This is a genomic window from Actinomadura rudentiformis (genome assembly GCF_008923185.1).
GTDB lineage: Bacteria > Actinomycetota > Actinomycetes > Streptosporangiales > Streptosporangiaceae > Spirillospora > Spirillospora rudentiformis.
Genome location: NZ_WBMT01000009.1, coordinates 274,224 through 331,571, shown reverse-complemented (window position 1 = coordinate 331,571; position 57,348 = coordinate 274,224). Strand labels below are relative to the sequence as shown.

Genomic DNA, 57,348 nt, shown 5'->3' with positions numbered 1-57,348 from the left:
TGAGGTCGTTCTTGTCGTAGAGCGCGAGGAGCACGCTCTTTCCTCTCGTGGCGTCCTCGACATAGCCCGGGCTGGCGATGCAGTTGCCCATGTAGTCGGACCACTCGGCCAGTGTCCGGGCGGTACGCGCTATGCGGACGCGCGCTCCGGTGCCCGGGACGGGCGTGCCGTCCACGGCGTCGAGAGGCGGCGGAACGGTGAACTCGCCACTGAGGGCCTCGGCGATCGTGGTGCCTGAGCGGAGATCGTCGACCAGGGCGGACCAGGTCTTCGCGCCGCGGGTGACACCGCCAAGGGCCACCAGCTGGGCGGCGCCAGAGATCGCGAGGGTGACCGAATCGAGGCGCGGGGTCAGGGGCTCCGGTTCCGGTGCCGGCGGATCGTGATCGAACCACGGGTGATAGGGAGAGATCGTGGCGGCGTCGTGTCCGTGCAGGCGGGCGAGCTCGTCAATCAGGTCGGCGTACCAGAGGAAGTCGCCGATGACCTCCTTGGCCGCCGGGTCCTCGGCGAGGCGGGCGGCGAGCGGGTCGCCTCGCCCTGGCACGTGGGCTGCCCAGGGCTGCAACCCGCCCCAATTGGCCGGCGGCCGTGCGTACCCGGCCTTCTCGCGCCAGGTGCCCAGGTCGAACGTGATCCACTTGGCCAGCACGTCCTCGGGCACTGGGAGCTCCCTGTCCAGCACGTCCGTGATCGCTTCGATGGTCACTTCCGCGTAAGCCCGGGCACGGGCCAGGCGTTGCTTCGCATACTGCGCGACCCGATCATCCGAAAGCCTAGCGAACTTCTTCAGCTCGCCCCGGATGTCGCGTACGTAGCGGAGTGGGCGGGGAGGCAGGCCGGTGGACTTGCGCTTCTCCGGGTGCTCGTCGGCGCAGCTCAGGACGGCGTCGAGGATCGTCACGGAGCGGGCAAGCCCCTCCGCCATGCCATGGTCCCCGACTGCCGAGGCCGTCCGTAGCAGCGCAGTCGCCGCGAAGGCGTCGTTCAGCAGCCGTTTGAGCACCTGGTACCAGTAGTGGTGGGTCGGCGTCCAGCGCGCGATGTCCGCCATCGACGGGTTCGTGTCGTGCAGCGAGTACTTGACCTGCCGGAGGATCTGCTCGTCCTCGTACGCCTGCCGCCGCTTCCGGAGATCGTCCAGCCGGTCCTGGCGCGCCTGCGTCGCGAGCCGCCGCTCGCGCCGGACACGTGCGTCGTGACGGGCCATCAGGTGTGCCGAGACCGCGGCCCACAGGTCGAGCAGCAGCTGCAGGCGGCGTGGCCCGGGCATCGGCTCCAGCACGGGGCGGAGGTTGGCGGCGAGCGCCGAAGGCAGGCCGCCGGGGATGAGCCCGCCGCACTCCGGCTCGGTCAGGGCGAGGATCTGCTCCAGTTGCTCCGGGCCGAGCATGTCGCTCGCGGCCGACGCGAGGTGGAGCGCCGCCCAGCGGCCCTCCGCGATCGCCCGTGTCGCGGCCGCGCCGACCGGCCTGGTCGCGTCGGGCCCGAACAGGGCGACCAGGACGCCCGCTCGCGGGCCCAGCCGCCCGGCCCCTTCGACTCCCAGGACCCTGAGCGCGGCCAGCACGGCGTCACGCTGATCACCGCGGGCCCCGTCAAGGCACGCCGACCGGAACCCGCCGCCCAGATCGACCCCGGCGCCCGCCGCGACGGTGCCACCGGCCCGCACGAGCTCGGCCAGCCCGGCGGCCGCGTGCCGCACCGCCTCCACGGGGGCGTCGGCGGGGCCCAGTGCGATGGCCGCGCCCGGCGGCGCCTCGGCGTCCGCCGGAATCCTCGCGGGACCGGATGGCCGGGGCACCCAGGCGCCAAGGCCCGCCCCCGCCACCACACCGCCCGCAAGTCGAAGTTTCATTCCGACAGCATGACCGACTTCGCCAATCGAACAGAAACGAATTTCTGCACAGTCCCTCCACGATTCGGCGGCGAGCGCTCCACATATGACCTCTTGAGTAGGACCGGCAACGGCTCATCGGGAATCGACTCATCGGGAGGACGCCATGCCGGTTTCCACAGAACTCACGAACACGCGGAAAGTGCTCGGCTGGCGGCAGCGGTTCGAGGACGAGGCGGCAGCTCGCAAACGGACGCCGGACCCCGACTGGGCCCGCGGTGCCCGGCTGAACGCGGCGCTCGTCCGCAGCCTCCAGCGCATGCAGGTCGGCGAGGCCGGGGACGGCGCCAACCTGATCCGCAAGGCGGACCGGGCAGGGGACGCCGACTACTCGGCGGCGATCAGGCTCTTCATCGCCGAGGAGAAGAACCATGCGCGTCTGCTGGGACTGCTCCTGCACGCGGCGGGAGCACCGACCATCTCCCGTCACTGGAGCGACGTGATCTTCGTGAAGCTGCGGCGGGCCATGGGCCTGCGGGTCGAACTGCTCGTGCTGATGGTCGCCGAGCTCGTCGCGCTGCGCTATTACCGAGCCCTCCGGGACGGTACGGGCGACCCTTTGACGGCCGAGGTCGCGCGCCGCCTCCACACGGACGAAGAACGGCACATCCCGTTCCATTGCGACCGATTGCGAAAGACCAACCGGACAATCATCGCTCTTTGGCGGGTGTTGCTGTTCGGCGCCGCGATCGTCGTCGCCGTCGACCACGGGCGCGCACTCGGAACGCTGGGCGTGACGCGGCGCCGCTTCGTCACCGACGTCGTCAAGCAGTCGCGGAAGGCGTCCGCCCTGATGCAAAGCCGCCGGTGAATGCGGAGTGGAAATCCTCCTCACCGAGGATGCCCCGCACGACTGCCGTGATCCGGTCGACGTCACCACGTTCGGCCGGAGGAAGGGAGGCACCGGCCGCGGCGCGGGCGGCGGCGGCCTCGCCGAGGAGGCGCGCGGCCTCAGCCGCCCTCCCATCGAGTGCGGCGGCTCCGGCCAGGCCTTCGAGGGCGAGCGCGACCGCGCGGGGATTGCCGGTCGAACGGGCGGCGGCGAGCCCTTCGGAGTGGAGTTCCGCCGCTCTCCGCGCGTCGCCGCGTTGCTCGGCGACGAAGCCGAGTTCGGCGAGCACGAATGCCAGGCCCGGAGCGCCGTCCACCTCCCGGATCCAGCCGACCCACGTGCGCAGATACCGTTCAGCTGCGTCCAGATCACCGCGGCGCCGGGCCACCAGGGCCAGGCCGATCTCGGCGAACTGCTCCATCCGCTTGTGCGACTGCTCAGCGGCGATCTGCCTGGCGCGTTCGTGCAGCTCCGCGGCCTCGGCGTGGTCGCCGCTCAGGAGCGCGATCCGGCCGAGCCGGGAGAGCTTGTACGAGACCTCGGCGTACGATCCGAGCTCCTCGGCCATGGCCAGCCCGTCGCGATGCAGCTGCGCGGCCCTTTCGTAGTCGCCGACGGCCTCCGCCAGCACGCCGAGCACCTCGGTCGCCTGGAGGAGTCCCCAGCGGTCGCCGGCATCCCGGAACAACCCCATGGCCTGCTCGCCGTCACGCGACACCGCGGCGAGCTCGCCGCGGGCCATGGCCTGGCCCGCCCGCGTGACCAGAACGGCGGCCTGCCCCCAACGGTCGCCGTCAGCTGTGAAGCCCGCCAGGGCGCGCGTGAGCAACTCGTCGATCGCGGGGACGTCACCGAAGCCTGTCCGGACGAAGCCCAGCAGCCATTCCACTTCAGCGCGCCTTTCGCACAGGCCATCGAGGGCCTGTTCGGTCAGGTCGGTGCGGTCGGCGCCCTCGCCCTCCAGCATCGTGAAACCGGCCAGCCACGCGGACGCCCTCCCGCGGGCGGAAGCAGGGCCGCCCTCACTGTTGGCCGCTCTGGACAGCACCGAGGTCAGCACCCGGCGCGCCTCGTCCAGGCGCCCACTCAGGAACCAGTACCAGGTCAGCGCGTTCACCAGCCGCAACGCCGTTTCCGGCTCGCTCTCCCGGATGACCGCACGCAGGTTGGCGGTCTCGGCGTTCAGCCGGTCCAGCCATCGCCGCTGGTCACGTCCCCGCAGGTGCGGCTCCGCTCGTTCGGCCAGTTCGGTGTAGTAGCGGTCGCGCCGCCGCAGCACCGCCGTCCGCTCGCCCACTTCCTCCAGGCGTTCGGCGCAGTACGCGGCGACGGACTCCAGCAGGCGGTACCGTCCGTCCGCCCGGACCACCAGTGACCGGTCGACGAGCCGCGCGAGCAGGTCGAGGACCTCCCCCGGCTCGATCCCGTCGCCGGCGCAGACCTGCTCGGCCGCCTCCAGCGTGCAGCCGTCCACATGCACGGCCAGGCGGCGCAGGACGGCCCGTTCGGGCTCGCTCAGCGGCTCCCAGCTCCAGTCGATCATGGCCCGGAGCGTGCGCTGGCGGGCCGGGGCGTCGCGCCGTCCCGCCGACAGCAGCCGGAACCGGTCGTGCAGGCGGTCGGCCAGCTCTGCCACGTCCATCGCGCGGACCCTGGTGGCGGCGAGCTCCAGGGCCAGCGGGAGGCCGTCGAGGCGGCGGCAGATGGCGGCGACGGCCTCGGCGTCGCCGGGTCCCAGCCCGAACCCGGGAGCGGCGGCCGCCGCCCGCGTCACGAAGAGCTCGACCGCCGACGGCGTCTCCAGCGGCGGAACGGACCACACCTGCTCGCCGGAGATGCCCAGCGGCTCCTGGCTCGTGGCCAGCAGGCGCACCTCCGGCGCGGCGGGCAACATCTGAGCGGCCAGCGCGGCGACCGGCTCGATCACGTGCTCGCAGTTGTCGAGGATCAGCAACATCCGCCGCCCGGCGAGAGCGTCGAGGAGCCGGGCGGCGGGTGCGGAGCGTACGGCGGCCTCGTCCCGCAACCCGAGGCTCGCGGCCACGGCGGACGCCGCGCCCTCCACGGACGGGTCACCGAGGGCCGTCAGTTCGATCAGACGGACACCGTCCGCGTACTCCTCCTCCAGCCCGCGCGCACTCTCCACAGCCAGGCGGGTCTTGCCCACACCACCCGGACCTGTGAGCGTGACGAGACGCCCCTTGCGGAGCAGCGCCCGCACGTCGCGCACGGCCTCGGCCCTGCCCACCAGCTCGCTGACCGGCGCGGGCAGGTTCGTCCGGGCACGCGCCTCGTGGTGGAGGATCGACCGCTGGAGGGCGACGAGCTCCGGGCCGGGATCGAGGCCGAGCTCGTCACGCAGCCGCTCCCGCAAGTCCTGGAAGCTCGCGAGCGCCTCACTCTGGCGGCCCGCACGGTAGAGGGCGCGCATGTACGCGGCGCGCAGCCGTTCACGCAATGGATGCGCGGCGACCAGGGCACCGAACTCGGCCGTTCCGAAAGCCGTTCCGAAGCCAGTCCCGGAACCGGTCATGGGATCACTCATGGAGCCGTTCTCGAACGTGGTCTCGGACCACTCTTCGATCGCGGTCAGCCGCAACTCCTCAAGCCGGTCGATCTCGGTGCGCGCGAACTCGGCGTCACCGAAGTCGGCGTACGCGTCGCCGCGCCAGAGCGCGAGCGCTTCTCCCCAGGCCCGCGGATCCCCTGTCTTGCGCGCCCGCTCGACCAGTTCCTCGAACCGTTCCGCGTCCAGGGCCCCGGCCTCGATCCGCAACGCATAACCCGGCAGCCGCGAGACGACCAGGGCCCGGGCTCCGTCCTCGGCTCCGGCCAGGACCTTGCGCAGCTGCGACACCCGTGCCTGCAACGTCGCCGCCGGGTTGGCCGGAAGCTGGTCTCCCCACAGATCGTCGATCAGCCGGTCGGCCGGCACCGCACGTCCCTGGTGCACCAGCAGATCGGCCAGCAAGGCGCGGACCTTGAGGTCCGGGACCCGCACCCGCTCGCCGCCGTCCGTCCACACCTCCAGCGGACCGAGCACCCCGAAGCGCATGTCACTCACCGTATGGCAGCCGAAGGGCACCCGAATCCCACCCGAAGCGCGCTCGCCCAAGGTGGGTCCGGCGGCGAACGAACGAACGCCACTGATCAAAGGAGATTCGCAATGACGAACACCGTGACGGTCATGGGCCTGGGACTGATGGGAACTGCGCTGGCCGAGGCGTTCCTCAAGAACGGCCACGCCACCACCGTCTGGAACCGGTCGGCGCACAAGGCCGATGCCCTCGTGGCCAAGGGGGCGACCCGGGCGGACACGGCCGGCGACGCGATCGCCGCCGGCCCGCTGGTCGTCCTCTGCCTTTCGGTGAACGAGAACGTGCGGGAGGTCCTGACGGCCGCCGGTGACACGCTGGCCGGCCGCGTCATCGTCAACCTCACCAACGGAACGCCCCGCCAGGCGCGCGAGCTGGCGGAACTGGTGACGGCACGCGGCGGCGAGTACGTGGACGGCGGCATCATGGCCGTCCCGCCGATGATCTCCCAGCCGGAGGCACTGATCCTCTACAGCGGATCGCGGCGCGCGTTCGACACGTACGAGCACCAGCTCGGCAGCCTGGGCACGGCGCAGTACGTCGGCACGGACCCGGGCCTGGCGGCGCTCTATGACCTGGGCCTGCTGAGCGCGATGTACGGCATGTTCGCGGGCTACTACCAGGCGATAGCGCTCCTGCGTACGGAGGGCGTCAAGGCGTCGGAGTCCACGCCCATGGTGCACTCCTGGGTGACCGCGATGATGGCGGGCCTCCCAAGGCAGGCGGAGCACATCGACTCCGGCGACTACCTGACGGACGTCTCCAGCCTCACCAACAACGCAGCGGGCTTCCCCAACCTCATCGAGGCCAGCAGGGAGCAGGGCGTCAGCCCGGAGCTCCTCATCCCGTTCCAGGCGTTGCTCGACCGTGCGGTGGCCGAGGGGCACGGCGCGGACGGCCTCGCCCGCCTGGTCGAACTCCTCAGCACCGGCGCCCGCTGACGCCGATCAGGCCCTTCGCGGCGACCTTCGGGGGAAGGAGTGATTCAACCGCGGCGGCGGGTGGGCCGGTCGGGGTCGTCGGGCTTACGCGGCGCATCCGCCTTACGAGGGCCACCCGGCTTATGGGGCGGCTCCGCCTCGCGGCGGCGGCGGTCGGCGGTCGACTCCGATGATCGGACGGGCCGGCGGGAGGGTTCGTCGGGCCGGGCGACCGCTGCCGCCGTCGCCGCGTCGCGCCGGGCGTCGCCGGCCGGGGTCTCGTCGAGCAGGCCCGCGGTCTCCAGGTATTCGCGGCCGCGCGGGGTGATGTCCCAGCAGTTGCGCCGCCACTCCTTGCGCTTCCACACGACGCCCGCCGACAGGAGGCGGCGGCCCACCCGGCTCACCTCGGTCTCGTCGGCGCCCAGGCGGGAGGCGAGGTCCTGGTTGGACAGGCCCGGGTCGGTCGCCACGGCGACGAGGAACTTGGCGGCGTGACCGCCCGGCTGGAGCCCGAGCTGCAGGCCCGACGGCAGCCGCCGGAGCGCCCAGTGCACACAGTCGATGAGCCCGAGGATGCGGCCGCGCTGCTCGCGGCGTTCGCCGTCGAACGCGGGCACGTCGAGATAGTGGCTGCGGTGGAGCCACTGCAGCCCGTCCTTGACCTCGATGAGCGCGGCCTCGTCGGCGCTCAGGGAGGCGTCGGTGATGAGCATGCCGAGGGCGCTGAAATGCCCGTCGGTAACGGACTTGGCGTGCTCCATCGAGTCGAGGATGCGCCGCGCCTCGGCGCGGCGGCTCCGGCCTTGAGCATGCTGGGCTCGCTGCCCGCGCTGTCGGGTCACGCTCAGTTCGTCGTCCACGGCTCACCTCTGGCGGGTCGACTGAAGCCGGACATTTCCCAGAGTGCGGCCATGCCAAGTGAATGTCAAGTGATGGCACACTGATCCTTTGTGGCATTTCCCGACATCGCTGTGACCAGGGTCGGCAACTTCTGGCGGCGGTTCTGCATCACATGACACTGAGGACCCTCGTCGGTGAGAGTTACCATCGAGCGACCAACGGTGACCTCCGCTCCGCTCCCCTCCCATCCCGACCCCCCGGACGCACCACCATGACGGACCCGCTGACGGCACCCGCCGTCGCGCCCTACCCGGCAGACCCCGCCGACCTCTTCGTCGTCCTCTACGACGAGCTGCCCGACTCGCTCTTCCGCGGCTGGCGGATCATGGAGTGGTACGGCGACCCCGCCGTGCAGAACCTCGCCACCAAGATCTCCGACGCGGTGCTGGAGTACGGCGAGCTGGCCGCCGAGGACGTCGGACGGATCATCGCCCGCGACGGCCACCGCGGCCGCTTCACGATCCTGCTCGGCCTGGACATCGCGCTCGCCCACGTCAACCCGTACGGCCCGTACTACCAGAACAACGCGATGAGCTGGCTCGCCTACCGGTCCGAATACGAGCGCGACCATCTCCTCAACAACCCGGAGGAGACGGCGGGCGCGCTGCTGCCGCGCTGCGCCTACCCGGGCCGGCCCATCGGGCTGCGCCGCAAAGACGAGTTCTTCGGCGTCCACCGCGTGCAGCCCGAGCAGTGGGAGACGGTCGAGCACCGCGTGCTCCCGCCCGCCAAGGACGCCTACGTCAACCGCGACCGGCCGGTGCCCGTCGCCTGCGCCCCGGTCCTGGAGTCGTACGAGGACATCCAGGTCGACTTCGAGGAACGCCACGGGATGACCGTCTACCGGTTGCGCCCGCGCGGGTCCGACGTTCTCCGCAGCCGGATCAAGCAGATCCTCGACCGGCTGGACGAGTCGGGCGCGCGGCTGGCCGTGCTGCCCGAGGCGACGCTGGACGACGGCCTGCTGGAGCACTGGCGGGATCTGATCTGGCAGACCGCCGACCGCGCCAGCCCGCTGCGCTACCTGCTGCTGGGCACCGGCCCGCTCGGCGGGGACGACCCGCCGCCCAACCGCGCGGTGTTCCTCGACCGCTGGACCGGCGAGGACATCCTCGTCCAGGACAAGCTGGCCTGCTTCATCCTGGACTCCCGGCAGATCAAGCTGTGGCGGCTGCCGAACGCCCCGGCGGACCGCCCGGCGGAGGAGTACATGGCCCCGGGCGCGAAGGTGAGCCTGGTGGACGCCGACCTCGGCCGTCTCGCGGTGCTCATCTGCGAGGACCTGACCCGCTCGATGGACTGGGAACGCGAGCTGCGCGCCTGCGGCGTGTCGCACCTGCTCGTGCCGATCTTCTCCAAGCCCATCATGGAGCACCGCTGGGAGCACAAGGCCGCCGAGCGCGAGGTGACCATGCTGGGCAGCTGGGTCGTCGTCTCCAACAGCCTCGCGGTCGGGCAGGCGATCCCGGCGGAGGCGATGAAGGGTGACCGCTTCACCTGTCTGGTCGCGGGGCCCGACGACCTGCGCCGCGCCACGTACGAGACCAGCGTCCAGCTCGGCGCGGCCAAGGCCGCCGACGAGCTCGGCCTGGTCGAGGTGAAGAGGGAGGACGGCCGTATCGTGCACGAGCTGCCGAGGGTGCTGCCGGGTGCCGTCCAGGACATGTGGCACGAACACTGGCCCGCCCCGGGTGACCGCTGACCCTGCCGCCTCTGACCGGATACCGGCCGGCCGATCACCGGGTCACTCGACGGTGAACTCCATCGGGCTGACCGCCGACCCCGCCGGCGTGACCACCACGGGACGGCCGCTGGCGGCGTCCGGCGGGACGGTGACCCGCACCATCTCGTCGGACACGTCGGTGGCCGGGGCCTCCGCCGTCCCGAACCGCACGGACGTGGCCGACCGGAGCCCGACGCCGTGCAGGGTGACCATGCCGCCGACCGGCCCGGCGGCCGGCTCGATCGACCGGACCTGCGGCGGCAGCGCCTGGTCCCGCCCGGCCTGCGCGGGTGCGAACAGCGTCGCGAAGACCGCGCGCAGCTTCTCGGCGGTCTCCTGGGAGAACAGCCCGACCAGCGCCGCGATCGCGGTGATGCCGTACGGGTTGATCTCGGCGGAGCCGCCCGCGGGCGAGGTCAGGCCGCCGCGCAGCACCAGGTAGACGATGAGGCCGAGCGCCGCACCGATGAACGGCAGGAACAGGTACATCATCAGCCAGCTGCGCTTGAGCGTCCGGTTGCCGACGTACCAGTAGAGCGAGCGCAGGGCGTGCACGGTCCCGCCGATCGCGCCGGCCGCCAGCACGATGACGAACAGGCTGGTCTCCCGCGAGACGCGCGGCGACCAGCCGAAGAGCCGCACGACCTTGTGCTCGGGTGGCTCCTGGCCGATCCGGGTGGCGCCCGGCGGCCAGGCCTGGATGAGGACGACCACCAGCCCGGCGGCGACCAGCAACATGAGCGCCGCGATGACGACGATGTCCCGGGTACGCGCGAACTCCGTCCCGACCGGTGACTCCTGACCCAAAGCCCACCCACCTCCGCCCGGGTATCGCCCGGAACGGCGAGCGCGTTTCCCGGAGGCCAGAACACCACAAACCCCACCAGTGCCCACGATTTCGTCAATCAATGACAAATTGGTGACATCTTCACCAATCGTTCCTCGTCCCGCGTCACACCCGCCCTAATGTCCCGCGCATGCGTCGAACAGCAGCAGCACTCACGACCGCGCTGGCGGCCGGCCTCGTCACCACCGCCGGTCTCCACGCGGCCCAGGCGGCGGAGCCCGGCACGTGCTCCACCCCCGCCACCCACCAGATCGCCCAGGTCCAGGGCTCCGGTGACGCCACCCCGGTCAACGGACAGACCGTCCGGGTGGAGGGCGTCGTCACGGGCGACTTCCAGGCGGCCGACCAGCTCAAGGGCTTCTTCATCCAGGACGCGACTCCGGATCGGGACCCCAGGACCTCCGACGGCCTGTTCGTCTACTCGACGCAGGACGTCAAGGTCGGCGACCGCGTGCTCGCCACCGGCAAGGTCATCGAGTTCAACGGCCTCACCGAGTTGTCCCCGGTGACCGCCGTGGACGTGTGCGGCACCGGCAGAGTGAAGCCGGCCGGTGCGCGCCTCCCGCTGTCCGGCGGCGCGAGCCTGGAGTCGTACGAGGGCGTGCTGGTGCGGTTCCAGCAGAAGCTCACTGCGACCGAGACCTACCGGCTCGGCCAGTACGGCGAGGTGTCGCTGGCCGCCAAGGGCCGCCTGTTCCAGCCAACGGACGGCCACGGCTCGACGCAGGCGGGCAACAATGCCCGCCGTCTGCTGCTCGACGACGGCTCGACCGTGCAGAACCCCAAGAACGTCCCGTTCACCAGCCCTCGCGTGCTGCGCATCGGCGACTCGACCAGCAACCTCACCGGCGTCCTGAGCTACGGCTTCAACGCCTACCGACTGCAGCCCACCCAAGCTGTGCGCTTCGCCCGGACGAACCCGCGTCCCGCCAAGCCTGAGAACGTCGGCGGCGACGTGAAGGTGGCGAGCTTCAACACGCTCAACTGGTTCACGACGCTCGACAAGCGCGGCGCCGACACCGCCGCCGAGCAGGAGCGCCAGATCACCAAGCTGGTCGCCGCGCTCAAGGGCCTGAACGCCGACGCGGTCGGCCTCATGGAGGTCGAGAACAACGGCGACACGGCCGTCAAGGCACTCGTGGACCGGCTCAACGCGGCCGTCGGCGCGAACACCTACTCGTGGATCAAGCACCCGAACCCGGGCACCGACGAGATCCATGTCGCGCTCATCTACAAGCCCGCGAAGCTCAAGCCCGCCGGCACGCCGCGTTCCTCCACCGCACCGGTCTTCGAACGCCCGCCGCTCGTGCAGACCTTCCGGCGCGCCTCCGGCAGCGGCGCCCCGTTCACCATGATCATCAATCACTTCAAGTCGAAGGGCTGCGGCGGCGCCACCGGCCCCGACCAGGACCAGGGCGACGGGCAGAGCTGCTACAACGCCCGCCGCGTCACCCAGGCCAAGGCGATCGCCGACCTGGCGAAGGGCGAGACCAACCCGCTCGTCCTCGGCGACCTCAACGCCTACGCCGCCGAGGACCCGATCAAGGCGCTCACCGCGAGCGGCATGGTCAGCCTGACCGAACGCCACGTCAAGGCGGCCCAGCGCTACAGCTACGTCTTCGACGGCCAGTCCGGCGAACTCGACCACGCCCTGGCCGGCAAGGGCCTGGCCCGGCGCGTGTCCGACGCCACGATCTGGCACATCAACAGCGACGAGCCGACGATCCTCGACTACAACACCGAGTACAACCCGCCCGCGCTCTACAAGCCGGACGCGTTCCGCTCCTCCGACCACGACCCCGTCCTGATCGGCCTCCGCCTGCGCTGACCAGGACAAACACAAGCCAACGAGCAACACCCGACCGACCAACCAACTGACCTAGATCAAACCGACCTACGTCTCTCCGTTTCCCCGAGGTTTCCCCTCAAGAGGCGGAGATCCCAGAAGCCCCGTACGGCCTCAACCGTGCGGGGCTCTCTCATGCACCAGGTGACCGAGAACGTCAGGGAGAGACGATCTCAGGACGTCCCAGACGACGCCCCGCCCGTACGCCTCCTCACGATCTACCACCCGAACCAGAGAGGGAGAGCAGGTACCCCGACTCCGGCACCGCGCACCCACTTGACCCCGTGGATTTAAGGCCAGTGCCCCACCTCCCCATAGAGTCGCCCCTAGGAAATCCCCCAAAGCCCCCCGTTCATCGGGGGGTGGGGTAATACCCGGCCCCCTACCCCATAGGCCCCGCCTGGGGCAGGGTTCTCCCGCTCTGTACGGGTCTGGGACTTGAGCCACGGCAGCACACCACCCCAGTTATTCATAGACGGGAATATTCTCGTGCGGTGTTGACCAGGATGAATATGCCGCTTAACTTCAGGTGGGAGCCGAGCGAGAGGGTAGCGAAATGAGCCTGGGTCGGATCATTGCCGGTGGCGACTGCGGGGAGAATGACTGCCCGACTATTGCCGTTCGGGATGACGGCATGCTGAACGTTCAGGGCTACGACATGCCCGAGGTTGAGACGCCAGAAGGGGAAAGGGTCGTGGCGATCCCTACTGCCTTGATCCTGGAGGCCGCCCGTGCTCTTGGGAAATGATATCTGGCAAGACTTCTTCGACGACTTCAAGCGCTCTGTCTGGAGACTGGAGTTGCATCCGGTCTATACGATGCCTCAGGAGGAAGAGAAGCTAGAACGCTTTCGCTCAGGCGAGCGTCTACCAGATGGCTATTGGTCACCCTGGATGAGTCGAGTCAAGGCGTATATCGAGAGCGGCCGGACAATCGGCCGGGTGCATGTCGTGAGGCAGCCTCTCAGCGAATATCTGAGATTCGAGTTCGAATGGTACTACCGGCATCACGTGAAAGCTGGCGAAGACATTCGCATACTCGATTTGACGGGCAAGCCGAATCCTGGCTTGCCGGATCACGACTTCTGGCTCTTCGACGAGGCTCGGGTTGTGAAGATGCTGTATCGTCCGGACGGTACGCAGATACGTCGTGAGCTTCTGGAGTCACCCGACATCGAGTCGTATAAGCGATATCGGGACATCGCGCTTGATGGCGCAGTCCCATTCATGGAGTACTGGCAAGGGTAGTGCTTGAACCTGAGGAGCTGGGGAGACGCAAGAGCGACCTAGCTGCAACTCTCAAGGCGCTTCGTAAAGAGGCCGGGCTCACTGGGCAGAGCCTGGCCTTGAAGTGCGCCATGAGCCAGAGCAAGGTCTCAAAGATAGAAACCGGGAAACTCCTCCCCACGGTCGTAGACGTTGAACGCATTCTTCACGCGGTAGAGGCGCCCGCCGAACTGATGGCAGAAGTGATGGCCTTAACGCGATTGGCCAACACTGAATATCAGGATGTTCGCTCACTCCTGCGAAAGGGCTTGGAGAAGAAGCAGCATGAACTAGCCGGACTGGAGGCTGGTTCAAGTGACCTTAGGTTCTTCCTGCCGACGATGATTACCTCCTTGCTCAGCACGCCCGAATACATCAGAGCTAGTCTGGCTCACTCCCCAGGAGACATCTCGAAGGCCGTAGCAAGGAAGCTGGACCGACAGGCCATCTTGTACGACGAGACGAAGCGGTTCACCTTCGTACTCACAGAGGCGGCTATTCGATGGCCGCTATGCCCACCCTCGCAGATGGCGATGCAGGTTGATCGACTGAGTTCGCTGTCTCATCTGCCTAACGTGCGCATAGGGGTGCTCCCATTGGAGGGTCATCTGCCACGAGGCCCATTGAACACCTTCACCGTGTATGACAGTCGGCTGGTCACTGCCGAGACCTTCGGTGGCGCAATCATCATGCGTGATCCGAAGGATGTTGCCTATCACCGTCAACTGTTCTCCCTCTTCGAAGGGTTCGCGTCTTTCGACGACGACGCGAGGTCTCTTCTAGTCAACTGGGCTCGATCGTTCCGGGCCTGAGTTTATGCAGGAACGGGAATAGTGTTTGAGGTGACACAGCCGTCTCTCTAGCGTTGCTGTATGCGCATCGACGGAATGAGCGTGACAGCTCACTTTGAAGCCCTGGAACGAATCATGAACGACCGAGGCTTCAAGGCAGAGGTCGTGCATGCCACGACTGATTACTCGTATGTCCGGGTTGTCAATGAACACGTAGCTCAACTGGCCGAGGACGTCAGTTGCTCAATGTGGGACGGTGAACTGTCCTACATGTGGTCCTGGAACGCCCCCATTTGCCCTGTGAGGCATCTGGAGAGGGCGGCCGATCGGATTTCTTTCGTTCTGACTCCCGAGAAGGCTACGGGCTAATGAGCCCGTTCCCTGGCATTGCTGATCACTGGCATGTCATGACGACGCGGAGCGGTCGTATGCAGACGACGCCGGAACGGCTGGATAGAGAGTCAGCACGTTCTGTGCTTCGCGATCTCCTTCTGAACGATGGCCAGCAAACCGGGGACAGCGCTGGGTATCAGTGGGCAATCAGCGTCATTGACGCTGGCTGGTGCTCTGTGAAGTTGTCTGGCATTCAATACGTGGCATTCGCCTGTGCTTGTCCCCAACTCCCAAGAGAGAAGGTCAACGGTGACAACCCTGGAATTCCGCAAGCCCTCACGGTGTGAGGAGCTGAACCAAGACGGATGTGTAGAAGTGGCGAACGGACCGGGATTCGTCGCTGTCCGTGACTCGACTGACCAGGATGGCCCCGTGATCCTGGTGGGCCGGAATGGATGGCAACAGTTCGTCGCAACCCTTCGTAGCGGAGACGGCCGGTAGGGACGGCTCCAATGCCTCAGCTAGATCAAGCTGTTGAAGAGGCCAAAGAGACCTTTGCGGTTCTCACCAAGCTAATGGCCGAGCATGGCATTAGCTTCCTGGACATAGAGACCTTTGTTCAGCGCCCGGTAGGACTTGCTGGTGTGTCGGTCGCTATGGCCTATGAGCAGTGGGCACGGAAGATGAACACTGTTGCCTGCCTCCTGGCTCACCAGCAGGGCATAGACGACTCGTCGCGCTTGAGCACGCTCGACAGGCAACGGCTCACAGTCGCAGCATTCTCACTTGTGCAAGAGGTGAGTTGACCAGACGGCCCATGGCATCCCTCTGTGGCCCTGAGTAGGCCACGGAGGAATCAGAAGCCCCTATGGCTGGTTCAGCCTGCCTCTTTGTTAGCCGATCTACCAGAGGCCGCATAAGCGGCCCTCTGACGCTCGATGCGCATCTTCTTGAGGTACTGATCCTCATGGAGGTTCAACTCGTCGGCCAGTTGGTCCAGATGCTCCGAGCTAACGTCAACACTGCGGTAACGGTCTCCGCCCTTAGGCCCCGTTCCCTTCTCAATCTCAGCGAGACCGAAGGCTGCGAGCTTCTTCGCTGCCGCCCGAATCTGGTGGGACTTGAGACCCGTCAGTTTCACCACGTCACTCATGCCGACGAACGACGTCGGTAGTTTGGCCCAGACCTCGGCAGGCCTACCGGCCAAGCCCTTAGGGGACGTGAACAGAGGATGTGTAACATTACTAGTACATACTCTTTCTGTCCCCCCTAGAGATGAGTATGTACTAGATTTGTCACTCATTTCTAGGTTGAAGGTGTAAGTGTCAGTCTCTCCTACTGGCTCACCCTTAGTGAGCCAGTCTTGTTCTACGAGTCTCTGAAGTGCTCTACGTACTGTGTCGATAGCCCTACCGGACTTAGTGTGGAGGTCTCTCAGACTCGCCATGGGCGAGTAGGAGCAGTGTTCCTCTCCATGTTTGATCAGAGCTAGCAGCACATCTCTGTCCGTGCTTCGGGTGAAGGCGGCTTGTTCAGCCGCCTCCCGGAAGGCGCTGATCTTTTCCTTGAAGGTCTCTAGATCGAAGCTGGGAGTGACACCGTTCTCGGTCACCCAACGGACTGCGTTGTCGTAGGTCTTACCAGCAGACTTGAAGGCGGCCTGTCGGCCATGCCTGTCTTCGACCTCTTGGGTTTTCGCGCCGCCCTTGTTACGTCGGTCGGTCACCTCGCTGATGAACCACTCCTTGGAGAGGCCGACCCTGACGGCTGCCTGTGCGATGGCAGCCTCTACCTGGTGGCGTCCTTCGTATTTACCTTCCGTGTCTCCGTTTCTGAGGAGACTCGCCCATTTGCCGGGAAGCCACTTGGGCGGGTTTACCTTCCCGACCCCATCGGCGGGTCCTAGCCGATCTAGGGCCTCCTCAACGGAGGTCGGTTCGATGAGAGACACAGGAAGACCGTTCCTGTGTGGTGAGAGTGGGGGTCTCGTAGCCTGCGTGTGGCGGATGTTCTCGAAAGGGAACTCATAGTTCTGACTGAGGAGATCTTTGAACTCTTCTTTGGTCATCCCAGATGGAAGGCAGACCCATAGATGCCTGCGCCCGTCTCCTCCTGAGGCCACCAGAACGGCTTGAGCGTGGAGATAGACTTCTGCCCAAACCTTCACCTTCAGGCCCTTAGCGACAAGCTCAGCACTGTCCAGGTCCAAAGCGACCAGCCCTGGCTTAGGCTCGACAGCGAAGGCCCTTCCGCTTGTTACTGCTTCTTCGATTGCCACCCAACGGTCAGGAACATTGTTCTCCTTGATCAGGAGAGCATTCCCACCGTGCTTGACGACTGCCCGAGCAAGGGCAAGGACGTCTTCTTCTCTCGGCATGTGTACCTCCGCTGAACAGAGGAAGCCGGACCTGGTTGCGGGTGGCCAAGCTGAGGCTTCAGGGGCTCGTGGGGACTGTGCTCGCGCTGAGGCTACCTGGAACGTCCAAGTGCCCTAGACCGCCCTGCACAGCAGGCCTGAGCGCCCCCTGCGCTCATCTGGGGACCTCAGGGTCGAGGCTTGGAGGGACCGCCCTCTGACGCTACGATGAGCCTCCCCTCGCTGGGGATCACGATCCTTGACAAGTCAACAGGGAAACGGAGAGACGTCCTCTCGAAAGGACGTCTCGTGCCGAAGAAGAACTACAACACCTTCGGTCCGTACAAGCGCAATGGGAAGTGGTTCTTCAAGTACGAAGAACCAGGCTCTGAGGCTGCCACCCAGAATGGCAAGCCGCGCCTTCTCTCAGGTGGGACGTTCAGCACCAAGAAGATCTGCGAGTCGCAGATCAAGGCGAAGGATCGAGAGATCAACGATCCGGACTACTTCACCAAGCAGCAGAAGGAACGCAAGCGCGCTAAGGCTGAGGACTACGGCAACCGCTGGATCGAGCTTCAGTCATCCGGCAAGCCGAACACCGTCAAGAACGCCAAGAACATCATCCGGAACTATTTCATCCCTCACTTCGAGGGACGCTGGATGGACGAGATCACACCGTCCGACGTTCAGGAGTTCGTCAACTGGATGACGAGTTTCCGGTCACCGGGGACAGTGCGCATGTTCATGGGCTACGTAGCAGCGCTGTTCTACCAAGCCAAGCGGGATCGGGTCATCACTGACCTACCGATCGGCAGGAAGAACAACATCAAGCTTCCTCCCAAGCCCAAGAGCAAGAACCACCCCTTCGAGGATGAGGAAGTAGACCTCATCCTCAAGACCGTCGATCCTCGGTTCCGACCCATGGTCCTCATCATGGCCACCACGGGTATCAGGTGCGGCGAAGCGTTCGCCCTAACCTGGGATCGGATCGACCTGGACAAGGGCACCGCCTACATAGATCGTCAGGTGCAGTACGGCAAGTTCTGTCGCCTCAAGGGCGAGAAGGGCGAGACCCTACGTCCGTTCACCATCCGGCTGCATCCGGCAGCCGTGGAGGCTCTCAAGAAGCATCGAGAGAACTCCGTCACGATGACCGTGGAGTGGGAAGGCGGGATCGAGCCAGAGGAAACGGTCGAGATGGTCACCGTCTCAGCGACAGGGCTCGTCCTGTACGGCCAACTCTTCCTATCCCACTGGAACAAGCTGCTCGACTCTCTGAGTTGGCCCCGTAAGGGCAACGGCCCTCACAGACTCCGGCACTACTTCGCGGTCAAGATGATCGAGGACGGCGCCTCTCCTGGAGAGGTCAAGGTGGCTCTCAACCACTCCGACGTCATGATCACCATGACGGAGTATGGAGACCGTTGGGAGCGTCCCGACGAACGGCTGTGGAGCCGTACGGATCGACTGTTCGCCAGGTTCGCAGCCTGACGTACTTCCCGTGGGTTTCCCCGTGGGGTTGGTGGCCTACTCTCTCTGGTCATCTACCTGGGTGTTCCTTGATCACTATGGACTACAACACCGAATACAACCCGCCGTCGCTCTACAAGCCGGACGCGTTCCGCTCCTCCGACCACGACCCCGTCCTGATCGGCCTCCGCCTGCGCTGACCTCGGCCTGACAGCCATACCAGCCTGAACCGGAGCCGGGCGATCCCGTTGGATCGCCCGGCTCCGCCGTTCCGGGGGGCTTTCCCGAACACGATTCGGAAGCGTATGATCACGCTCCACCCTATGTGAGCGAGGTCACAGATGAGCGCGGCCGCCCCCACCGCACCTGCCACCCCCCGCCCCGGACTCGGCATCGGCCCCGATGGCAGCTACACGCGCGGCGGCCAGATCGCCGCGTTCCTCCTCGGCCTCTGGGCGATGATCGTCTTCCTCCCGCTCCTTGTGGTCGGCGCCATGCTCTACACGCGGGCCGAGGAGATCTACCCGACCGATCCCGGCCGGGCCTCCTCCCTGGTGACCTGGTCCTGGGTGAGCATCTCGGTCTTCCCGCCGCTCGCCGCCGGTCTCGTCGGCGCCATCGGCTTCGCGGTGAGCATGATCGTCTGATTTCCGCCCGAAATGATCGCGAACCAGGCCACCTGTCCCGCGCATCGAAGGAAGGGAGGCCGGGCAGGCCGTCCGTTCGCTGGCATCGTCCAGCGGCGGCCTGAGGAGCCCGGCGGGACGGGGCACACGGCATGGCGGATCTGCGCGCGAACGATCCCACCCGGCTGGGCGGCTACGAGCTGATCCGCAGGCTCGGGGAGGGCGGCCAGGGTGCCGTCTTCCTGGGCCGCGACCCGGCCACCGGCCAGCAGGTCGCGATCAAGCTGCTCCACGCGGAGCTGAACGAGAACGAGCGGGCCCGGTTCCGGTTCCTTCGCGAGTTCGAAGTGGCCATGCGGGTCGCGCCGTTCTGCACCGCGCAGGTCCTGCACGTGGACGTCCAGGACGGACGGCCGTACATCGTCAGCGAGTACGTGGCCGGCCCGTCGCTGCACCAGCAGGTCTCGGCGGAGGGCCCGCTGACCGGCGGCTCGCTGCAGCGGGTGGCGGTCGGGACGATCACGGCGCTGGTGGCGATCCACCAGGCCGGGGTCGTGCACCGCGACTTCAAGCCCGGCAACGTGCTGCTGGGCTCGGCCGGGGCCCGCGTCATCGACTTCGGCATCGCCCGGGCGCTCGACGCCACCACCAACACCGCAGGCATGGTCGGCACCCCCGTCTACATGGCGCCCGAGCAGATCCGCGGCGAACGCGCCGGGCCCTCGATCGACGTCTTCGCATGGGGCGCCACCATCGCGTTCGCCGCCACCGGCAGGACTCCGTTCGGCGCCGACAACCTGCCCGCCGTCATCCACCGGGTCCTGAACGGCGAGCCCGACCTGGGAGATCTCGCCGGGCCCTTGCGCGGCATCGTCGAGCGCTGCCTCATCAAGGACCCGGCCCACCGCCCCAGCGCACGCGACGTCCTGATGTCGCTGCTCGGGCACGACGCGGCTCCGGCCCCAGCCCCGGCGCCCGCGCCTGAGCCCGCGCCGCAGGCGCACCACCACGCCGCTCCGCCGCCGCCCGTTCCGGCCGCTCCGTACGAGCCTGAACGTCACGAGACCATGACCGGGATGCTCCAGGCCGGGCACGATCTGGCGGCACAACGTACCCCTGAGCCCACGCTCCCGCACTACGCGCCACAACCCCCGGCGCCCGCGCCCGGGCCCGCACAGGCGCACGCACCGGGGGCTGCGCCTGCTGCTCCTGGCGCGTTCCACCAGGTGCCGATCCCCCACCAGATCACGATCGACCCGTCGCACGCCGCCCAGCCCAAGAAGCGGAACCGGACGGCCCTCTGGACCGTGTCGGCGACCGTCCTGGCGGCTCTGCTGACCGGCCTGGTGCTCCTGGCCCCCCAGTTCGAGCGGGACGCCAAGGGCAGGCAGACCAACGACCAGACGCCGCTTCCCACGGCGACCACGTCCCAGTCCGTGGAGCCCATGCAGAGCACGGAATCGACGAGGTCGGCGACACCCACCCCGACCGAGACCGGCGGCGGCTACCTCCCCACGACCGAGCCCACGCACACCCCGACCTGGAAGCCCACGCGGACATACGAGCCGAGGCCCACGCACACCCCGACCGACGAGCCCACCCACGAGCCGACCGACGACCCGACGCCCACCCCTTCCCCGACCTCCACCGGCGGCGGCGAAGGTACCGGCAGCGGCTACTGACCGCCCGACGTGAGGGTCCGCTCTCTTCCCGGCCGGGAAGAGAGCGGATCATCGGACGGTTGTCATCGTTCATGAGCGTCCCCTTCTCGGTCCTGGACCTGTCCCCCGTCGTGAGCGGCTCCACCTCGGGCCAAGCCCTGCGCAACACCCTCGATCTGGCCCGGCACACCGAGGACCTCGGTTTCCACCGGTACTGGCTGGCCGAGCACCACGCGATGCCCGGGATCGCCAGCTCCGCGACGGCCGTGCTCATCGGCCAGGTCGCGGCGGCCACCGAACGGCTGCGCGTCGGCTCCGGCGGGATCATGCTGCCCAACCACGCGCCGATGGTGGTGGCCGAGCAGTTCGGCACGCTCGAAGCACTCTTCCCTGGCCGCATCGATCTCGGCCTCGGCCGGGCTCCCGGCACCGACCAGGCCACCGCCCGCGCCCTGCGCCGCTCGCCGGACGCGCTGTCGGTGGACGACTTCCCCGAGCAGGTCCACGAGCTCCGTGCCTACTTCGGCGAGCAGAGCAAGGTCACCCCGGCCGCGGGCAACGAGCCGCCGGTCTGGCTGCTGGGCTCCAGTGGCTACAGTGCCCGGCTCGCCGGGATGCTGGGTCTGCCGTTCGCGTTCGCCCACCACTTCAGCGCCGAGAACACGCTGCCCGCCCTGCAGATCTACCGCGAGTCGTTCCGGCCGAGCGTGCTGGCGGAGCCGTACGCGCTGATCGCCGTGTCGGTCACCGCCGCCGAGACCGACGAGGAGGCCCGCGAGCTCGCCCGCCCGCAGGCCCTGTCGTTCCTGCGGCTACGCCAGGGCCGTCCCGGCCTCCTGCCGAGCCCGGAGGAGGCGGCCGCCCACCCGTACACCCCGCTCGAAAGTGAGATCATCCAGGCGCGTCTCGACTCCCAGGTCGTCGGCGGCCGCGCGTCCGTCCGCAGCCAGATGGACGCCCTTCTGGAGAGCACCAAGGCCGACGAGGTCATGGTCACCACCATGGTCTACGACCATGCCGATCGCCTGCGCTCGTACGACATCCTCGCCGACCTCTACGACCTCAGCGCCGCCGGCACGCCGGTCGCGTCGGGCGTCTAGGCCGCGGGCGTCCGGGGACTGTCAGAGGCGTCTGGCACTCTGGCGACCGTGGCTCAACCGCTCAAAGAAATGGTCAACCGCGACTCCGTCGGGCTCCTCGCCGACGGGGTCGCGGCGGCCCACGCCCCGTTCCCGCGCGAGCGGTTCGTCACCACCGCGCTCGAAGGCCTCGGCGCGCTGGAGCTCAAGGACCGCATCAGGAAGGTGTCGCTGGCGCTGCACGAGACCCTGGCGCTGCCCTTCCCCGGCGCCGCCGCCGTGCTGCGCGAGGCGGCGACCCGCGTCCGGCTCGACATGTGGAGCGGCTGGCCCGCCACCGACTTCGTGGGCGCGTACGGCCACGACCATCTCGACGAGGCCATGACGACCCTGGCGGTGCTGACGCCCTACTCCACGGGCGAGTTCGCCGTACGCCCCTATCTCGACCGCTACCAGGACGCCGCGCTCAAGGTCATGATCGGCTGGGCCGAGTCGGACGACGAGCACCTGCGCAGGCTCGCCTCCGAGGGCTCACGGTCACGGCTTCCCTGGGCCACCCGCGTGCGCTGGCTGATGGAGCCCGGCCCCACCCTGCCCATCCTCGACCGGCTCCGCGACGACCCGAGCGAGTACGTCCGCCGCTCCGTCGCCAACCACGTCAACGACATCGCCAAGGACCACCCCGGCGCCGCGCTCGCCCTCCTCGGCCGGTGGAGCTCCGAGGGCGGCTCGCACGTCGAACGCGTCGTCCGGCACGCCGTCCGCGGCCTCATCCGGGCCGGTCACCCCGAGGCCCTCGCCCTGCTCGGCGCCGCACCGGGCAACGGCGCGGTCGAGTCGTTCGGCCTCGCGAGCGACGAGGTCGCCGTCGGCGACCGGCTGCGGTTCACCGTCGTCGTCAGCGCCGCCTCACCCGGCCCGCTCCTCCTCAAGTACGCGGTCCGCCGCGACGGCTCCCGCCGGATCTTCCACCTGGCCGAACGTGAAGCCGCCACCCCGGGCCAGACGTTCACGGTGACCAAGTCCCATTCGTTCCGCCCCGTCACCACGAGGGCCGAGCCGCCCGGCCCTCGCGAGCTGGACGTCATCGTCAACGGTGAGATCCGCGCCACCGCCTCCTTCACGCTGGTCGACGCGGATCCCGCGGGCGGCTGAGCCCGAGCCCCTGTCAACGGGCCGTCAGGGGGCCTCGGTGATCTCGGTGAGGGTGGCGAGGCCGGCGAGCGTCTCCGAGAGCGTCACGGGGTCCAGCTCGCCGAACGGATGGACGGTGCGGGAGTAGCGCGCGGTGAAGAGCGCCACTTGCTCGATCCGCTGAACGGGATGTTCGTCGGGCGTGAGCACCCGGATCCCCGGGTCGATGTCCACGACCACGCTGCGTTCCTCCGAGAGCTTGAGGGAGACGGATCGCTGGTAGCCGCCGGTCTCCTTCTCGCTGAGGACCCATCCACGCCTGGTCAGGCCCAGGATCGTCCCGAAATGCACGTCGCGGTTGTCGAAGCGGTGCAGGCGGCCGTCCTGGCCCTCCCCCTCGGCCAGCGTGTGCACGACCCGGCCCAGCTGGGGGAACGGCTGCAGGATCTCGTAGTCGGCGAAGAGCTCCGACCAGGTCGCCAGCTCGTCGCCAAGGAGAAGCGGATGCGGAAGCCCGATCCGCGCCGTGGCGGAGACCGTGAACACCTCATCTGCGGCATCGGCCAGCGTCCGGTCCTCGGCGACACGGAACGTGGTGGTCTTCCCGTCCTCTTCCTCGGCGGACCACACGAGCCGCCGGGCGATGTGCCAGAGCAGCGGATGTTCGAGGAAGGTGGCGCGGAACTCCTCCGGCGTCCACCGGCGCGCCGCCACCATCGCCTTCTCCAGGCGCTTGATCTGGTCGCCGGCGACGGTCCGCGCCTCCTTCTTGAGATCCCCGAAACGTTTGTACGCGGCGGGCGCCAGCACCTCGTCGTCCTTGGCCCCCGGCTTGGGGAGCGACTTGCGGCGCTTGCCGTCCTCGTCGGCCACGTACGGCTTGAGCTGCTCGTCGAAGCCGACCGTGAAGCGACGCGGGCCGTAGTCGAGGACCATGCTGCCTTCGGAGTCCAGCCCCAGGCCGGGGACCAGCCGGTCGGCCAGCTGCTCGGCGGTCAGCCCGCGCTCCTCCGCCGCGCGCTTCAGCCTCCCCTCGGCCCACGGCCGGATCCGCTTGGCGTCCTGGGCCTTCGTTGCGAGCTGGTGCAGCTGCCGCAGCGCCTCGTCGGTGCCGACCGCGCTGAAAACGTCCAGCGCAGTGAGGCCGCGGCCGTCCCAGACGCGCTGCTTCGACCAGCGCATGACCACCGGCGCGAGGCGGCGGACGGTCTCGTCGTCGGCCAGCCGCAACAACGTGAACTCGACCCAGGGCGAGGCCCACCTCGGATAGGCCTGGTCGGCCCGGTACACCGCCCAGGCGAACTCGGCCAGCGACTCCGGATCGCACACGTCGACGACCGTGTCCACACCCGCGTACGGGGCGCCGGGCTCGGAGATCGACAACATCGTGAGGAAGTGCCGGGTCGCGGCGGCGGGCAGGGCATGCTTCCGGCCGCGCAGCAGGATCTGCGGCAGCCGCGCGGGATCATGATCCTCGCTCAGCTCCGGAAGCGGGTCCGGGTAGAGATCCAGCGGAGCGACCTTCAGCTGCGAGATCGCGTTCGCCGCCTCGTCGCCGTAGACCCGTGCGGCCTCCACGACGGCGTCGTGCCCGTGCTTCTGGGCGGCCAGACGGACGGCCTCCTCCGCCAGCTCGCGCTTGGGCCCTGGCCTGCGCACCACATCGGGGACGATCAGCGCGATCCCGTCCGGGCCGTGCCTTTCGAACCAGGCTCGGGCGTCGTCGCCGCGGTAGTGGTCGTCCATCTGCTTGAGCACGAGCTGGGCTATCTCTGCGTCCCGGAACGGCAGGAGCTGGGCGATCTGGCAGCCGAACCTCCGCGACGCCAGGCGCTTGAGCATCGGCAGTGCCGCCAGCTCGTAACGCGCGGCGAGGCCCTTGGCCACCCAGAGATGCTCGAAGTCGGCCGAGTAACGCTCGTCGTCGAGCAATTGGCGGCCGTACTCCTCCGGCCCCTGCATCAGCAGCTCGATCACCCTGAGCTGACGGGCCTTGTCGTCGTCGTACTCCGTCAGCGCCTTTCCGCTGAGGAACGACTCCGCCAGGGCTCCCCAGTCGGTGTCGTCCGGCTGCCTCGTGAGCTGTGGAACCCAGCGCCCCCGCTTCTCCTCGTCGTAGGGGAACCCCAGCCATTCCTCGCGCTCGCCCGGCTGCCACGTCAGGACCGGCGGTTGCTTGGGGCGCTTGAGCCCCTTGAGGACGATCGGCTCGGCCGGCTCGTTCACCGTCCACGGCGGTGCAAGCAGCAACTGCGGCAGGACGTCTGCGGGGGCTTCTTCGACTGGAGCTGCGGGGGACTTCGTCATGACCACGTAGACGAACGATCACCGTCCCGCGTTCCGCCGGATTCCCGGCCGAGACGAACTAAGTGAGCGTCCGCCGCCGAGCGCGCTATCACCGGTCGTTAAATCCCTGGCGAACGCTTGATTTCTTGATCCGCTCCGGTACAAACAGGGACGAACCACGTGGTTGAGGAACGCATCCGGATGCCCACCCCCCGAGGAGAATCCATGCAGTTCCCCGTCGAACGCGCCCTACCTCTCGCCGCCTGCGCGGCCATCGCGGTCACGGCCCTCTCGGCCGTCCCGGCGACCGCGGCCACCACCACCATCCACCGCGACAACGCCACCGGCGCCCCCTACGCCGGCAACTGGCAGATCTCCACCGTCGGCCCGCTCAACTTCTCGATCACCTTCCTCGGCGCGAAGGTGACCGCCACCTGCGAGGACGCGAAGCTGAACGGCACCGTCACCGCCGCGGGCGCCGGCACGCTCGCCACCGGGTCGGTCGGCGCCTGCACCGCCTCCACCGGCCAGACCTCCCCCGCCATCACGTTCGAGAACCTCCAGGACGTCGGCGGGCAGGTCACCTACGCACCCGTCCAGGGCGGCCGCGACGGCACCCTGGCCGTCACCGGCAATCTCAACTTCAAGCTTGAAGGTGAAATTCTGGGACGCGTCCGCACCTGCTACTACGGTTTCCGCACCGGAAACTCCGAAGGAGCGAGTTTCGACATTTACAACGGCGATAATCCGCAGCGCCCGGTGCCTTCGAGCAACGACGTCCAGGGCACGCTCGCCAACATCACGCTCGTCAGGCTGCCTGGAAGCGACTGGCTCTGCGGCTCGAACGGCACCGGCAGCGGGCAGGCCGTGGCGCGCGGCGAGACCGTCAGCGGCTCCGGCGTCTTCGACCAGAGGCTGTACGTGACCTCATAGGCGCTGTCCATGAGGTCATGGGCGCTGTGCATGACCTCATGGGCATGACCTCATGGGCATGCAGGACCGGGCCGCCGTCCATCGACCGCGGCGGCCCGGCCCTCCATCCGTTCAGTCTTCGAAGGCGCTCTCCAGGATCCCGAGGCCCTCCACCAGCAGGTGCTCGGGAATGACGAGCGGCGGCAGGAAGCGCACCACGTTGCCGTACGTGCCGGCGGTCAGGACCAGGAGTCCGGCGGCATGGCAGCGGCGTACGATCTCCGCCGTCAGCTCGGGGTTCGGCTCCTTCGACGCGCCGCGGACCAGCTCGATCGCGATCATGGCGCCGCGCCCGCGCACGTCGCCGATGACGTCGTGCTTCTCGGCGAGGGCCCGCAGCCTCGGCACCATGGTCTCGCCGATCCACCGGGCGCGCTCGACGAGCCCCCCGGCCTCGATCTCCTCCAGGACCGCCAGCGCCGCCTCACACGCGAGCGGGTTGCCGCCGTACGTGCCGCCGAGCCCGCCGCCGTGCACCTTGTCCATGAGGTCGGCGCGTCCGGTCACGGCGCCGAGCGGGAGCCCGCCGGCGATGCCCTTGGCCATCGCGATGATGTCCGGAACGACCCCCTCGTGGTCGCAGGCGAACATGTCGCCGGTCCGCGCGAATCCGGTCTGCACCTCGTCCGCGATGAGCATGATGCCGTTCGCCTGGCAGAACTCGGCGATCGCCGGGAGGAACCCCGGCGCGTGGTCGATGAAGCCGCCCTCGCCCTGGATCGGCTCGATGACCACGGCCGCCACGTTCAGCGGGCCGATCTGCTTGGTGATCTGGTCGATGGCCTGCGCCGCCGCCTCCGGCCCGCAGTTGCCGGGGCCGGTCGGCCAGCGGTAGGCGTAGGCCGGCGGCATCCGGTAGACCTCAGGCGCGTACGGGCCGAACCCGTGCTTGTACGGCATGCTCTTGGCGGTCAGCGTCATCGTGAGCAGGGTCCGGCCGTGGAAGCCGTGGTCGAACGCGACGACCGCCTGCCGCCCGGTCGCGTACCGCGCGATCTTGACGGCGTTCTCCACCGCCTCCGCGCCGCTGTTGACCAGGAACGACCGCTTCTCGTGGTCGCCGGGCGTGATCCGGTTGAGGGCCTCGCACACCGCGACGTACGACTCGTACGGCGCGACCATGAAACAGGTGTGCGTGAACCGTTCCACCTGCTCCTTCACCCGCTCGACGACGCGCGGGCTGGCGTTGCCGACACCCGTGACCGCGATGCCTGAGCCGAAGTCGATCAGCGAGTTGCCGTCGACGTCCACGACCACGCCGCCGCCCGCGTCCGTCACGTACACCGGCAGCACGCTGCCGACGCCCGGCGGTACGGCGCCGACGCGGCGCTCCTGCAACTCCCGCGACTTCGGCCCCGGGATCTCGGTGACGACGCGGCGTTCCTGCCGCAGGCGCTCGGGCCTGCCGGTGATCTGGCTGGTCATGGCGCGAACATAAGCCTGGACGCCCCGTACGCTGAACTGTACGGAGCGGCGAATCATCGCCGCTCGACTGGACAGCCTGCACAACGAGAGTCTCCGGGGACCGCCATGCCGCCCACGCTTGCCGCCGTCGCGGCGCTTCCCCAGTTGGGCCTGCGCGCGCTGACCGAGGTGCGCACCGACCTGCCCGTGCGCTGGGTGGCCGTCAGCGAGCTGGAGGACCCGACGCCGTTCCTGGAGGGCGGTGAACTGGTGCTGACCACCGGGATGCGGCTCAGCCCGGACAACGTCGTGCCGTACGTGTCGCGGCTGGTCGAACGCGGCGTCGCGGGACTCGGCTTCGCGGTCGGGGTCATCCATCCCGTCACCCTGCCCGATCTGGTCGACGCGGCCCGCGACCAGGGGCTCACGCTGCTCGAGGTCCCCCAGCCGGTCCCGTTCATCGCGATCGGCAAGGCGGTCTCCCGGCTGCTGGCGGCCGAATGGTACGAGGACGACACCCGCGCCTTCCAGGCCCAGCGGGAGCTGACCCGCGCGGCGCTGCGCGGGCCGGGACCGCTGGTCGCCCGCCTCGCGCGGGAGTTGGACGGCTGGACAATGCTGCTCGATCCGTCCGGTGAGGTCCGGCACGCCTCGGACCTCGCGCGGGCCCGCAGGCGCGCCGCCGAGCTCGCCCCGGACCTCGCCCGCCTCGCCCGGGAGACCCGTACGGCCAGCATCACGCTCTCCGACAAAGACGATCATGTGGTCGTCCAGGGCGTCGGCGTCTCCGGCCGCCCGCGCGCCTTCCTGGCGGTCGGGACGGCCGAGCGGCTGCCGCGCGTCGCGCACACCATCGTCGGCTCCGCCGTGGCGCTCCTCACCCTGCAGTCGGAGTCGCCACGGACGACCCGCGACCTCCGTTCGGCGCTGGCGGGCCTGCTCCTCGGCCTGCCGCCGGGCGGCCCGGCGTTCCCCGCCAGTCCGGTCCGCGTGCTGGCCTGCGCAGGTGGAGCCGCGGTCCTGGACGCCCTCGGCGACGACGACCAGTGCCTCCCCGTGCCGCTCCCGGACGGCACCATCGCCGTGATCGTCCCCGCGGGGGCGGCCGAGCGGCTCATGGCGCTGGCCCACCAGAGCGGCCCGGTCGGTGCCAGCGACCCGGCCGGCCTGGACTCACTCGGCCATGCCCTTCGCCAGGCCCGCCAGGCGCTGGCCGCCGCACGCCGGCACCGCGCCGCGCTCCGCTACTCCGACCTCCCCGGCCAGGGCCTCCTCGGCATCCTCGACCCGGCGCTCGCCCAGGGCTTCGCCGAGACACTGCTGGCACCCTTGGGCGCCGACGAGACCTTGGTCGCCTCGCTGCGCGCCTACATCGCCGCCAATGGCCAAGGCGAGACGGCCGCGCGCGCCCTGGGCGTGCACCGCCACACGCTGCGAGCCCGGATCCAGAAGGCCGCCAGGCTCCTCGGCCGTGATCTCGACGAGCCGGCGGTACGGGCCGAGCTCTGGATCGCGCTCGCCGTGACGGCCAATGGGGCGGGCCCGATTGGACACCCTGGCCACTAGAAACAGCCAGATCCAGAGATAGCGTGAAGGCATGAACGTGACCCCTTTCTGGCTGGCCGGGCGCGCCGCGACCGGTGACGGCGAGCTGACCGTTGAACACCCGTACGACGGCCGCGTGGTCGGCACGGTCTCCGTACCGACCCCGGGCCAGGTGGAAGAGGCGCTGGCGGCGGCCCACGCGGTGCGCGCCGAGGCGGCGGCCCTGCCGGTCCATGTGCGCGCGGAGGCCCTCGCCCACGTGTCACGCCGCCTGGCGGAGCGGTCCGAGGAGATCGCCAAGCTGATCACCGCTGAGAACGGCAAGCCGCTGATGTGGGCGCGGATCGAGGTGAAGCGGGCCATCTCCACGTTCCGGTTCGCCGCCGAGGAGGCCCGGCGCTGGAGCCCCACGACGCAGCGGCTGGACACCGAGGAGGGCGGCGTGGGCCGGATGGCCTACATCACCCGGGTGCCCAAGGGCCCGGTGCTCGGCATCTCGCCGTTCAACTTCCCGCTCAACCTGACCGCGCACAAGGTCGCGCCGGCGATCGCGGTCGGCGCCCCGATCGTCGTGAAGCCCGCCCCCGCGACACCGCTCTCGGCGCTCCTCCTCGGTGAGCTCCTGGCCGAGACCGACCTGCCCGCCGGGATGTTCTCGGTGCTGCCGGTCCCCAACGACCGAGCGGGCGCGCTGGTCGAGGACCCGCGGCTGCCGATCGTCTCGTTCACCGGCTCGGTCCCGGTCGGCTGGTCGATCAACGACCAGGTGCCGCGCAAGCACGTCACGCTGGAGCTGGGCGGCAACGGCGCCGCGGTCGTCCTGCCGGACGCCGACCTCGACTGGGCCGCGTCGCGCATCGGCCTGTTCTCCAACTACCAGGCGGGCCAGAGCTGCATCGCGGTGCAGCGGGTCTACGTGCACCGGGCGGTGTACGACGAGTTCGTGCCCAAGCTGGTCGAGACCGTGGACGGCCTGGTCACCGGTGACCCGTGGGACGACAAGACCCAGGTCGGCCCGCTGGTGAGCCAGGACGCCGCCGAACGGGTCGAGTCCTGGGTCGGCGAGGCCGTCGAGTCGGGCGCCAAGATCCTGGCCGGCGGCACGCGCGAGGGCGCCGCGTACGCCCCGACCGTCCTGGCCGATGTGCCCGCCGACGCCAAGGTCGCCCGGGAGGAGGTCTTCGGCCCGGTACTGCTCGTCCAGCCGGTGGACGGTGTGGACGAGGCGTTCGAGCGGGTCAACGACTCCACGTTCGGCCTGCAGGCTGGCGTCTTCACCCGCAATCTCGACATCGCTTTCCGCGCCCACCGCGAGCTCCAGGTCGGCGGCGTCATCATCGGCGACGTCCCGTCGTACCGCGCCGACCAGATGCCCTACGGCGGCGTCAAGGACTCCGGCGTCGGCCGCGAAGGTCTCCGTTCGGCGATGGCCGACTACACCGAAGAGAAGATCATGGTCCTCACCGGCCTGCCCCTCTGACCTCCGGCGTCACCCGGCGGGACCGCCCCTCGCGGTGGTCCCGCCCAGGGCGAGGCCCATGCGGAGGGCACCCGCGGCCTCGGAGACCGCCGCGGCGAAACGCCCGCCGAGGCCGCCCATGTTCGCGAAGCCGTGGATGAGGTCCTCGTGCCGGCGGAGGACGACCGGCACGCCCGCGTCGGCAAGCCTGTGCGCGAACTCCTCGCCCTCGTCGCGAAGGGGGTCGAAGCCCGCGGTGGCGAGGTAGGTGGGCGGGAAGCCGCTGAGGTCGTCGGCCAGCAGGGGTGAGGCCTTGACCTCCGTCCGCCGTTCCACCGGGATGTACTGGTCGGAGAACCAGACCATGTCGGGATCGGTCAGGTAGAAGCCCTTCGCGAACAGATCACGCGAGCGCCGGTGGCCGGACAGGTCGGTGACCGGGTAGAAGAGCAGCGCGAAAGCGGGCTTCCGCTCCGCGTGGTGGCTGACGACGGCCGCGAGGTTGCCGCCCGCGCTGTCACCGCCGACGGCCACTGCCTCCGGGTCGGCGCCGAACGACTCGGCGTTCTTGACGGCGTGCTCGTACGCGGCGAGCGCGTCGTCGACCGCCGCCGGGAACGGATGCTCGGGCGCCAGCCGGTAGCCGATCAACAACACGCGGACGGCCGCGTTCGCGGCCAGGTGGCGGCAGAGGGAGTCGTGGGTGTCCAGGCTGCCGAGCAGGAACCCGCCGCCGTGGTAGTAGACCAGCAGGGGTGAGCCGGAGGGCAGGCCGGCCGGAGTGTAGAGCCGCGCCGGGATGTCGTGATCGCCGTTCGGAAGGGTCAGCGCGCGGGTGCCGACGCCCGCGACGGGCCTGCCTTCGATGAGCCGCTGGCTGCGTTCGAGGCGGCGCCGGGAGACGTTCACGTCCCTGTCGCTGAGTCCCGCACCCTCCACCTTGGCGAGGGCCAGCAGCAGTTGCGCCTCAAGGGCGAGCCGCTGGCCGTCCCGCCTGACCTGGCGGCCCGCGATCAACCGGCGGACCGGGACGGGCAGCGCGTAGAGGGTGCGAACGGCGAAATTCACGGCCTGAGGCGGGATCAGATCGGTCGGAAGCGGCATTGGACCTCCAGTCGAATATCCGCCGTATGGTAATCCACCGCGGTCCGCCGGACATCAGCCGAGGGCGGCGATCGCCGCCTCCCAGGAACGCAGGAACTCCGGATAACCGGCCGCGAACTCCCGCAACTCCCGTTCTCCCTCGGGCGAGAGGGCGGTGAGCGCGTACGTGACCCGCACGGAGCTGCCACCCTCCCGTTCGGAGAGCTCGACGGTGACCGTGCCGGCGCGCGAGCCGGGGGTGACGCGGGCGTACGAGACGCGGCGGCCCGGCTCACGGTCGAGCACGATCCAGGTCGTCGTCTCACCTTCGGACATGGTCTCGAACACCGTGCCCGGCCTGGCGTCATCGGCAACGGGCACCGGGAAGCGCGGATGCCAGCCCGCCACCCACCGCTCCTCGCCACGCGGCGTGAAGAGCGCGAACGCGTCCGCCGGGCTCAGCGCGACGTCGAGGTCGCCGGTCAACGTGACGGGGCCGCCACTCGGCTTCTCCCGGCTCATTTCTCCTCCAGCAGGTGCGCGTCGGCCGCTGTCAGCGTCAGGCCGTACACCTCTTTCAGCTGCTCGATCTTGCCGAGTGTCGTCGGCGAGAAGGGCGCCTTGCCCTCGAAGGCGTGCAGCGCGATGCCCTCGACGAGATCCCCCAGGGACATGTCCAGATACTCGGCCAGGCCCTTGAGGACCTTGAGCACGTTGCGTTCGATCCGCAGGCCGGTCTGCTGTCGCTCAACTGTTACCATGGTACCATGGTAACACCTAATCGCCGGGTGGCCCGCCTCTGGCGGTGACGAGGCCGGACTCGTAGGCGTAGACGACGAGCTGGGCCCGGTCTCGTGCGCCGAGCTTGGTCATCGCACGGCTGACATGGGTTTTCGCCGTGAGGTGGCTGATCTGCAGGCGCACCGCGATCTCCTCGTTCGACAGTCCGGCGGCGACCAGCACCATCACCTCGCGCTCGCGCCCGGTCAGCACGTCCAGCGAGGGCGGCGCGGCGGCGGGACGTGGCGGGGCGGTCACGTACTGCTCGATGAGCCGCCGCGTGACCGCGGGGGCCAGCAGGGCGTCGCCGCGCGCCGCGACCCGCACCCCATGGATGAGCTCGGCCGGCTCGATGTCCTTCACCAGGAACCCGCCCGCCCCCGCGCGCAGGGCCGCGAGAACGTACTCGTCCACCGCGTAGTTGGTGAGGATGACGATGTGCACGCCGGCCAGCTCGCCATCGGCGGCGAGCTCGCGCGTCGCGGCGATGCCGTCCAGCCGCGGCATCCGGACGTCGAGCAGCACGACGTCGGGCCGGTGCGCACAGACCATCCGCACGGCCTCCGCGCCATCGCCCGCCTCGGCCACGACCGCGATGTCCTCCTCCGACTCCAGCAGCGCACGGAAGCCGGCCCGGATCAGCGGCTGGTCATCCGCCAGGACGACCCGGATCACAGCGGCAGCTCCGCCCGGACCCGGAACCCGCCACCGGGCCCCGGCTCTGCCTGGAGGGAACCACCCACCGCCATCGCGCGCTCCCGCATCCCGATCACTCCCATTCCCGTGCCGGACGTGGCCGGAGCGTTCGCCCCGCGGTCGTTCACCACTGCGAGCGTGACGGTGTCCGGCCCGAAGTCGGTGGTCAGCGTCACGGGAACGTGCCCGGCGTGCCGGAGCACATTGGTGAGGGCCTCCTGCAGGATGCGGTAGGCGGCGCGGTCGGCCTCGGCGGGCAGCGGGCGCGGCTCGCCGCGGACCTCGTAGGTCATCGTCAGGCCCGCCGCCCGGGCCCGGTCCACCAGCCGGGGCAGCCGGTCGAGGCCGGGCGCCGCGCCGTCGGCGTCGACCTGGCGCAGGACGCCCAGCGTGCGGCGCAGCTCCCGCATGGCGTCCTGGCCCGCCTCCTTGATGGCGGTCAGCGCCTCGCGGCTCCGTGCCGGGTCCCGGTCGGCCAGATGGACGGCCATGCCCGCCTGCACGTTGATGACCGAGATGCTGTGGGTCAGGGTGTCGTGGAGTTCCTGCGCGATCCAGAGGCGTTCCTCGCCGGCCCGGCGCAAGGCGGCCTCCTCACGGGTGCGTTCGGCCTCGGCGGCGCGCTGCTCGACGGCCTCCAGATAAGCGCGGCGGTTGCGGGCCGACTCGCCCATCACCACCATCGCCACCACCCAGCCCACCATCCAGAGGAAACCCTCGTTCGTCCCGGCCTCGCGGACCGCCTCCACGACATAGATCGCCACGGTGAGCACGGCGCCGACGGCGAGAGCCGACAGCCGGGCGCCCGCGGTCACCAGGGCGTAGATCCCGATGATCGCGGGCGTCGGTGAGAAGACTCCCGGATAGTCCAGGGCGTAGTACGCGGTGGTCGTCGACGTCCCGATCAGGGCCACCACGAGCGGAAACCGCCGCCGCACGGCGATGGCCAGCGCCGGGAGCACCAGCAGCGCCACCCCCGTGAGATCGAGCGCCTGATCGCGTCCATCCGAGCGAGGGATGGCCAGCGTCCCCAGCACCATGGCGACCGCGGTCGCGCCCGCCCAGACGGCGTCCCGGCCCAGCCTCAGCCTCTTCACGCTTTGAACGTAACGACGGCGAGCGGCCGGGACATCCTGCGAACGGACTGTCCCGGCCCTACTTCGCCGGTAGTACGGGCGCCGACTGTGAACACGCCCTACCGGGCTATGACCCTGCGGGCACCTCGTACTGCTCGGCCATGTCCGACTCGGTGGCCTGACGCTGGATCACCAGGCCGCCGAGCGCCTTGGCGTCGGTCCGCAGGATGTAGGTCTTGCGGGTGGCGGGCTGGTCGAACTTGCTGAAGTTCATCGGTGTGCCGAAGCCGTCGTCGTAGGTGCTGCCGGAACGGTGCGCCTTGATGATCCCGGCGCGGCTCAGGTCCTTGGCCGTGCAGGCCTTCTTGAGCGCGTCGGTGAAGAAGGCGGCCGAGGTGTAGCCGTTGACGACCGCGTTGTCGCGCGGCTGGCCCGGGTACTTCTTGCCGTACGCGTCGGCCAGCTTCTTCTGGGCGGGAAGGTCCGCGCCGATCGGCGCCCCGGCGCTGGCGAGGTAGAAGTCCTTGAGCAGCGCGGGCGCCGCCGGGGTCTGCAGCAACTGCGGCGCGAAGCCGGAGTTGCTGGCCACGATCGGCACCATCATGCCCTTGGCGCGGGCGACGCCGGCGAGCGAGGCCGACTGCTTGGGCCCGGCGCTCATCAGGATCGCCTTCACCCCGGCGTTCCTGAGCGCGGCGACCTGGGCGCTCATGTCGTTGTCAGTGGCCTTGATCTTCTGCTCGACGAGGGGGAGGCCGAGCTTGCCCGCGGCGTACTTGGCACCGTGCAGCGCGCTCTCGCCGTAGTCGCCCTCGAAGTAGACGTGCCCGATCTTGTCGCCCTTCTCGACGCCCTTCTCCTTGGTGAGGAAGTCCAGGGCGTTGATCATGTCGATGTCGTACGTGGTTCCGCTGACCTGGATGGACTCGCTGCCCAGCAGCGTGGTCGACCAGGCCATCGGGACCACGAACATCTTGTCGCTGTTGATCCGGCCCTTGAGCGCGGTCACCATCGGGGAGCCGATGAACTGCGGGATCCCGACCACGTCGGCCTGGAGCTCGCTGTAGGCCGCCATCGCCCGCTGCACGTCGTAGCCGTGGTCGCGGACCACGACCTCCACCTTGCGGCCGCACACCCCGCCGGCCGCGTTGACCTCCTCGAAGTAGAGCTGCTGGGCCTGCGTCAGGCTCTTGCCCAGCGGGGCGTAGACGCCGGTGAGGTCGCTGACGATGCCGACCTTGATCTTGTCTGCGGTCACGCCGGGGCCGAGCTTGACGCCGTCCGAGCCGGTGCCGCCGGATCCGCCGGTGGCCTTGCTGCTGCACCCGGTGGCGGCGGCGAGCACGATCGCCAGCGCCGCCGTTGATCTGAGCACGGTGCGGTTCATGCTGGTTGTTCCTCTTTTTCGAGTCGGGGCAGGGTACGCGGGGCCCTGCGGGCGGTGACGACCATGCGGAGCCGGGTCCACAGGCCGAGCAGTCCGCCGGGCAGGAAGAGGACGACGGCGACGACGGCGGCGCCGTACAGGATGCGGGAGGCCTCGGCGGGCGAGACGCCGCCGGAGCCGGGTGCGGCGACCAGCGGGAGGCCGTCGCTGTAACGGGTGAGCAGCTGGGGCAGCAACGACACGAAGATCGCGCCGATCACCGCCCCGGCGGCGGTGCCCAGACCACCGATGACGATCATGGCCAGGTAGTCGAGGGACAGGAACATGCCGAAGTACTCGGGCACGGTCCGGCGGAAGATGAGGGCCAGCAGCGCTCCCGCCGTGCCCGCGTACATCGACGAGAGCACGAAGACGCCGGCCCGGTAGCGCGCCACCGGCACGCCCATCACCGACGCGGCGACCTCGTGGTCGCGGATGGTGTTGAGCGCCCGGCCCGGCCGGCCGCGCAGCACGCCGCGCGCGAGCCAGGCGGCGAGCGCGAGCAACACCAGCCCGAGGAACCAGAGCCGCTCCAGCGCGCCCAGCGGCACGTTGAAGACCACCAGCTCCGGCGAGTCGTCGAAGACGATCCCGGGCAGCTCCAGCGGCGGCACGTTCCGGCCGTTGAAGCCACCGGTGACGCTCTCGGCGTTGAACAGCACATGCTGCCCGATGAAGATCAGGGCGAGCGACGCGATGCCGAGATAGGTGCCGCGCAGCCGCCCCGCGATCGGGCTGAACAGCCCGCCCGCGATCCCGGCCATCACCACCGCGCCGGCGAACGCGACCGGCGTCGGCAGCCCGAGCCCGGTGAGCTTGGTGTCGGAGTCTGCCGCCAGGAACACGTATCCGTACGCGCCGACCGCGAGGAAGAACGCGTGCCCCATGGACAGCTGGCCGGTGGCGCCGGTCAGCAGGTTGAGCCCGATCGCGCCGATCGCCGCGGAGATCGCGAACAACCCGGTCTGCAGCCAGAACGAGTCGAGGTAGAACGGGAAGGCGAGCAGGACCGCCGCGCCCACCACCGCGAGCGGGACGGAGGGCCTGCGGAGGGCCGCCGACCGGTTGGAGGAGGCGGGCTTGGATGAGGCCGGCTTGGCTGAGGGCTGCCTGGCCTGTGCGGCGTCAGACACGGGTCAGCTCCCTCGTCCCGAAGAGCCCTGCGGGCCGGATGAGCAGGACCGCGAGCATGACCAGGAACGGCGCGACCTCGCCGATGCCGCGGCCCATGAACGCCAGGTCACCCTGGTAGCCGGTGACCAGCGACTCGGTGAGCCCGATGATCAGGCCGCCGGCCAGCGCCCCGGTGGTGGAGTCGAGCCCGCCGAGGATCGCGGCCGGGAAGGCCTTCATCGCCGCGAACGACGTGCTGCGGTCCAGGCCGGGCGTCGGGAAGACGGTCAGGAACAGCGCGGCCACGGCGGCCAGGGCCCCCGCCACCGCCCAGGCGCCCAGCGACACCCGGGAGAGCCGGATGCCCATCAGCGCCGCCGTCTCGCTGTCCTCGGCCGCCGCGCGCATCGCCACGCCCCACGAGGTGTAGCGGAAGGCGAGCAGGAACGCCGAGATCAGCACGGCCGCGGTGACCAGCGCCGCGATCCGGGTGTGCGCGATGCTGACCCCGCCGATGGTGTAGATCCCGTTCTGCCAGGGGTCGCCCAGCGTGAGGACCTCGGTGCCGATGCGCCGGGTCAGCTCGGTGGTGAGCATGATGTCCACGCCGATCGTGACGATCGCCAGCACGGCGTGGTTCTCGACCGTGGCGCGGCGCAGCACCAGGAACTCCACCAGCGCGCCCACGACGGCCGCGGTCGCGATTCCGGCGCCCAGCGCGGGCAGGAACCCGATGTCGTCGTGCAGGATCGCCGTCACGTACCCGCCGACCAGCAGCAGCGAGGCGTGCGCGAAGTTCACCACCTCGGTGGCCTTGAAGATGATCACGAAGCCGAGGGCGATCAGCGCGTACACCGATCCCACCGACAGCCCGTTGACCACCAGCTCGATGAAGGTCGTCAAGCCCGTTCCTCTGCTTTCTGCCGCGCGGCGTCCGCCGCCGTTTCCCCGGTGACCGCCAGCTCCCCGGCGTCGACGGTGTGCGCGGCGCCCAGATAGGCGCGGATCACCGCCGGGTCGCGCTGGACCTCGTCCGGCGTGCCGTCGGCGATCCGGCGGCCGAAGTCCAGGACCGTCACCCGGTCGGCGAGCTTCATGACCATGCCCATGTCGTGCTCGACGAGCAGGATCGACAGGCCGAGGTCGGCCCGCGCGGCGACGATGACCTCGGCCATCCGGCGCCTCTCGTCGCCGTTCATCCCGGCCACCGGCTCGTCCAGAAGGAGCAGGCTCGGTTCCATGGCCAGTGCCCGGGCCAGCTCGACCCGTTTCTGGACGCCGTACGGGAGCATCCCGACGGGGGCGTCCAGGTACTCGCTCACGCCGACGAACCGGGCGATCTCCCGGACCCGTCCCCGGTGCCGGGCGTCCTCGCGCCGCGCGCGGGGCAGCCGCAGGCCGGCCGAGGCGAATCCTGCCCGGGTCAGCCGATGCCGCCCGAGCATGAGGTTGTTCTCGACGCTCTGCCGTGACGACAGAGCGATGTTCTGGAACGTGCGGGCCACGCCCAGCGCCGCGATCTTGTGCGGCGACAGCGCGGTCAGCTCGGCGCCGGCGAACCGCACACTGCCCTCCGTGGCGCGATAGACGCCGGACAACACGTTGAAGCAGGTCGACTTGCCCGCCCCGTTCGGCCCGATGACGGCGTGCACGCTGCCCTCGGGCACCGCGAAGTCGACCGCGTCCAACGCCGTCAACCCGGCGAACCGCACCGTCAAGCCGTCCACGATGAGCTCGCTCACCCGGCCCACCTCTCCAGCGTCGGCGGGCGTTCGAGCCGCAACTCCTCGCCGGCCTCCGCCGCGCCGCCTTCCCCCTCGCCGCCTTCCCCCTTGATGGCGACGCCGAGGTAGCGGCGCCGGATCTCGTCACTGGCGGCCAGCTCGGCGGCGTCGCCGTGCAGGGTCACCTCGCCGACCTCCAGGACGTGCGCGGTGGCCGCCAGCTCCAGGGCGAGCGCCGCGTTCTGCTCGATGAGCAGCACGGCGGTGCCCTGCCGGTTGATCTCGATGATCGTCTCGCTGATCCGTTCGGCCATCAGCGGTGCCAGACCGAGCGTCGGCTCGTCCAGGAGCAGGACCTTCGGCCGGGCCATGAGCGCCCGTCCGATGGCCAGCATCTGCTGCTCGCCGCCCGACAACAGCCCGGCCCGCTGCTTGGCGCGTTCGGCCAGCACCGGGAACAGCTCCAGCACCCGCCCGCGCGCTTCGGCCACACCGGACCGGTCCGGCGCGCCCAGCGCACCGGCCTTGAGGTTCTCCTCGACGGAGAGCCGCCCGAACACCCGCCGGCCCTCGGGCACCTGCACCACCCCGGCCGCCACCACCGCCGACGGGCGCAGCCCGCTCAGCGTCCGGTCGCCCAGGCTGATCTCGCCGCCCTCCACCGCGCCGCGATGGAAGGACAACGTGCCCGAGATGGCCCTGAGCAGGGTGGTCTTGCCTGCTCCGTTGGCCCCGAGCACGGCCGTCACCGACCCCTCGGGCACCTCCAGGGACACCCGGCGCAACGCCCGGACGGCCTTGCCATAGCTGACCGAAAGATCGCGGACAGCGAGCGCTCCGCTCGCCATAGGCGCCTCCCATCGTCGTGTGGCACGCACCACAACATGGGAGACCGGACACCGTCCATGGGGCGTGGACAAGTCGGGGCGGGCGTCCAACGGAACAGCATTCGGGTTGTGCGGAGCGCACAGCATGCGGGTGAATCGGCCCTCACATCTAGTGATTCCATGGCGTCCCATGCCAAAGTGATGCCGGTCACCCATGGGAGGACGTCATGCCGTCTACCAGCACCGATGCCCTCGCAGCGCGCGTCCAGGACCCGGGCCTCAAGGCCGCCAACGCCCTCGCGGCCTCGGCGACCGGCGCGCTCCTGCTGCGCGTGCCCGACCTCACCGACCGCCTGGTCGCCGAGGTCCTGGCGGAGGACCCGGCGTACGGGGAGTTCGTGCCCAAGGACGAGTTCTGGGAGTCGGTCCGCGACAGCCTGGAGGCCGGTATCGAGCAGATGCGGCGAAAGGCCGCCGGTGAGCGCGCGGACCTCTCGGTCGCCGAACGCACCGGGCGGCGCCGCTGCGAGCAGGGGCTCCCGCTGGAGTCCCTCCTGCGCAGCTACCGGATGGGCGGCCGCATCATCTGGGAGGCCCTGATCCAGGTGGTCTCCGAAGAGGACCCCGACTCCCTCCAGGTACTGCTCCGCTACGCGAGCGCCGTCTGGCACACGATCGAGCAGCAGTCGACCGTCGTGTCCGAGTCGTACCGGCGGACGGAGTCCGAACTGCTCAGGCGAAGCAGCGAGCGGGTCCAGGCGCTCCTGGACGCCCTCCTCGAAGGCCGCGGCGCCGACCCCGGCCTCGCCAAGGCCGCCTCAGCGGCGCTCGACCTCCCCGAACACGGGCGCTACGCCGTCGTCGTCCTGCGGGTGTCCGTGCGCGACAGCGGCTTCGAACGCCCTGAGGAGATCGGCGGGATGCGCTTCGTCTGGCGGATGCGCACCGACGCCGAGGTGGGCGTCGTGTCCCTCGGCGAGCACGACGTCGAGGACGTCGTCACCGCTCTCCAGCCCCTGGTGCGCGGCGAGGCCGGGGTCAGTGCGGTCATCGAGGGCCTGGCGGGACTCGGCCGGGGCCGCTGGCTGGCGGAGGTCGCCCTCGGCACCTGCCGTCCGGGGGACCACCGGATCGTCCGGCTCGACAGAAATCTCCCGGCGGCCCTCGTCGTCGCCCAGCCCGAGCTCGGCGACCTGCTGGGCTCCCAGGTCCTCGGCCCGCTGGCCGAGCTCGACCCGTCCGACCGGGAGATCCTGCTGGAGACCCTCGCCACCTGGCTGGACTGCGAGGGCTCGGCCATCCACACGGCGAGCCGCCTCTACTGCCACCGCAATACGGTCTTCAACCGCCTCCGCCGCCTGGAGCAGCTGACGTCCCGCTCGCTGCACCGCCCGAGGGACGTCGTGGAACTCGCGCTGGCCCTCGACGCGGCCCGCCTGGTCCTCCCACGCCAAGGTTGATGTAACGGGCCTGGCGGGCGGACGGATCGGCACCCCGGACGCCGAGAAGGGCGCGTTCGAGGGCGGCGGCGGCACGGCGGCAGAACCGCTCGGGCTCGTCCGCGGCGTCCGGATGTTCGCCGACCAGCTCGTCGACGATGCCCTCGCGGAGCAGGTCGGCCGAACGAACGCCCTGGGCCTCGGCCATCTCGGGGGCGCGGCCGGGCGTCCGGTGGACGATGATCGAGGCGCCCTCGGGCGGCAGGGGCGACAGCCAGGCGTGGCTCGCGGCCAGCACGCGGTCGGCGGGGAGGAGGGCGAGCGCGGCGCCGCCCGTTCCCTCCCCCAGGAGAAGGCAGACGGTGGGCGCCGCAAGCGTGATCATGTCGGCCAGGCAGCGCGCGATCTCGCCTGCGAGTCCGCCCTCCTCGGCCTCCGCGGAGAGCACCGCGCCGGGGGTGTCGACCACGGTGACGAGCGGAAGGCCCAGCTCGGCCGCGAGGCTCATGCCACGGCGTGCGACGCGGAGCCCGGCGGGGCCGAGCGGGTGGCCCGTGCGCTGGCTGCGGCGGTCCTGGCCGACCAGGACGCACGGTACCGAGCCGAACCTGGCCAGGGCGAGGAGCAGTCCTGGATCCGCTTCGCCCTGGCCCGTGCCGGAGAGGGGCGTGACCCTGGTGGCCCCGTACCGGAGGAGCTCCCGGACTCCCGGCCGGTCGGGCTTGCGGGAACGTTCGATCGAGTCCCAGGCCGAGGACTCCGCCGTTCGTGCGGGCGCCTCGGCGATCAGCTCGGGATCGGACAGCGGACGGGTGCAGAGAACGTCCAGGGCGTCGGCGGCGACGTCCGGCAGTTCGTCCACCCCGACGACGGCGTCGACCAGGCCCTTGGCCGCGAGGTTCTCAGCGGTCTGGACGCCGGCCGGGAACGGCTCCCCGTGCAGCCCCTCGTAGACGCGGGGGCCGAGGAATCCGATCAACGCGCCGGGCTCGGCCGCGGTGACGTGGCCGAGCGATCCCCAGGACGCGAAGACGCCGCCGGTCGTGGGGTGTCTCAGATAGACGAGATAGGGCAGTCCGGCGGCACGGTGCCTTGTCACGGCGGCGGTGATGCGGGCCATCTGGGCGAACGCGATCGTGCCCTCCTGCATCCGCGTGCCGCCGGAGGAGGGTGCGGCGAGGAGCGGCAAGCCGCCGTCGGTGGCGCGTTCGATGGCGGCGACGATCCGGTCGGCGGTCGCGAGCCCGATCGATCCGGCGAGGAAGCGGAATTCCGACACCACGCAGGCCACGCGGCGGCCCCGGAGGCGGCCCTCCCCGGTGAGGACGGCCTCGTCGCATCCACTGCGTTCACGGGCGGCGGCGAGGGCGGCCGCGTAGGCGGACCCCGGCGCGGCGACCTCGGCGGGGGCGGTGTCCCAGGACCTCCAGCCGTCCTCGTCGAGTACGCGTCGCAGCAGGTCGCGCGCGCCCACCCGGGTCGTCCCTGCTGTCATGCCCACATCCTGTCAGCGGGCGCGCACGCCATGGCACCCCGGTCGGCGACAATGACCATGACGAGAATGGAGGACCCCGTGTCCGCTGAGCTCTGCTTCGCCTCTGCCCGTGACCTCGTCCGCCGGATCCGGGCCCGGGAACTGTCCGCGCGCGAGGTGACCGAAGCGCACCTGGCCCAGATCGAACGCACCAACCCGCAGGTGAACGCGATCGTCACGCTGCTCGCCGAGCAGGCTCTGGACCAGGCGCGGGCCGCCGACGAGGCCCTGATGTCCGCCGGCTATGCGGGCCGGTTGCACGGCCTGCCGGTGGCGCACAAGGACACCCACGAGACGGCGGGGATCCGGACGACCTGGGGTTCACCGCTGCTGGCCGACAACGTGCCGGTGCGCGACGAGCTGGTGATCGAACGGATGCGCGCCGCCGGGGTCATCACGCTCGGCAAGACCAACGTGCCCGAGTTCGCCGCCGGATCGCACACGTTCAACCCGATCTTCGGGGCGACGCTCAACCCGTACGACCCGAGCAGGTCCGCGGGCGGGAGCAGTGGCGGCGCGGCGGCGGCCCTGGCCTGCGGCATGCACGCCGTCGCGGACGGCAGTGACATGGGCGGCTCGCTCCGCAACCCCGCCTCGTTCTGCAACGTGGTCGGGCTGCGTCCGTCGCCCGGGCGGGTTCCGTCGTGGCCCGCCCTGGCGGCCTGGGCCACGATGTCGGTGCAGGGGCCGATGGCTCGCAGCGTCGGCGATGCCGCCCTGTTGTTGTCGGTCCTGGCCGGTCCCGACCCGCGGAGCCCGATCGCGCTGGAGACCCCCGGCGAGGTGTTCACCCGGCCGCTGGAACGTGACATGACCGGGCTCCGTGTGGCCTGGTCGCCCGACCTCGGCGGGCTCGCGCCGGCGGACCGGGAGGTCGTCGAGACGCTCGGATCGGCCGTGAAGGTCTTCGCGGATCTTGGCTGCGTCGTCGAGGAGGACTGCCCCGACCTGACGGGCGCGGACGAGGTCTTCCGCACCCTGCGGGCGTGGCAGTTCGAGCTCGCCCTCGGCATGCTGCCGGAAGCCGCGCTGAAGCGCTCACTCGTGGACAACATCGAGGTCGGCCGCGCGCTGACCGGGCCTGACATCGGCCGGGCCGAGGTGCTGCACACACGGCTGTTCCACCAGGTGCGGGAGTTCTTCGAGCAGTACGACGCCTTGCTGCTGCCGGTCAGCCAGGTCGTCCCGTTCGACACCGGGCTGGAGTACCCGGCCGAGGTCGCGGGCCGCCGGATGCGCGACTACCTGGAGTGGATGGCCTCCTCGTATCTCATCTCGGCGACGGGCTGCCCGGCGCTCTCGGTGCCGGGCGGCTTCACGCCGGGCGGGCTGCCGGTCGGCCTGCAGATCGTCGGCCCGCACCGGGCGGACTTCGCCGTTCTGCAGATCGGCCACGCCTTCGAGCAGGCCACCCACCACGCGGCCCGCCACCCGGCCCTCGCCGTGTGAACGCGAGCGCGGTGATCAGCGGGTCGGGCCGGCCCATGGTGACGCCCTCCTGCCTACTTGCCTTTCAGTGGCAGCCGCAGAACCAGCCGCGCACCCCCGTCGCTGTCGGCAGCCTCGAGCGTGCCGTCGTGCGCGGCGGCGATCTCCCGGGAGATCGGCAGCCCCAGCCCGGTGCCGCCGCTGTCGCGCTTGCGGCTCTCGTCCAGGCGCTGGAACCGCCGGAACACCAGCTCCCGGTCCTGGACGGGGATGCCCGCGCCGTCGTCGGACACCTCCAGCACCGCCGTGTCCTCCTCTGCGCGCACCGTCACCCGCACCAGCGAGGCTGCGTGGCGTTCGGCGTTGTCGAGCAGATTGGTGAGCAGCCGGACCAGGTGCATCTGGGTGCCCTCGACGATGACGCCCTCGTCCGCCTCCACCTCGATCGGCACCCGCCGGCGGCGCCGTGCCGCCTCGGTGTGAGCGAGATCGCCCAGATCGACCGGCCGGCGGTCCAGCCGCAGCCCGGCCTCCAGCTTGGCCATGATCAGCAGGTCGGTGACGATGTTCTGGAGCCGGTCGGCGTCGCCGAGCGCGGCCCGGGCGACCGCCGGCCAGTCCTCGTCCTCGGGGTGTTCCAGCGCCACCTCGAGCTGGGCGCGCAGGCCGGTGAGTGGGCTGCGCAGCTCGTGGGAGACGTCCGCGACGAACCCCCGCTGCCGCTCGACCACGCCCTCCAGGCGGCGCAGCGTCCGGTTGATCGAGTCGGCCAGCTCCGACACCTCGTCGGCGGTGTCGGGCACGGTCACCCGCCGGATCGGTTCCCCTCCGGTGATCGCCGCCAGCTCGGCGCTCATCACGCACACGGGCCGCGTCGCCCGCCGGACCGCGCGCCGGACGGCCACGCCGACCACGCAGGAGATCAGCACCACCGAGACGCCGAGCGCGCCCAGGAAGAACCCCCGGGCATGGTCCAGATCGGCCATCGGGGAGCCGACGTGGATCGTCCGCCAGCCACCCGGCGCCCGCACCCGCTCGCTCACGATGTAGACCCGGCTCGACACGCCCGGCACGGTGATGGTCTCCGACTGCCGCTCACGCTCCTCGGACGGGCGGCGCGCGGTCATCGCGGGATGGCCGGCGAGGATCGGGCTCGACGCGACGACCACACCTTGGTCGTCCACCACCTGGATCAGGGAGAACCCGGTCACCTCCGGGGCCAGCACGGCCGGCGGGTCGGACCGCTGGAGGTCATCCTCAAGAAGCTTGATGGCCACGGCACCGCGTTCGTGCAGCCCCTCGTAGAGTGCGTGGCGGACCGTGACGTAGAACACCGTGACGCCGAGGATCAGCAGGGTGCCCGCGACGGCGATCGACACCGCCGTCACCCGGGTCTGCAGCGACCAGCGCGATGGACGCCAGCGCACCCTCTGGACGCGCATTCCCGCGGCGACCCCCTCCCCAGCACGCCGTACAGCGTCCACGCGGGGGGCCTGCGCGGAATGAACCTGTAAAACGATCAGCCCAACTGGTTCTTACCGAACGGTGCGCGGCGAAACCTGAGCCGATGCCCGCGCGCCCGGCGCCTCCCACCCCTGGGGTGCCGTCCGCGCGGACATCGCCTTCGGTGCCGCCAACCGTTCCCGGTCCCGCCCGCCGAGGAGGGTCCGGCGGGACCGGCCCGGTTGCCGATCTGCTTAGTACTCTGCACGCCCTCTGTGCACAGGGTGAAACATCAAAGTAAAGATCACGTTTCCTGTCGGGCGGGGCGGATTCGGCGCTGGTCAGTCGAGTGTGACAGGGCCCACAGGCCCGTCCAGACGGGCGATCAGCGCGATTCCCGGCCCCTTCCGCACGGTCAGCCGGGCACCGAGGGCGGCCAGCGCGCCGCGCACGGACTCGGGGTCGGGATGGACCGCCTCGAACGAGAGCAACGGCACCACCGGCAGCGCACCCGCCGGATGATCCGTCTCACCCCAGTCGATCAGGAACGGCAGCACGCCCGTCCGCGGTGGGGTGAGCCGCCAGCTCAGCAGCTCGCCGTCGGGCCGTAGCCGGGACATGCCGGCGGATGGTCCGGGGTCGTGTCCCGCCGCCCGTGCCCGTTCGACGCTCGCGTCCAGCTCGGTCGTGCCCGCCGCCCAGGCCACCAGCGCGGGAGCGGTGAGATCGTCGATCCCGAACGGCCGGGGCCCCTCAGGGTCGGCCTGGTCCGGATCCGGCCCGATGACCTCCAGATACGCGTTACCGCCGAGCCCCAGCAGGTGGTTGCGGGTGCCGAGACCCGGATGGGGGCCGCCTTCGACCGGCGTCACGCCCGTACGGGCCGCGATGTCCGACACCGCCGCCTTCAGATCCGGGGTCGCGTAGACGAGATGGTCAAGGACGAGATCCGTCATCGTTCTCCCACTCAGGTATGCGTTACTCAGGCACGCATTCGGCACTCAGGTACGCCAGATGAGGACGAGAGCGCAGTCGTCGTCGCGGGCGGCGTGCATGCGTTCGACGAGCTCCTTGGCGCCGACGCGGAATCCCTCGGGGACCAGCCGTTCGGCCTCGCCCAGGAGCCGGTCGATGCCCGCGTCCAGGTCGCGGCCCGGGGTCTCGACCAGGCCGTCGGTGTAGAGCAGCAGCGCGTCGCCGGGGCGCAGCAGGCCTTGCTCGGGCTCGGACCGCAGGTCGGGGACGACCCCGAGCACCACGCCCTTGGCGGAGCTGACCTGCCACGTGCCGCTGCCCGCGTCGAACTGGACGGCGGGCGGGTGCCCGGCGGACGCCACGCGGTACTCGCCGGTGGCCAGATCGATCACCAGGTGCACCGCCGTGACGAAGCCCTCGTCCCAGCGTTGCCGCTGCAGATAGGCATTGCACGCCGGAAGGAAACGGTCACTCTGGATCGATCCAAGCAAGCCGCCGAAAGCGCCGGACAACATCAGCGCGCGGGTGCCGGCGTCGGTGCCCTTGCCCGAGACGTCCACCAGCGCTACTTCGAGGGTGTCGCCGTCGCAGGTGGAGACCACGAAGTCGCCGCCGAACGACGATCCGCCCGCCTGCAACATCACCACCTGGGAATCCCAGCCCTCGGGGAGCTCGGGCATCTGGCCCTGCCGCCGTAGCCGGTCGCGCAGCTCCAGCAACATGGAGTCGCCGCGCAGTCCCTGCACGCCGAGCTGCTGCCGGGTGCGGGCGAGCGTGACGGCGAGCACCGTGGTGATGACCAGCGTCGCGATCATCCCCGGCCCGACGGCGGAACGGTCGTCCCACGCGTTGTAGACCACCATGACCAGGACCACGCCGAGCAACGCCAGCAGGGTGCGCACCTTGAGCAGCAGACCGCCGCCGAGCACGGTCAGCACGAGCGCGCCGGACGGCGCCCACCCACTCGAGTCAGTGGCGGCGAGCCCCACGACCATCGTGAGCACCGCGAGCGCCACGAACACATAGCGTTCCCGGGTCAGCTTCCCCTGCCGGAGCCACCTGTAGATGCGCACGAGTATGGGAATCCTGCGCAGGAAGGCACGCACTCGTGGCGGAAGCAGGTGGACCAGACGTTGCAGCATGACTCCGGAACTGTATCGAGCATCTGCGCCGATCGAGGGGCATCCGCGCCACCCATGACTCTTCGCGATGATCCAGACACGCGAAGTCAGCGATCCGGGCCCTGCTCTTGCGCCGGACCCCGCTCCGTGGTGTCCAATGGTGGTCTGAGTGACCGGGAGGTGCGCCACGTGGGTCAACCTGGCATGCGGATCACTGTCGACGCGGCGATGCGGGCACGGGATGTGTCCCGGCCCCGCGCCGAGGGCGAGGAACCGCCCGCGAACGCCGCCGGCGCGCCGAAGAACGCCGAAAGCACCAAACCCACCAAGCCCCCGAAGGGGGAACGCCGCCGGCTGGGCAAGCGCGGCGCACCCCCTCGGCGCACCTGACCCTCGCGGGTCAGCCTTCGCTCGGTAGCGGCGGAAGCTCGCCGGTGTCCTCGTACTCGCTGAGCATCGTGATGCGGCGGGTGTGCCGCGGCTCCTCGGAGTAGGGCGTGCCGAGGAAGATCTGGACGAACCGGGTCGCGGTGTCGTAGTCGTGCTGGCGGGCGCCGATGCTGATGACGTTGGCGTCGTTGTGCTCCCGGGCGAGCTTCGCGGTCTCCTCGTTCCAGACCAGCGCGGCACGGACGCCCTTGACCTTGTTGGCGGCGATCTGCTCGCCGTTGCCCGAGCCACCGATCACGATGCCGAGGCTGCCCGGCTCGGCGGCGACCTTCGTCGCGGCCCGCAGCACGAACGGCGGGTAGTCGTCGACGGCGTCGTAGAGGAACGCCCCGCAGTCGACGGCATCGTGGCCGTTCGCCTTCAGCCAGGAGACCAAGTGCTCCTTCAACTCGAAGCCGGCATGGTCGGTTCCAAGAAACACGCGCATGACGCCGATTCTCCCAGGCGGGCCGGGCGGGCCGGCGCCCGGGTCACCGCGGCGGCTGCAGCCCGTCGTCCGTCCTGGTCTCCGTGCTCGCGGGAGGGGTCTGCCCGGGCGCCTTGGGCTCGTCCTGTGCCGCCTCCGAGCGTTCCGGCGTGTCGTCGGCGGGCTCAGGCGCCGGAGTGTCCTCGGTGGCCTTCTCAGGCTCCGCAGGAGGCGTGATGGGGGGCGCGGGAGGCTCAGCGGCGGGCGGCTGCGGCTGGTACCCGGGCTGCTGGGCGTATCCAGCAGGCCCGGCAGGTCCTGCCGGGGCGGCGGCCTGTCCTGGGCCGCCGCTCCACGGCGGCTGCGGCTGGCCGGATCCGTACGGCTGGCCCGGCGCGTAGGGCTGGCCTGGTGCATAGGCCTGGCCTGGCGCGTACGGCTGCCCGGCCGCACCCGACTGACCGGGCCCACCCGACTGACCGGGCATCCCGGACTGTCCAGGTACTCCCGGCTGACCAGGCGCCCCAGGCTGACCGGGCATGTAGGGCGGCTGAGCGGGTGGCACGTACGGCATCGCGGCGGGGTGACCCGCGGGGATCGGCTGCGGCCCTCCCGGCGCGGAAGCACCGGGCTGGCCGGGCTGCATCGCGCCCGCACCTGCCTTGGGGCGGGTCATCAGGTAGCCGACCAGCGCGCCGACACCCGCCAGCCAGCCGAACAGCAGCCCGAACGTCCCGCCACGCGCCATCACCAGCCAGTAGACGGACGTGTTGCCGAAGTCGGTCGGGTAGTCGAGAACGATCTTCTGGAGCACGCCGTTCACGAACCCGGAAAAGCCACCGGCGACCACCGTCGCCCACCAGCCCAGCACCACCACGTTCATGGCGCCGCGGTCGGGGTTGATCGTCCGGGCGGCCGCGAAGACCAGGGCCGCCAGCACCACGAACATCAGCAGGATGCTGAGGTCCTGGACCGCGACCCACGTGAAGTCACGGAACCGGCCCTGGCTCGTCAACCTCCAGTTGGGATAGAACAGCCAGTTCAGCAGCGGGCTGAAAAAGCCGCTCTCGCGTGCCAGGTCGGATCTGATGAACTTGTCGTAGACCCACTGGTTCCCGAGGAGCAGAGCGATCAAGGCCATCGGGCCCACCGCGCCTATGAGGGTTCCCAGCACCCGCCGCGTCGTCATGGCGCGCAGGTTAATCGGGATCACGCAGCGTCGCTAGACCCCACTGCCAGACCGGCCCGCCCCACTGCCAGACCGCACCGTCAGACCGGCACGCCGGGAAAGCGGAACTCCGGGTCGACCTGGGTCTCCAGATCTTCACCCACGGCCCGGTTGGCCCAGCTGCGCGCGTTCTTCACGTGGAACTCGACGGCCTGCCGCTGGAACTTGTCCCAGTCCTTCGTGCAGGCGTCCACCGCCGACCGCATCCGGTCGAGCGCCGCCTCGTTGTCCGTCTCCAGGCCGACGCCCTCGCGCCCCTGCTCCAGGGCGCGGACGGCGCTGGACTGGCCGAGCCAGGTCAGCAGGTCGTCGCCGACGTGCTCGCGCAGGTACGCGACGTCCTCGTCGCTCTGCACCTTGTTGCCGACGACCTTGATGGCGACGTCGTAGTCGCGCGCGTATTCGGTGTACTGCTTGTAGACGCCGACGCCCTTCCGGGTCGGCTCTGCCACCAGGAACATCAGGTCGAACCGCGTGAAGAGCCCGGAGGCGAACGTGTCGGCGCCCGCCGTCATGTCCACGACCACGTACTCCCCGGGCCCGTCGGCCAGGTGGTTGAGGTAGAGCTCCACCGCGCCGGTCTTGGAGTGGTAGCAGGCCACCCCGAGGTCGTCGTCGTTGAACGGGCCGGTCGCCATCAACGTGGCGCCGTAGGTGGCGTCGTCGCCGGCACCGCCCACAGCGATGTCCTGACCGAGGGCGTGGATCGGATCGTCGCCGCCCAGGCTCAGCAACCGCGAACCCGTCCCGGCCGGGGTCGTCTTCACCATGCTGGCGGCGGACGCGATACGCGGGTTGTCACCGCGAAGGTATTCCTTGATCTCGGTGAGCCGCTCGCCCATGGCCGGGATCTTGGCCGCGCGGTCCTCGTCGAGGCCGAGCGCCACCCCGAGATGCTGGTTGATGTCGGCGTCGACCGCGACCACCGGCAGCCCCTGGGCGGCCAGGTGCCGCACGAAGAGGGACGACAGGGTGGTCTTGCCGCTGCCGCCCTTGCCCACGAACGCAACCTTCACGAAAGCCCCCGATCGGAATATGAAAACCGTTGCCACTTTCAGGAGACACGAGTCTCCCGAAGAGGCGAGACGGAAGCAAGCAGAATCCCCGCTTTGCTTTATTTAGACAGTCAGCTGTGCCGGATTGCGGGATCGAACCCGAACGGCAGCTCCAGCCGGTGCGCGGCCAGCAGCTCCTCGTCGGAGAGAAGCTCCAGGGTCGGCCCATCAGCGACGATCACGCCGCCTGACAGGATCAGCGAGCGGGGGCAGAGCTCCGCCGCGTACGGCAGGTCGTGCGTGACCATCAGGACGGTGACGTCCAGGCCCAGCAGGATCTCGGCGAGCTCGCGGCGGCTGGCCGGGTCGAGGTTGGAGGACGGCTCGTCCAGGACGAGGATCTCCGGCTCCATGGCCAGCACGGTCGCGACGGCCACACGGCGGCGCTGGCCGAAGCTGAGGTGCTGCGGCGGCCGGTCGGCGACGTCCTGCATACCGACCCTGCTCAATGCGCCGGCCACCCGGCGGTCCAGCTCGGCGCCGCGTACGCCGAGGTTGGCCGGGCCGAACGCGACGTCCTCGCGGACCGTGGGCATGAAGAGCTGGTCGTCGGGGTCCTGGAAGACGATGCCCACCCGGCGCCGGATCTCCCGCAGGCCCTGCTTGTCCTTGGGGTCCACCGCGAGCCCGCCGACGTGGACGCTGCCGAGGCCGCCGTACAGGATGCCGTTGAGGTGCAGGACGAGCGTGGTCTTCCCCGCACCGTTGGGGCCGAGCAGCGCCACCCGCTCGCCGCGCCCGATCGTCACGTCCACGCCGTAGAGGGCCTGCGTCCCGTCCGGATAGGCGTAGGCGAGGCCCTTGATCTCAAGCGAGGCGGCGGTCGTCACGGCGCCAGTATCCAGGAGGCGACGGCGATCAGGGCCGCCGCCCCGGGCAGCACGGCCGCCGCCGTCCACTGGCGGACCGTGGCCGTGCCCTCGTTGAGGACGGGCATACGGCCGTCGTAGCCACGGCTCAGCATCGCGAGATAGACGCGTTCGCCGCGTTCGTACGAGCGCAGGAAGAGGGCGGCGACCGAGCGGGCGAGCACGGTGACGTCCCGGAAGCCGCGCGCCTCGAACCCCCGGGACGCCCGCGCCACCCGCATCCGCCGCATCTCCCCCACGATCACGTCGAGGTAGCGGAGCATGAACGTGGCGATCTGGGTGAGCAGGGCGGGCATCCGCAGCCGCTCCAGGCCGAGCAGCAGCGCCCGCGGCTCGGTGGTGGCACCCACGAGGATCATGGCCACGGCGCCGAGGCTGGCCTTGGCGAGAATGTTCCACGCCGACCACAGCCCGCTGTGGCTCAGCCCTACGCCGAGCACCTCGATCCGTGGGCCATGCGCCACGAACGGCAGAAGCAGAGCGAACGCCACGAACGGCAACTCGATCGCCATCCGCCGCAGGACGAATCCGGGCGGCACCCTCGCGAAGGCGGCGACGAACGCGAGCAGCAGCGCGTACAGGCCGAACGCCCACATCTGCTCCTGCGGCGTCGCCACCACGGCGAACACGAACGCGACGACGGCGACGAGTTTGCACTGCGGCGGCAGCCCGTGAACGCCCGATGTGCCCGCGCGATAGAGCGGATGCGCGTGTCCAGCGCCCACTAGCCGGCCGACGACCGACGGCGCACGACCCAGAACAGGCCCCCACCGACGGCGAGCGTCAGCCCGACGCCGATGACACCGGCGAGGCCGCCCGACAGCCGTTCGTTGTCGACACCCTTCACGCCGTAGTCACCAAGCGGCGAGTCTTTGAACTGGTGGTCCTTCTCCTGGGACGCGAAACCCTTGTCCTCGGCGACCTTGGTGAGGCCGTCAGGAGAGGCGCTGGCGTAGAAACTGACGAACCCGGCGATGATGACCGCCACCAGCAGGAAGACGAAGAAGAAACGTTTGGTCATGCCGAGACACCTCCAGCGGCGGGCGTGTCCACGGGCAAGTCGGCGTCGTTCCGCAGTTGGAGTGGCGCAGCGGGTGTGAGGGTGACGCCGTGCACGAGGTCGGGCCGGACGGCGGCGATCGAGCCGACCGTCACGGCGGTGATCACGCCCTCGCCGATGCCGATCAGGACGTGCACGCTGATCATGGCGGTGGCCACCGCGCCCAGCGAGAGGTCCGCGGTGCCGCCGAGGGCGAAGAGGCCGACGAACGCGAGCGCGGACGCGGGCACCGACACCAGCGCCCCGGAGAACGAGGCGATGGTGACGCTGCTTCGGTTCTTCGGCAGCACGGCCATGAGCAGGCGGAAGATCCCGTAGCCGACGGCCACGCTGACGATGCCCATGAGTGTGACGTTGATGCCGTACGCGGTGACGCCTCCGTCAGCGAAGAACGTCTGTACCAGCAGGACCACGGATATACAGAGCACGCCCGTATACGGCCCCACCAGGATGGCCGCCAGCGCGCCGCCCATCAGATGCCCGCTGGTCCCGGCACCGACCGGGAAGTTGATCATCTGCGCCGCGAAGATGAACGCCGCGGTGAGACCCGCCAGCGGGGCCGTGCGGTCGTCGAGTTCGCGGCGGGCACCCTTGAGGCAGAGCCCGATGCCCGCCGCGGCCACGACACCGGCGCCGATCGAGACCGGCGCGTCGAAAAATCCGTTCGGTACGTGCACGCACCTCACCGTCCTACCTGTTTAGCCTTCCACAGCCCCCGCCCGCCCACCCCAACGGACAAGCTGCGCTTGGCTGTACTGGATAGGACCAGTTTGGGGGCGTAACCGTCGCAGTTGCAAGTTCGTCGCAACAACAAAAGTGGCGCGAAAAGGCCGTGATCAATTCAATCCCGGACCTCCGCTCAGTCGAAGATAGGCTCCCGCGTCCGGGTGCGCTTCAGCTCGAAGAAGCCATCGGTCTGCGCCACCGCGAGCACGCCGTCCCACAGCTTCGCCGCGGCCTCACCGCGCGGGATCGGGGTCACCACGGGGCCGAAGAAGGCATGCCCGGCGACCGAGATCACCGGCGTGCCGACCTCCTCGCCGACCCGGTCGATGCCGTCCTTGTGGGAGGCGCGCAGGGCCTCGTCGTACTCGGTGGAGTCGGCGGCGTCGGCCAGCGCCGGGTCGAGGCCGGCCGCGGTCAGGGCGGCCTCGATGGTCTCCCGGTCGTACTGCTGCTTCTGGTTGTGGCGGCGGGTGCCCAGCTCGGTGTAGAGGCGGCCGAGCACCTCCGGGCCGTACTTCTGCTCTGCGGCGATGCAGACCCGCACCGGGCCCCAACCCGTAGCCAGCAGATCCTTGTACTTCTGCGGCACATCCTTGCCCTCGTTGAGGACGGACAGGCTCATCACGTGCCAGCGCGTCTCGATCTGCCGGAGCTTCTCGACCTCCAGCACCCAGCGCGAGGTGATCCACGCCCAGGGGCACAACGGGTCGAACCAAAAGTCCACGGGCTCACGGGGTTCCTGCGTCAACGCCATCTCTCCTCGGGGCAGATCATCGTTTACCAAGCTCAACCCTGCAGGACAGCTGTCGATTCCCCCTCGAAAACCACTTCCCTCCGAACCTGTGGCCGTGCCAGCCGCACCTGGCCCCCGGCAGGTTGGTAGACATGGGGGAGCCAGGTTTATGACGACCCCAGGTTTATGACGACCAAGGAGTACATGTGGCAGGCAACCTCACGCGCGACGAGGCGCGGGAAAGGGCCCGGCTGCTCACCGTCGAGTCGTACGCGGTGGAGCTGGACCTGACCACCGGTGAGGAGCGCTTCGGCTCCACCACCCTCATCCGGTTCGGCTGCGCCGAGCCGGGGGCCTCGACCTTCGTCGATCTGCACGGCGCCGTGGTGCGTGAGGTCACGCTCAACGGAACCGCGCTCGACCCGGGCACCTATGACGCCGAGAAGGGCCGTATCCCGCTGCCCTCGCTGGCCGCCGACAACGAGCTGCGCGTCGTCGCCGACGCCACGTACTCCCGCTCCGGCGAGGGGCTGCACCGCTTCGTCGACCCCGTCGACCAGAGCGTGTACCTCTACACGCAGTTCGAGACGGCCGACGCGCACCGGATGTACACCTGCTTCGACCAGCCCGACCTCAAGGCCACGTTCGAGCTGAGCGTGACCTCGCCGAGCGGCTGGCAGGTGATCACGAACGAGGCCTTCGATGTCAACGGGGTGCGCACGGGGACGTGGCACTTCCCGCCGACGCCGAAGATGTCGACCTACATCACCGCGCTGATCGCCGGGCCCTACCACGTGGTCACCGACGAGTACCGGCGCGCGGACGGCAGCGTCATCCCGCTGGGTGTCTTCTGCCGCGCCTCGCTGGCCGAGCACCTGGACGCCGACGCGATCATCGACGTCACCCGGCAGGGCTTCGACTTCTTCGAGAAGGTCTTCGACCAGCCGTACCCGTTCAGCAAGTACGACCAGCTCTTCGTGCCCGAGTTCAACACGGGCGCCATGGAGAACGCCGGCGCCGTCACGTTCCTGGAGGACTACGTCTTCCGGTCGCGGGTGACGGATGCGGCGTACGAGCGGCGCGCCGAGACGATCCTGCACGAGATGGCGCACATGTGGTTCGGTGACCTGGTCACCATGCGCTGGTGGGACGACCTGTGGCTGAACGAGTCGTTCGCCACGTACATGAGCGTGCTCTGCCAGGCCGAGGCCACCAAGTGGACCAGTTCCTGGACGACGTTCGCCAACCTGATGAAGGCCTGGGCCTACCGCCAGGACCAGCTGCCGTCCACGCACCCGATCTCCGCCGACATCCCCGACATCCGGGCGGTCGAGGTCAACTTCGACGGCATCACCTACGCCAAGGGCGCCAGCGTCCTGAAGCAGCTGGTCGCCTACGTCGGCCGCGACAACTTCCTGGAGGGCGTGCGGCGGTACTTCCAGCGGCACGCGTGGGGCAACACGGTCCTGTCCGACCTGCTGGACGCGCTGGAGGAGACGTCCGGCCGCGACCTGGCCTCCTGGTCGAAGGAGTGGCTGGAGACCGCCGGGGTCAACACGCTCCGCCCGGTCTACGAGGTCGACGGCGACGGCAACTTCACCTCGTTCGACATCCTCCAGGAGGCCAAGCCCGACTACCCGACGCTGCGCTCGCATCGCGTCGCGATCGGCCTCTATGACCGCGTGGGCGACGGGATCATCCGGCGTGAGCGGGTCGAGCTCGACATCATCGGGGGCCGGACCGCCGTCGCCGAGCTCGTCGGCAAGAAGCGCCCCGACCTGGTTCTGGTGAACGACGACGACCTCACGTACTCCAAGATCCGGCTGGACGAGCACTCGCTGCGCACGCTGGTCGAGGGCATCGGCGAGATCAAGGACGGCCTGCCACGGGCACTGTGCTGGTCGGCCGCGTGGGACATGACCCGGGACGCCGAGATGGCCACCCGCGACTACGTCAAGCTCGTCGTCAGCGGTATCCGCGGCGTCACCGACATCTCGGTGGCGCAGACGCTGCTGCGCCAGGCCCGGACGGCCGTCAGGCAGTACGGCGACCCGGGGTGGCAGCCCCAGGGCCTGGAGCTGATGGCCGACTCCCTCCTCGAACTGGCGCAGCAGGCCGAAGCGGGCTCGGACTTCCAGCTCGCCTACGTGCAGGCCTTCACGGCGGTCGCGGCGAACGACGCCCACCTGGCCTATGTCGCCGGCCTGCTCGACGGCTCCACGGTCCTGGAGGGGCTGAAGGTCGACACCGAGCTGCGCTGGGCGCTGCTCCGCCGCCTGGTCGTCATGGGCAGGGCCGGCGTGCCGGAGATCGACGCCGAGCTCGCCCGCGACGCGACCGCGGCGGGCGAACGCCACGCGGCGGCCTGCAACGCGGCGATCAACACGGCCGAGGCCAAGGCTGCGGCCTGGGAGAAGATCGTCTCCGGTGAGCTGCCGAACGCGGTGTTCAGGGCGACGCTGGGCGGGTTCACCGAGCCCGACCACCTGGAGCTGCTGCGGCCGTACGCGGACCGGTACTTCGCCGAGGTCGGCCGGATCTGGAAGGAGTGGAGCAGCGACATGTCCCAGACGTTCGCCGAGGTCGCCTACCCCTACCTGATCATCGAGCAGGGCACGATCGACAGGACCGACGCCTACATCGCTGAGAACGAGCCGCCGGCCGCGCTGCTCCGGCTGCTCTCGGAGGGCCGCGACGGCGTCGCCCGCGCCCTGCGCGCACGCGCCAAGGACGCGTCGGCCACCTAGTGCGCGTCTGGTGACCCACGGAAACCCCTGTGATCATGCGATCGTTGCCAAGTCGAGGGCATGGTCACAGGGGTCCCGGGCGAAGGGGTGGATGTGGAGACTGCGCGGGACGTTCTGAAGGTGCTGGCCGGCCGCTGCGCGTTCGGTGACATCGAGGCGCTCACGCCCCTCGCCGTGCCCAAGGAGCAGGTGGCGCCGCTGGCGGCGCTCTGCGCCTTCGGGCAGCGCGTCCTCGACCTGGACGCCGAGGACTTCGGCATGCCCGAGGACGTCGGCGAGGTGCCCAAGGATCTGCTGGACCGCGCGCGGGCCAGCAGGATGCCGCAGACGCCGAAGGAACAGCCGCGCGGGGCCCTGGCCAGCCTGCGGCCGGCGTACGCGCTCCTTCTCGAGGTCATCGAGATCCGGTGGCGCCGCCGGGAGATGGCCGCGCTCGTCGCGGCCGTCCACATCGCCAGCGAATACCTGCCCATGCTCGCCTGGGAGCCGGTCCTCGGCCACGCCGGCGACCCGGCGCTGATCGGCACCGCGGTGACCGGGGAGGGCAGCCGGTTCGGCGTGCCGATCGAGCCCGGGTCCGCACGGCTCTGCGATCACACCCGGCCGGAACGTTCCGCGTGCGAACGGACGCTGCGGGTCTCGAACGAGCCGGGCCCGGGATGGCGCGCCTACCTGGACCGCCAGCACAGCCAGGTCTCCCAGGCCCTCGGCGACTGCGCCGCCCGCTGCCGTACCCCCTGCTCGGTGATGTCCCGGATCGACGAACCGGTGCGGGCGCGCCTCACCGCCCGCTGCAAGCTCGCGGCCGACTTCACCGACAGCGCCCTGGTCAGGCTGCGGCACGCGGCTCCGGTCGGGCACGGCTTCGGGGTGCCGTCGCCGGAGGAGGTCGAGACGGCCTGGGCGCGCTCGCGGGCCTCGTTGCGCCACCAGCCTCTCGGAAAGGCGGCGCTCGACGGCGCCAC

The 57,348-nt window shown here is 69.8% G+C and carries 50 protein-coding genes (2 of these 50 running past the window's edge); 21 read left to right on the top strand and 29 right to left on the bottom strand.

Annotated elements, in window-relative coordinates; genetic code table 11:
* Positions 1 to 1,858: the 5' portion of a hypothetical protein gene (locus tag F8566_RS21200; RefSeq protein WP_151562439.1), read on the bottom strand. The gene continues 908 nt to the left of window position 1, outside the view; 1,858 of the gene's 2,766 nt are visible here — the first part of the coding sequence; its start codon is at positions 1,856 to 1,858; its stop codon lies off the left edge, out of view.
* Positions 1,859 to 2,003: 145 nt separating this feature from the next.
* Between F8566_RS21200 and F8566_RS21195 the strand changes: the two genes are divergently transcribed.
* Entirely contained in the window at positions 2,004 to 2,708 is a 705-nt protein-coding gene (locus tag F8566_RS21195) for a ferritin-like domain-containing protein (protein ID WP_151562437.1), read from the top strand.
* Here the strand turns inward: F8566_RS21195 and F8566_RS21190 are convergent.
* Positions 2,662 to 5,784 carry a BTAD domain-containing putative transcriptional regulator gene (locus F8566_RS21190; RefSeq protein WP_151562435.1) on the bottom strand — a complete coding sequence of 1,041 codons (3,123 nt, stop codon included), beginning with the start codon at positions 5,782 to 5,784 and terminating at the stop codon, positions 2,662 to 2,664. The two genes, F8566_RS21195 and F8566_RS21190, sit on opposite strands and share 47 nt — an antisense overlap.
* A gap of 111 nt (positions 5,785 to 5,895) precedes the next feature.
* On the opposite strand from F8566_RS21190, the gene F8566_RS21185 reads away from it, so the two are divergent.
* Positions 5,896 to 6,765: an NAD(P)-dependent oxidoreductase gene (locus F8566_RS21185; protein ID WP_151562433.1), complete on the top strand. Its 870-nt coding sequence runs from the start codon at positions 5,896 to 5,898 to the stop codon at positions 6,763 to 6,765.
* A 44-nt stretch (positions 6,766 to 6,809) separates the two neighbouring features.
* On the opposite strand, the gene F8566_RS21180 is transcribed toward F8566_RS21185, so the two are convergent.
* Entirely contained in the window at positions 6,810 to 7,607 is a 798-nt protein-coding gene (locus F8566_RS21180; RefSeq protein ID WP_151562431.1) for a hypothetical protein, read from the bottom strand.
* Between the two features lie 251 nt (positions 7,608 to 7,858).
* Between F8566_RS21180 and F8566_RS21175 the strand changes: the two genes are divergently transcribed.
* On the top strand, positions 7,859 to 9,349 hold the full coding sequence (locus tag F8566_RS21175) for a carbon-nitrogen hydrolase family protein (protein WP_151562429.1): 1,491 nt from the start codon (positions 7,859 to 7,861) through the stop codon (positions 9,347 to 9,349).
* A 42-nt stretch (positions 9,350 to 9,391) separates the two neighbouring features.
* Here F8566_RS21175 and F8566_RS21170 read toward each other — a convergent pair whose 3' ends face one another.
* The gene (locus F8566_RS21170) at positions 9,392 to 10,177 is read right to left on the bottom strand and encodes an IPT/TIG domain-containing protein (protein ID WP_151562427.1); all 786 of its coding nucleotides are present in this window, start codon (positions 10,175 to 10,177) and stop codon (positions 9,392 to 9,394) included.
* A 170-nt stretch (positions 10,178 to 10,347) separates the two neighbouring features.
* Here F8566_RS21170 and F8566_RS21165 point away from each other — a divergent pair, with 170 nt between their 5' ends.
* From F8566_RS21165 to F8566_RS21140, 5 genes are all read left to right on the top strand, one after another.
* Positions 10,348 to 12,045: an ExeM/NucH family extracellular endonuclease gene (locus tag F8566_RS21165; protein ID WP_151562425.1), complete on the top strand. Its 1,698-nt coding sequence runs from the start codon at positions 10,348 to 10,350 to the stop codon at positions 12,043 to 12,045.
* 749 nt (positions 12,046 to 12,794) lie between these two features.
* A complete protein-coding gene (locus tag F8566_RS21155; RefSeq protein ID WP_151562421.1) occupies positions 12,795 to 13,310 on the top strand; it encodes a DUF6879 family protein in 516 nt (171 codons plus the stop codon).
* Positions 13,310 to 14,140, top strand: a complete 831-nt coding sequence (locus tag F8566_RS21150) for a helix-turn-helix domain-containing protein (RefSeq protein ID WP_151562419.1) — start codon at positions 13,310 to 13,312, stop codon at positions 14,138 to 14,140. The genes F8566_RS21155 and F8566_RS21150 overlap by 1 nt, the downstream gene beginning before the upstream one ends.
* 585 nt (positions 14,141 to 14,725) lie before the next feature.
* Entirely contained in the window at positions 14,726 to 14,953 is a 228-nt protein-coding gene (locus tag F8566_RS21145; protein ID WP_318836428.1) for a DUF397 domain-containing protein, read from the top strand.
* An 11-nt stretch (positions 14,954 to 14,964) separates the two neighbouring features.
* Complete coding sequence (locus F8566_RS21140) at positions 14,965 to 15,258, top strand: hypothetical protein (protein ID WP_151562415.1); 294 nt, start codon at positions 14,965 to 14,967, stop codon at positions 15,256 to 15,258.
* A gap of 71 nt (positions 15,259 to 15,329) precedes the next feature.
* Here F8566_RS21140 and F8566_RS21135 read toward each other — a convergent pair whose 3' ends face one another.
* Positions 15,330 to 16,829 carry a hypothetical protein gene (locus F8566_RS21135; RefSeq protein WP_151562413.1) on the bottom strand — a complete coding sequence of 500 codons (1,500 nt, stop codon included), beginning with the start codon at positions 16,827 to 16,829 and terminating at the stop codon, positions 15,330 to 15,332.
* Between the two features lie 207 nt (positions 16,830 to 17,036).
* On the opposite strand from F8566_RS21135, the gene F8566_RS21130 reads away from it, so the two are divergent.
* The 5 genes from F8566_RS21130 to F8566_RS21110 all read left to right on the top strand — a co-directional run bounded on the left by F8566_RS21130 (position 17,037) and on the right by F8566_RS21110 (position 22,799).
* On the top strand, positions 17,037 to 18,299 hold the full coding sequence (locus F8566_RS21130; RefSeq protein ID WP_151562411.1) for a tyrosine-type recombinase/integrase: 1,263 nt from the start codon (positions 17,037 to 17,039) through the stop codon (positions 18,297 to 18,299).
* A gap of 320 nt (positions 18,300 to 18,619) precedes the next feature.
* Positions 18,620 to 18,925 (top strand): hypothetical protein, encoded by a 306-nt coding sequence (locus F8566_RS50010; RefSeq protein ID WP_192809783.1) that lies wholly within the window; start codon positions 18,620 to 18,622, stop codon positions 18,923 to 18,925.
* A 131-nt stretch (positions 18,926 to 19,056) separates the two neighbouring features.
* On the top strand, positions 19,057 to 20,586 hold the full coding sequence (locus tag F8566_RS51405; protein WP_225993370.1) for a serine/threonine-protein kinase: 1,530 nt from the start codon (positions 19,057 to 19,059) through the stop codon (positions 20,584 to 20,586).
* A gap of 71 nt (positions 20,587 to 20,657) precedes the next feature.
* Complete coding sequence (locus F8566_RS21115; protein ID WP_151562408.1) at positions 20,658 to 21,665, top strand: LLM class flavin-dependent oxidoreductase; 1,008 nt, start codon at positions 20,658 to 20,660, stop codon at positions 21,663 to 21,665.
* Positions 21,666 to 21,713: 48 nt separating this feature from the next.
* Positions 21,714 to 22,799 (top strand): DNA alkylation repair protein, encoded by a 1,086-nt coding sequence (locus tag F8566_RS21110; RefSeq protein ID WP_151562406.1) that lies wholly within the window; start codon positions 21,714 to 21,716, stop codon positions 22,797 to 22,799.
* Between the two features lie 24 nt (positions 22,800 to 22,823).
* Here F8566_RS21110 and F8566_RS21105 read toward each other — a convergent pair whose 3' ends face one another.
* Positions 22,824 to 25,085, bottom strand: a complete 2,262-nt coding sequence (locus F8566_RS21105) for a DUF4132 domain-containing protein (protein WP_151562404.1) — start codon at positions 25,083 to 25,085, stop codon at positions 22,824 to 22,826.
* A gap of 204 nt (positions 25,086 to 25,289) precedes the next feature.
* On the opposite strand from F8566_RS21105, the gene F8566_RS21100 reads away from it, so the two are divergent.
* Positions 25,290 to 25,997, top strand: coding sequence for a hypothetical protein (locus F8566_RS21100; RefSeq protein ID WP_151562401.1), 708 nt, complete (start codon positions 25,290 to 25,292; stop codon positions 25,995 to 25,997).
* Between the two features lie 111 nt (positions 25,998 to 26,108).
* Here the strand turns inward: F8566_RS21100 and gabT are convergent, their stop codons facing one another.
* Positions 26,109 to 27,461 (bottom strand): 4-aminobutyrate--2-oxoglutarate transaminase, encoded by a 1,353-nt coding sequence (gene gabT / locus F8566_RS21095; protein ID WP_151562399.1) that lies wholly within the window; start codon positions 27,459 to 27,461, stop codon positions 26,109 to 26,111.
* Between the two features lie 105 nt (positions 27,462 to 27,566).
* Here gabT and F8566_RS21090 point away from each other — a divergent pair, with 105 nt between their 5' ends.
* Positions 27,567 to 29,006, top strand: coding sequence for a PucR family transcriptional regulator (locus tag F8566_RS21090; RefSeq protein ID WP_151562396.1), 1,440 nt, complete (start codon positions 27,567 to 27,569; stop codon positions 29,004 to 29,006).
* A gap of 31 nt (positions 29,007 to 29,037) precedes the next feature.
* Complete coding sequence (locus tag F8566_RS21085; protein WP_151562394.1) at positions 29,038 to 30,465, top strand: aldehyde dehydrogenase family protein; 1,428 nt, start codon at positions 29,038 to 29,040, stop codon at positions 30,463 to 30,465.
* 9 nt (positions 30,466 to 30,474) lie between these two features.
* On the opposite strand, the gene F8566_RS21080 is transcribed toward F8566_RS21085, so the two are convergent.
* From F8566_RS21080 to F8566_RS21035, 10 genes are all read right to left on the bottom strand, one after another.
* Positions 30,475 to 31,548 (bottom strand): alpha/beta hydrolase, encoded by a 1,074-nt coding sequence (locus F8566_RS21080; RefSeq protein ID WP_151562391.1) that lies wholly within the window; start codon positions 31,546 to 31,548, stop codon positions 30,475 to 30,477.
* 54 nt (positions 31,549 to 31,602) lie between these two features.
* Complete coding sequence (locus tag F8566_RS21075; RefSeq protein ID WP_151562389.1) at positions 31,603 to 32,049, bottom strand: SRPBCC family protein; 447 nt, start codon at positions 32,047 to 32,049, stop codon at positions 31,603 to 31,605.
* Complete coding sequence (locus F8566_RS21070) at positions 32,046 to 32,288, bottom strand: hypothetical protein (protein WP_151562387.1); 243 nt, start codon at positions 32,286 to 32,288, stop codon at positions 32,046 to 32,048. Before F8566_RS21070 ends, F8566_RS21075 begins: the two co-directional genes overlap by 4 nt.
* A 16-nt stretch (positions 32,289 to 32,304) precedes the next feature.
* Entirely contained in the window at positions 32,305 to 32,982 is a 678-nt protein-coding gene (locus tag F8566_RS21065) for a response regulator (RefSeq protein WP_151562385.1), read from the bottom strand.
* The gene (locus F8566_RS21060) at positions 32,979 to 34,100 is read right to left on the bottom strand and encodes a sensor histidine kinase (protein ID WP_151562383.1); all 1,122 of its coding nucleotides are present in this window, start codon (positions 34,098 to 34,100) and stop codon (positions 32,979 to 32,981) included. Before F8566_RS21060 ends, F8566_RS21065 begins: the two co-directional genes overlap by 4 nt.
* A 106-nt stretch (positions 34,101 to 34,206) precedes the next feature.
* Positions 34,207 to 35,466, bottom strand: coding sequence for an ABC transporter substrate-binding protein (locus F8566_RS21055; protein ID WP_151562381.1), 1,260 nt, complete (start codon positions 35,464 to 35,466; stop codon positions 34,207 to 34,209).
* Entirely contained in the window at positions 35,463 to 36,638 is a 1,176-nt protein-coding gene (locus F8566_RS21050) for a branched-chain amino acid ABC transporter permease (RefSeq protein WP_151562379.1), read from the bottom strand. The genes F8566_RS21055 and F8566_RS21050 overlap by 4 nt, the downstream gene beginning before the upstream one ends.
* The gene (locus F8566_RS21045; RefSeq protein WP_151562377.1) at positions 36,631 to 37,521 is read right to left on the bottom strand and encodes a branched-chain amino acid ABC transporter permease; all 891 of its coding nucleotides are present in this window, start codon (positions 37,519 to 37,521) and stop codon (positions 36,631 to 36,633) included. Before F8566_RS21045 ends, F8566_RS21050 begins: the two co-directional genes overlap by 8 nt.
* A complete protein-coding gene (locus F8566_RS21040) occupies positions 37,518 to 38,360 on the bottom strand; it encodes an ABC transporter ATP-binding protein (protein ID WP_151562375.1) in 843 nt (280 codons plus the stop codon). Before F8566_RS21040 ends, F8566_RS21045 begins: the two co-directional genes overlap by 4 nt.
* Positions 38,357 to 39,190, bottom strand: coding sequence for an ABC transporter ATP-binding protein (locus F8566_RS21035; RefSeq protein ID WP_151562373.1), 834 nt, complete (start codon positions 39,188 to 39,190; stop codon positions 38,357 to 38,359). The genes F8566_RS21040 and F8566_RS21035 overlap by 4 nt, the downstream gene beginning before the upstream one ends.
* Positions 39,191 to 39,396: 206 nt before the next feature.
* On the opposite strand from F8566_RS21035, the gene F8566_RS21030 reads away from it, so the two are divergent.
* Complete coding sequence (locus F8566_RS21030; protein WP_151562371.1) at positions 39,397 to 40,629, top strand: PucR family transcriptional regulator; 1,233 nt, start codon at positions 39,397 to 39,399, stop codon at positions 40,627 to 40,629.
* Here the strand turns inward: F8566_RS21030 and F8566_RS21025 are convergent.
* Positions 40,511 to 42,103 (bottom strand): carboxyl transferase domain-containing protein, encoded by a 1,593-nt coding sequence (locus F8566_RS21025; protein ID WP_151562369.1) that lies wholly within the window; start codon positions 42,101 to 42,103, stop codon positions 40,511 to 40,513. The genes F8566_RS21030 and F8566_RS21025 overlap by 119 nt on opposite strands.
* Positions 42,104 to 42,169: 66 nt before the next feature.
* Between F8566_RS21025 and F8566_RS21020 the strand changes: the two genes are divergently transcribed.
* Positions 42,170 to 43,591, top strand: coding sequence for an amidase (locus F8566_RS21020; protein ID WP_404800326.1), 1,422 nt, complete (start codon positions 42,170 to 42,172; stop codon positions 43,589 to 43,591).
* A gap of 53 nt (positions 43,592 to 43,644) precedes the next feature.
* Here the strand turns inward: F8566_RS21020 and F8566_RS21015 are convergent, their stop codons facing one another.
* The 3 genes from F8566_RS21015 to F8566_RS21005 form a co-directional block, all read right to left on the bottom strand.
* Positions 43,645 to 45,012: a sensor histidine kinase gene (locus F8566_RS21015; RefSeq protein ID WP_151562363.1), complete on the bottom strand. Its 1,368-nt coding sequence runs from the start codon at positions 45,010 to 45,012 to the stop codon at positions 43,645 to 43,647.
* Positions 45,013 to 45,354: 342 nt separating this feature from the next.
* Complete coding sequence (locus F8566_RS21010; protein WP_151562361.1) at positions 45,355 to 45,969, bottom strand: VOC family protein; 615 nt, start codon at positions 45,967 to 45,969, stop codon at positions 45,355 to 45,357.
* 45 nt (positions 45,970 to 46,014) lie between these two features.
* The gene (locus F8566_RS21005) at positions 46,015 to 47,130 is read right to left on the bottom strand and encodes a PP2C family protein-serine/threonine phosphatase (protein ID WP_151562359.1); all 1,116 of its coding nucleotides are present in this window, start codon (positions 47,128 to 47,130) and stop codon (positions 46,015 to 46,017) included.
* Between the two features lie 168 nt (positions 47,131 to 47,298).
* On the opposite strand from F8566_RS21005, the gene F8566_RS21000 reads away from it, so the two are divergent.
* The gene (locus F8566_RS21000; protein WP_151562357.1) at positions 47,299 to 47,499 is read left to right on the top strand and encodes a hypothetical protein; all 201 of its coding nucleotides are present in this window, start codon (positions 47,299 to 47,301) and stop codon (positions 47,497 to 47,499) included.
* A 10-nt stretch (positions 47,500 to 47,509) separates the two neighbouring features.
* Here F8566_RS21000 and F8566_RS20995 read toward each other — a convergent pair whose 3' ends face one another.
* The 8 genes from F8566_RS20995 to F8566_RS20965 all read right to left on the bottom strand — a co-directional run bounded on the left by F8566_RS20995 (position 47,510) and on the right by F8566_RS20965 (position 53,657).
* A complete protein-coding gene (locus tag F8566_RS20995; protein ID WP_151562355.1) occupies positions 47,510 to 47,986 on the bottom strand; it encodes a ribose-5-phosphate isomerase in 477 nt (158 codons plus the stop codon).
* 43 nt (positions 47,987 to 48,029) lie between these two features.
* Positions 48,030 to 49,154 (bottom strand): hypothetical protein, encoded by a 1,125-nt coding sequence (locus tag F8566_RS20990; protein ID WP_151562353.1) that lies wholly within the window; start codon positions 49,152 to 49,154, stop codon positions 48,030 to 48,032.
* Positions 49,155 to 49,234: 80 nt separating this feature from the next.
* Positions 49,235 to 50,209 carry an ATP-binding protein gene (locus F8566_RS20985; protein ID WP_192809782.1) on the bottom strand — a complete coding sequence of 325 codons (975 nt, stop codon included), beginning with the start codon at positions 50,207 to 50,209 and terminating at the stop codon, positions 49,235 to 49,237.
* 110 nt (positions 50,210 to 50,319) lie between these two features.
* Positions 50,320 to 51,078, bottom strand: coding sequence for an energy-coupling factor ABC transporter ATP-binding protein (locus F8566_RS20980; protein WP_151562351.1), 759 nt, complete (start codon positions 51,076 to 51,078; stop codon positions 50,320 to 50,322).
* On the bottom strand, positions 51,075 to 51,842 hold the full coding sequence (cbiQ, locus tag F8566_RS20975; RefSeq protein WP_151562349.1) for a cobalt ECF transporter T component CbiQ: 768 nt from the start codon (positions 51,840 to 51,842) through the stop codon (positions 51,075 to 51,077). Before cbiQ ends, F8566_RS20980 begins: the two co-directional genes overlap by 4 nt.
* Positions 51,842 to 52,138 (bottom strand): PDGLE domain-containing protein, encoded by a 297-nt coding sequence (locus tag F8566_RS51400; protein WP_225993368.1) that lies wholly within the window; start codon positions 52,136 to 52,138, stop codon positions 51,842 to 51,844. The genes cbiQ and F8566_RS51400 overlap by 1 nt, the downstream gene beginning before the upstream one ends.
* Positions 52,135 to 52,854 (bottom strand): energy-coupling factor ABC transporter permease, encoded by a 720-nt coding sequence (locus F8566_RS20970; RefSeq protein ID WP_225993367.1) that lies wholly within the window; start codon positions 52,852 to 52,854, stop codon positions 52,135 to 52,137. The genes F8566_RS51400 and F8566_RS20970 overlap by 4 nt, the downstream gene beginning before the upstream one ends.
* Before the next feature lie 182 nt (positions 52,855 to 53,036).
* A complete protein-coding gene (locus F8566_RS20965; RefSeq protein ID WP_151562347.1) occupies positions 53,037 to 53,657 on the bottom strand; it encodes a mycothiol-dependent nitroreductase Rv2466c family protein in 621 nt (206 codons plus the stop codon).
* A 185-nt stretch (positions 53,658 to 53,842) separates the two neighbouring features.
* Here F8566_RS20965 and pepN point away from each other — a divergent pair, with 185 nt between their 5' ends.
* Positions 53,843 to 56,383 carry an aminopeptidase N gene (gene pepN, locus F8566_RS20960; RefSeq protein ID WP_151562345.1) on the top strand — a complete coding sequence of 847 codons (2,541 nt, stop codon included), beginning with the start codon at positions 53,843 to 53,845 and terminating at the stop codon, positions 56,381 to 56,383.
* 93 nt (positions 56,384 to 56,476) lie between these two features.
* Positions 56,477 to 57,348 carry the 5' portion of a hypothetical protein gene (locus F8566_RS20955; RefSeq protein WP_151562343.1) on the top strand. The gene runs 118 nt beyond the window's last position, so the window shows 872 of its 990 coding nt (coding positions 1–872); it begins with the start codon at positions 56,477 to 56,479; its stop codon lies beyond the right edge, outside the window.

Excerpts from the sequence above, each read along its gene's own strand:
- F8566_RS21195 (WP_151562437.1), top strand. The coding sequence starts at position 2,004 with ATGCCGGTTTCCACAGAACTCACGAACACGCGGAAAGTGCTCGGCTGG.
- F8566_RS21190 (WP_151562435.1), bottom strand. The coding sequence starts at position 5,784 with ATGCGCTTCGGGGTGCTCGGTCCGCTGGAGGTGTGGACGGACGGCGGC.
- F8566_RS21185 (WP_151562433.1), top strand. The coding sequence starts at position 5,896 with ATGACGAACACCGTGACGGTCATGGGCCTGGGACTGATGGGAACTGCG.
- F8566_RS21175 (WP_151562429.1), top strand. The coding sequence starts at position 7,859 with ATGACGGACCCGCTGACGGCACCCGCCGTCGCGCCCTACCCGGCAGAC.
- F8566_RS21165 (WP_151562425.1), top strand. The coding sequence starts at position 10,348 with ATGCGTCGAACAGCAGCAGCACTCACGACCGCGCTGGCGGCCGGCCTC.
- F8566_RS21140 (WP_151562415.1), top strand. The coding sequence starts at position 14,965 with ATGCCTCAGCTAGATCAAGCTGTTGAAGAGGCCAAAGAGACCTTTGCG.
- F8566_RS21135 (WP_151562413.1), bottom strand. The coding sequence starts at position 16,829 with ATGCCGAGAGAAGAAGACGTCCTTGCCCTTGCTCGGGCAGTCGTCAAG.
- F8566_RS21130 (WP_151562411.1), top strand. The coding sequence starts at position 17,037 with ATGAGCCTCCCCTCGCTGGGGATCACGATCCTTGACAAGTCAACAGGG.
- F8566_RS50010 (WP_192809783.1), top strand. The coding sequence starts at position 18,620 with ATGAGCGCGGCCGCCCCCACCGCACCTGCCACCCCCCGCCCCGGACTC.
- F8566_RS51405 (WP_225993370.1), top strand. The coding sequence starts at position 19,057 with ATGGCGGATCTGCGCGCGAACGATCCCACCCGGCTGGGCGGCTACGAG.
- F8566_RS21115 (WP_151562408.1), top strand. The coding sequence starts at position 20,658 with ATGAGCGTCCCCTTCTCGGTCCTGGACCTGTCCCCCGTCGTGAGCGGC.
- F8566_RS21105 (WP_151562404.1), bottom strand. The coding sequence starts at position 25,085 with ATGACGAAGTCCCCCGCAGCTCCAGTCGAAGAAGCCCCCGCAGACGTC.
- F8566_RS21100 (WP_151562401.1), top strand. The coding sequence starts at position 25,290 with ATGCAGTTCCCCGTCGAACGCGCCCTACCTCTCGCCGCCTGCGCGGCC.
- gabT (WP_151562399.1), bottom strand. The coding sequence starts at position 27,461 with ATGACCAGCCAGATCACCGGCAGGCCCGAGCGCCTGCGGCAGGAACGC.
- F8566_RS21090 (WP_151562396.1), top strand. The coding sequence starts at position 27,567 with ATGCCGCCCACGCTTGCCGCCGTCGCGGCGCTTCCCCAGTTGGGCCTG.
- F8566_RS21085 (WP_151562394.1), top strand. The coding sequence starts at position 29,038 with ATGAACGTGACCCCTTTCTGGCTGGCCGGGCGCGCCGCGACCGGTGAC.
- F8566_RS21080 (WP_151562391.1), bottom strand. The coding sequence starts at position 31,548 with ATGCCGCTTCCGACCGATCTGATCCCGCCTCAGGCCGTGAATTTCGCC.
- F8566_RS21075 (WP_151562389.1), bottom strand. The coding sequence starts at position 32,049 with ATGAGCCGGGAGAAGCCGAGTGGCGGCCCCGTCACGTTGACCGGCGAC.
- F8566_RS21070 (WP_151562387.1), bottom strand. The coding sequence starts at position 32,288 with ATGGTAACAGTTGAGCGACAGCAGACCGGCCTGCGGATCGAACGCAAC.
- F8566_RS21055 (WP_151562381.1), bottom strand. The coding sequence starts at position 35,466 with ATGAACCGCACCGTGCTCAGATCAACGGCGGCGCTGGCGATCGTGCTC.
- F8566_RS21035 (WP_151562373.1), bottom strand. The coding sequence starts at position 39,190 with ATGGCGAGCGGAGCGCTCGCTGTCCGCGATCTTTCGGTCAGCTATGGC.
- F8566_RS21030 (WP_151562371.1), top strand. The coding sequence starts at position 39,397 with ATGCCGTCTACCAGCACCGATGCCCTCGCAGCGCGCGTCCAGGACCCG.
- F8566_RS21025 (WP_151562369.1), bottom strand. The coding sequence starts at position 42,103 with ATGACAGCAGGGACGACCCGGGTGGGCGCGCGCGACCTGCTGCGACGC.
- F8566_RS21020 (WP_404800326.1), top strand. The coding sequence starts at position 42,170 with ATGGAGGACCCCGTGTCCGCTGAGCTCTGCTTCGCCTCTGCCCGTGAC.
- F8566_RS21015 (WP_151562363.1), bottom strand. The coding sequence starts at position 45,012 with ATGCGCGTCCAGAGGGTGCGCTGGCGTCCATCGCGCTGGTCGCTGCAG.
- F8566_RS21010 (WP_151562361.1), bottom strand. The coding sequence starts at position 45,969 with ATGACGGATCTCGTCCTTGACCATCTCGTCTACGCGACCCCGGATCTG.
- F8566_RS21005 (WP_151562359.1), bottom strand. The coding sequence starts at position 47,130 with ATGCTGCAACGTCTGGTCCACCTGCTTCCGCCACGAGTGCGTGCCTTC.
- F8566_RS20995 (WP_151562355.1), bottom strand. The coding sequence starts at position 47,986 with ATGCGCGTGTTTCTTGGAACCGACCATGCCGGCTTCGAGTTGAAGGAG.
- F8566_RS20990 (WP_151562353.1), bottom strand. The coding sequence starts at position 49,154 with ATGACGACGCGGCGGGTGCTGGGAACCCTCATAGGCGCGGTGGGCCCG.
- F8566_RS51400 (WP_225993368.1), bottom strand. The coding sequence starts at position 52,138 with ATGACCAAACGTTTCTTCTTCGTCTTCCTGCTGGTGGCGGTCATCATC.
- F8566_RS20965 (WP_151562347.1), bottom strand. The coding sequence starts at position 53,657 with ATGGCGTTGACGCAGGAACCCCGTGAGCCCGTGGACTTTTGGTTCGAC.